Raw genomic sequence first — 57,315 nt, forward strand, 5'->3', positions numbered from 1 at the left:
ACACGCCGGAACAACATCAACTTCATCAAAGGGGGATTGTCACCCACACCGGGGCAACTCCATAACTATACGACCACCCCACCCCCACCACCAAATCAACCCACACCCCCAGCAGGAGACCCGCGAACGGCGCGAGAAACAGCGCGAGCCGGCACCCACCCGGAGGAAGGTGCCGGCTCGCGTCGCCGCCGAAGACGGAACGTGCCGATCAGCCGAGGTCGAGCATGGCCAGGTTCCGCTTGCCACGACGAACCAGCAGGTAACGCCCGTGCAGGAGGTCGTCCTCCCCGACGGTGTGGTCGGCGTCGGAGATCTTCGCGTTGTTCACGTAGGCCCCGCCTTCGGCAACCGTCCGACGAGCAGCCGAATTGCTGGGCGACAGCCCGGACGCAACCAGGAGGTCCACGATCCCGAGAGCGTCCCTCGAGGTCGGAACGGAGTCGAGTTCGGCCGTAGCTGCCTGAAGTGTCACGAGATCGAGGGCTGCAAGGTCGCCCTGCCCGAAGAGGGCTGCGGACGCCGCGATCACCTTGTCGGTTGCGTCGGGCCCATGGACGAGCGAGGTCACGTCGTAAGCAAGGGCACGCTGGGCTGCCCTCGCCTGGGGCCGTTCCACTGTTGCCTGCTCGAGCTCCTCGATCTCCGCCCGGGTGCGGAACGTGAAGATGCGCAGCCGCTCGGCGACGTCGGCGTCGGAGGTGTTGAGCCAGAACTGGAACATGGCGTAAGGGCTCGTCATCGCCGCGTCGAGCCAGATCGCGTTCCCCTCGCTCTTGCCGAACTTGGTACCGTCCGAGTTCGTGATCAACGGCGTGCCGATCGCGTGGACGCCCTTGCCCTCCACCTTCCGCACGAGCTCGGTGCCACTGGTCAGGTTGCCCCACTGGTCGGAGCCGCCGGTCTGGAGGACGCAGCCGTAGTCACGGAACAGCTGCAGGTAGTCCATGCCCTGCAGGATCTGGTAGCTGAACTCGGTGTAGCTGATGCCCTCGTCGGAGTTCAGTCGCTTGGACACCGTCTCCTTCTTGATCATCGTGCCCACACGGAAGTACTTGCCGACGTCGCGCAGGAAGTCGATGACGCTCATCGGCCCGGTCCAGTCGAGGTTGTTGACCATGCGTGCAGCGTTCCCACCCTCGAAGTCGAGGAACTTCTGCACCTGGCCCTGGAGGTAGCCGACCCACTCCGCGACGGTTTCCTTCGTGTTCATGGTCCGCTCCGCCGTCGGGCGTGGATCTCCGACGAGACCCGTCGATCCTCCGACCAGGCCCAGGGGCCGGTGACCGGCCAGTTGGAGGCGGCGCATCGTCAGGAGCTGCACGAGGTTGCCGAGGTGCAGGCTGGGAGCGGTGGGGTCGAACCCGCAGTAGAAGGTGATCGGCGAACCGGCCAGCAGTTCCTTCAACTCACCTTCATCGGTGGACACATAGATCAGCCCACGCCACACGAGCTCGTCGTAGATATCGTCGAACGACGGATCGTTGCGTTGGCCTTGGAGGCCACTGACCGGGGTACCTGTTTGCTGGGACACCCCTTCAAATTATCAGCCGGCGATACCAGCGGGAATTTCGCCCGATGAGATGACGCGGAGACGCTGCGTCGGCCGGGTCATTGCGACGTAAAGATCTCCGACCCTTGCAGTCGCGGAATCGAGCATCTCTTGGGGCTCGAGGATGACGACGCCGTCGAACTCCAGGCCCTTCGACTCCCGCGGGCTGATGACCACGATGTCCTGTCCGGGCCCACCGGCACCGGTACCGACGCGATCGCGGTACTCGGGCGCCAGCGCCGCACGGACGTCGGGCAGCAGCCGCTCGGGCGCGATGACGGCCAGCAGACCGCCGTCGATCGCGGCCAGTTCCTCGGGCATCGCGCGCACCAGGGACTGCACGAGGTCCTGCACTGTGTCGAGGACGGGCGAGAATCGGCCCTCCCGGACGGCTTTCGGCGCGGAAACGACAAGCCCGGCGGCGTTGGCCATCCGCACGGCGGCTTCCGCGATCTGCGAAGGCGTCCTGTAGTTGACCGTCAGCTCCTCCAGCTGCCACCGCTCCCCCACGAACGGCTCGAGTGCCTGCTGCCAGGACCTGGAGCCGGCGGCCGAACTGGTCTGCGCGATGTCTCCGACGATCGTGAAGGACTTGAGGGGGCACCGCCTCATGAGCAGGCGCCACTGCATCGGGGACAGCTCCTGCGCCTCGTCGACGACGATGTGCCCGTAGGCCCAGGTGCGGTCGCCCGACGCGCGGTCCGCCGCGGACAGTCGCGTCACAGAGACGGCGTTGTGCTGCGCCAGGTCCTCGGCCGTGAGCACACCGTCCACACCGGAGTCCTCGAGCGACGCGTTGACGTTCTCGAGGGTGCGCTCGGCATTGGCGAGATCGCGCTTCTGCTCCTGCTCCCGGGCGGCGGTGTCACGTCCTGCCGACACATCGAGGTCCCCCAGCAGCTCCGCCGCCTCATCGAGCAACGGCACATCAGCCTCGGTCCACGGAGCGTCGACGGGCCGGAGCAGTGCTGCCAGTTCGGCGTCGCTCAGCGTGGGTGCGGCTGCGCGCAGCAGTTCGGGACGGGAGAACAGCTCCGACACGAGCTTCTGCGGTGTGAGCGGCATCCACGCGAGATTCAGCGCTATCCGCACGTCCCGCGAACTGCGGACGTCTTCCGCGAGATAGGACCGGTCCGCGTTGTTGCCGCCGCCCGACGACTCTTCGAGCTTGTCCAGCAACTGCTCGGTGAGTTCACGCAGCAGGATCTTGACGAAGGTGACGCGGGCTTCGTTGTGGGGTTTGCCGGTGGCGCGGGCACGTTCGCGCGCGCGAGCCACCTGGCGCGGAGTCAGCGTCAGCATCGTCCCCTCGACGTTCAGGCGCTTGTTCTCGGCGGGCACACGCTCCCGGTTGGCAACGGCCGTGCGGATGACCTCCGCCATCCCGATGCGGCCCTTGAGGGCGGCTGCCTCCTCGCTGGTTTCCTGCACCGTCGCGATCCCCGGCATGAGCGTGCCGATACCCGCCATGACGACGCCGGTCTCGCCGAGGGACGGCAGCACGCGCTCGATGTACTTCATGAAGGCGTCCGTCGGCCCGACCAGCAGGACTCCGGCGGACTTCAGCCGATCACGGTGGGTATACAGCAGGTAGGCGGCACGGTGGAGTGCAACGGCGGTCTTTCCTGTGCCTGGTCCGCCCTGCACGACGGTGACGCCCGGCAGGGGCGCGCGAATGATGCGGTCCTGTTCTGCCTGGATGGTGCCGACGATGTCGGACATCTGGCCGGTACGCCGCGAGTTCAGGGCCGCGAGCAGGGCACCCTCGCCCTGCAGGGAATCGTCGTCGCCGAGCAGGTCGGCGTCCAGCACATCGTCCTCGATGGCGACCACGTCGCGCCGCGACAGGATGAGGTGCCGACGGCGTCGGACGCCCATGCGCTCGAAGGCCGTGGCCTGGTAGAACGTGCCCGCCTCCGGTGCGCGCCAGTCGACCATCAGCTGCCGAAGGTCTTCATCCGAGAGTCCGATACGCCCGATGTACCGCTTGTTCCCGCTGTCGAGATCCAACCGCCCGAAGACGAGCCGGTCATCGACAGCGTTCAGCTGGGCGAGGCGGTCCTCGTACATGGTGGCGAAGGCATCGCGCTCGGACCGGTTCTGGTGGGACCCTGCTGCCTGGGTGCGCCGGACGTCGGCGAGCTGCTCGGCTTTCTCGGCCCGGAGATCATCGAGGCGGCGGTACAGGCCGTCGACGTAGTCGCGCTCGCCTTGCAGCTCGGCTTTGGCCTGGGACGTCTCGTGCATCGGAAACTTCCTTCCAGAAAAAGGCGGACCGTCAAGTCTAGCGCGGCGCGGGCCGTACGATCTCCAGCGCGTGCACCGTACGGCCTGCCAGGGCGGTGCGTCCGCCAAGAGCGCCGAGTTCGAGAACCACTCCGCATCCGACGACGGCGGCACCTGCCCTGTCGAGCAACGCACACGCCGCGGCGAGCGTTCCACCCGTGGCAAGGACGTCGTCGAGCACCAGGACGCGGGCCCCGGCGGGCAGGTCCGACTGGTGGATCTCGAGCGCAGCCTGCCCGTACTCGAGGTCGTACGACTCGCTGTACACGGCCCGCGGCAGCTTGCCCGCCTTGCGGATGGTGACGACGCCTGTGCCGGTCGCGTAGGCGACCGCGGCAGCCAGCAGGAAGCCGCGAGCCTCGACTCCGGCGACGGCGTCGAAGGTTCCGGCGAAAGGCTCGGAGATGGCGTCGACAACTGCGTGGAAGGCCTCGGCGTCGGAGAAGACGGGGGTGAGGTCGCGGAACAGGATGCCCGGTGACGGGAAATCAGGGACGACGGCAGTCAGGCGGCCGAGCGCTTCTCTCGCTCGGAGAGCGAGCGCTGATGTTCCTCCTTGTGCGGCCGTTCCCGCAGCCAGGGTTCCGTCGGCATCCGTTTCGCTGTTCTTCACGGATCAACCTTACGGGCTGCGCGTGGTTTGCCCGGCCGGTAGCGGGACACCGTGGGGTCGTCCGGCAACCAGAAACGCCACGGGTACTCCCCGGTTCCGGCGGCACCACTCACACCGACGCGCGGCCCCCGTCGGACCTCCCGGGGAGGCTCCGTGGGCAGGACGAGCCGGAAGGGGTGCGCCAGAGCGTCAGCGCCGTCGAACCGACGGTCGAGTCCCAGCGCCTGGGCGAGCCGCGCAGGGCCGCGCGCGAGATCGAGGTCCGACGCCGGATGGGAGCGGCGCCCGCGCGCGAGATCCACCCCCTCGACGATCTCCCCGGCGCGCAGCAGGAGTCCCGTGGCCCACCCCTGGGTTCCGCAGACGATGTTGGCGCAGTAGTGCATTCCGTAGGTGAAATAGACATAGATGTGCCCCGCAGGGCCGAACATGGTCGCGTTCCGCGCGGTCTGCCCACGGAACGCGTGCGAGCCGGGGTCGTCGGCACCAAGGTAGGCCTCCACCTCGGTGACCCGGACCGAGACTCGGCCGTCGTCGGAGTGGTGCGTCAGGTGCGCACCGAGGAGCCAGGGAGCGACGTCGAGCGCACTGCCTGCCAGCTTCTCCCTGACGCCCGGGTCCGTGCCGTTGTGCTCGATCACGCATCGACCGTAGCAAACGGGCACCTCCCGATGTCCTGCCGTCGTGTCCGAATCCCGCTAGTAGGACCCTGCGCGGGGTGACAGGATGACGGCATGGACTTCTGGCAGCAGTACCGGGCGATCGACGCCCGCGACGTGCGCTTCGACGGACAGTTCGTGACTGCCGTCTCGAGCACGGGCATCTACTGCCGGCCCTCCTGCCCGGCACGAACGCCGAAGCCCGCCAACGTGACCTTCTACCGGACGTCCGCCGCAGCGCACGACGCCGGCTACCGTGCGTGCAAACGTTGCCTGCCCGAGGCCGTGCCGGGCGACCCCGCGTGGAATCTCCGCAGCGACGCCGCCGCGCGGGCGATGCGGCTCATCGCGGACGGCGAGGTGGACCGGACGGGCGTCGGGGGTCTCGCGTCGCGTCTCGGCTACTCCCCGAGGCACCTGAACCGAATCCTCAGGGAGGAACTGGGCGCAGGCGCGCTCGCGCTCGCCCGGGCGCACCGCGCACAGACGGCGCGGACCCTGCTCACGGCGTCACCCCTGCGGTTCGCGGACGTGGCCTTCGCTGCGGGGTTCGGCAGCATCCGCCAGTTCAACGACACCGTGCAGCAGGTCTTCGACCTCACGCCCAGTCAGCTCCGACACGCATCACGGCAGGTTTCCCAGGGGAGGCAGGATGCAGATACCGACGGCACGCCACGTGGCGGACCCGTCCGGCTCTCCCTCTTCCTACCCGTGCGGCTGCCCTACGACAACGGCATCTTCCGGTTCCTGGCGGCGCGGGCCGTGGCCGGCGTCGAACGGGGGGACGAATCGACGTACGAGCGGCTCCTCCGGCTGCCCGCCGGATCCGCCTGGTTCGGAGCGAGCTCCGTCGAGCGACGCGGCACCGGGCAGGCTGCGCTACCGGTGACGGTCTCTGTTGCCGGCCTCGGGGATCTCCCCGCGCTTCTCAGCCGGATCCGGCGGCTGTTCGACCTGGACGCGGATCCCGTGGCCATCGACGCCGTGCTCGCTCGCAGCCCCTCCTTCGCCGACCTCACTGCGTCGGTCCCCGGCCTGCGCCTCCCGGGATCGCTGGATCCGCACGAGACACTGATCAGGGCGATCGCCGGGCACCAGGACCCGGTCGCCACGGCGACGACATCCTTCGGCCGCCTCGCAGCGTCGGGCCCGCCGGTCGACGTCCCGGGCACCTCGCTCACCCGGACGTTCCCGTCGGCCCAGGACCTTGCCGACGCTCCCGAACCGCTGATGCCGGGCCCACGCCGACGCAACGACGCCCTTCGGGCCGCAGCTGCGAAGCTGGCGAGTGGAGACCTTCCACTCGGTGTCGGATCGGATCCGGCCGCACTGCGTGCGGACCTGCTCGACCTGGACGGCGTGGATCCCTGGATCGCCGATTATGTGGCGATGCGCGTCCTCGGGCACCCCGACATCCACCTTTCCTCCGATGCCGCTGTCCTCAGTGGCTGGTCGGAGGTCGGCCGGCAAGGCACCGGCCTCGACGAGGCCATGGACGCCGTCCGTCCGTGGCGTTCCTATGCGACCGCGCATCTCTGGCGAGCCGCCGACGGCATCGACCGGGCCGAAGCACGTGCCGGCTCTCCCCGACGTCAGCGCCTGGCTCCCCACCCACGTACCCACTCGCCCTCCATCGAACGGACGACCACGCCATGACCGCATCACCCATAGCACCCGCTGCTCCCCCTTTCCTGCGGGGTACCACCACCACCACCATCGACACACCCGACGGCGCCTTCACGATGATCGAGGCGGAGGGAACGGTGCTGGCGTCAGGATGGACGGACCTCGTCGACGAGTTGACGGGACAGATCCACCCGAGTATCCGGTCGGCGGAGTTCGATCCGGCTGCGTCGGCCGTGCAGCCGATCCTGGACGCCGTCGCCCGCTATTACGACGGCGACTTCGACGCGATCAGGACGGTGCCGGTGCGGCAGGTCTCGGGCCCCTTCCGGACCCACGCGTGGGACGTGCTGCGGGGCGTCGAACCGGGCGCACCCGTGACCTACCTGCAGTACGCCGAGCGGGCGGGGAACCCCACCGCCATCCGGGCCGCGGCGGCAGCCTGCGCGAAGAACGCCGCAGCACTCTTCGTACCCTGCCACCGCATCATCCGGACCGACGGCACGCTTGGCGGGTTCCGCTGGGGATTGGCACTCAAGCAGCGTCTGCTGGATCGGGAGGGCGGGCGCCTGCCGGTGGCCTGATCCGAGGCGGAATCAGGCATGCGCGACGAGCCGCTGCCGGGCCGCCATGTCCCGGTACAGGTCACTGGTGTCCAGCAGCTGCTCATGCGTGCCGACGGCGGAGACCTGTCCCTGGTCCAGCACGACGATCTGGTCGAAGTCGGCGACGGTCGACAGGCGGTGCGCGACGACGACGACCGTACGGTCGCGCGACGCCTCCCCCAGCGTCTGCTGCAGCAGCTGCTCCGTCCGCGAGTCGACGGCCGATGTCGGCTCGTCCATCAGCAGCACGGGCCGGTCGGCGAGGATGACACGTGCCCAGGCGAGGCGTTGCCGCTGCCCGCCGGAGAGACGGATGCCGTCCTCCCCGAGGTTGAGCTCGAGTCCGTCGTCGGACCGATCGCCGAGCTCGTCCAGACCGACGGCGGCGAGGACATGGCGCAGCTGCTCGTCCGTGGCGTCGGGCGCTGCCAGGCGCAGATTGTCCGCGAGGGTCCCGCTGAGGACCGGCGCTTCCTGCTCCACGAGGCCGATGCGGGAGCGGAGTTCCGACCGCGGTATCTGCGACAGTGCGGCGCCGTCGAGGGTGATCCCGCCACCCGTCGGTTCGTAGAAGCGTTCCAGCAGGGCCAGCACGGTGGACTTCCCGGCGCCCGACGGCCCCACAAGCGCCGTCCGGCTTCCGGCAGGGACCGTGAAGCTGACGCCGTCGAGGACGAGCTGTCCGCCGTCGCCGATCGGGTCCTGACGCTCCGAGCTCTGATGATCGCTCGTCGGACTGGTGGGACGGGACGGCCCGGATGCACGCGACACCTCGTCGGCGTCGTCCTCCGCCACGGCGTACCTGAAACTCACGTCGCGGAGCTCGATCGTGCCGCTGTTGGTCGCGCCGGCGGGGCGCTCGCCGCTGACGGACGCGGGATGTTCCTCGTCCCGGCGCTCCGGCTCGAGCCTGGCGATCTCCTGAATCCTGTCCAGCGCCGCGAGACCGGACTGGATCTGGACGAAGGCGCTCATGGCGGAACCGATGGGCATGACGAGGAGGAAGAGATAGAGGATGAAGGCGATGAGGTCACCAAGCTGCAGCTCACCTGCGGCGACACGGATACCACCCACGGCGAGTACGACGATGGACGCACCCTGGACGCAGATGGACATGATGGGCTGCACGGCGGCCTGGAGGCGGGCCATCGCGATACCGGCACGGAACGCCTTGGTGGCTTCGACGTCGATCACCGCGCCCTCGCGCTCCTCCGCGACCGACGCCTTGATGGTGCGGATGCCGGAGAGCCCGCGTTCGACGGCGGCGGTCATTGAGCCGACGGCGTCCTGCACGTCCCGGCTGCGCGTGCGGATCAGACGCCCGAGGAACAGGACGCCACCGGCGCCCAGCAGGACGGCAGTCAGCGTGATGCCGAACAGCAGCGGGTCGATCAGCACCATCAGGACGACGGCGGCGCAGAACATGAGGATCGAGGACACGATCTCGAAGAGGCCCGACGTGATGACGCTGCGCATCAGGGTCGTGTCCGAGCCGACGCGGGACATCAGGTCCCCGACGCGCCGACGGTCGAACTCGCGGATGGGCAGGGCCAGCAACTGCCCGACGAGTGAGCGTCGGACGCCGAGGACGACGGACTCAGCCGTCCTCAGCAGGAGGTAGGACTGCGCGGCCCCGAAGACGGCACCACCCAGGGTGATGGCGACGAGGAACCAGACGAAGACCGTGGCGGGCTCGCTCGCGGACACCGCGTTGACGAGCTGTTGCACCATCAGCGGCTGGGCGATCGAGAGGCCGGTCGAGATCAGGGAGACGACGGCGACCAGGACGAGGACGCGGACGTGGCCCCTGAGGTAGGGGAAGAACTCCCGCAGGGTGGCGCGCTGGGCGATGGGCTGCATGATCACACCCTGCGCCGGGCTCCCCGACGTGTCAAAGGACTTCGCGACAGGCGTAGCAGGCGCCCCGGTGCCGTTCCCCGTCCGCGGTTCGCCTCGAAGGCAGTACCCGACTGCCACCAGGACGCACCTACCGATCAGACGTGCAGCGTGGTTCCTGCGATGGAACCACGCCGCACCGACTCCTCACGCCCCTGCGTACGCCGCGACGTCGTCCAGCTCGGACTTCAGCGCGCCGAGCTGGCGCCGGACAGCCGCCGGAGCAGTGCCGCCCTGTGCGTCCCGGCTCGCCAGCGATCCTTCGACCGTCAGGACCTCGCGCACCGCGGGCGTGAGTTGCGCCGAGATGCCGGCGAACTCCTCGTCGGTGAGGTCCCACAGCTCTACGCCGCGCTGCTCGGCGACGCGGACCGCCGCGCCCGAGAGCTCGTGCGCCTCGCGGAACGGGACGCCCTGCCGGACGAGCCATTCGGCGATATCGGTGGCCAGCGCAAAACCCTGGGGCGCAAGTGCCGCCATCCGCTCCGTGTTGAACACGAGCGTCGCGATCATGCCGGAGACCGCGGGGAGCAGGACCTCGAGCGTGTCGATGGCGTCGAACACCGGCTCCTTGTCCTCCTGCAGATCGCGGTTGTAGGCAAGCGGCATGCCCTTGAGGGTCGCCAGCAGTCCTGTCAGGTCACCGATCAGGCGTCCTGCCTTGCCACGCGCGAGTTCGGCGACGTCGGGGTTCTTCTTCTGGGGCATGATCGACGAGCCGGTGGAGAACGCGTCGTCGAGCGTCACGAAAGAGAATTCCTTGGTAGCCCAGATGATAATCTCCTCGCTCACCCGGGACAGATCGACGCCGATCATCGCCGTCACCCACGCGAACTCCGCGTAGACGTCCCGCGAGGCGGTGCCGTCGATGGAGTTGTGCGTGGCCGAGAAGAAGCCGAGATCCGCGGCCACGGCCTCCGGGTCGAGGCCCAGGGACGAACCGGCGAGGGCACCGGACCCGTACGGTGAGACCCCTGCGCGACGATCCCAGTCCTGGAGCCGCTGCACATCACGCAGCAGGGCCCAGGCATGGGCCAGCAGATGGTGGCTCAGCAGCACCGGCTGCGCATGCTGGAGATGCGTGCGCCCGGGCATGGGCGCCTCGAGGTGCGCCTCCGCCTGGTCGACGAGGGCGGCGATCGTCGCGAGGACACCCTGCGCGACGATCCTTGCGTGATCGCGCAGGTACATGCGTCCCAGCGTTGCCACCTGGTCGTTGCGTGAGCGTCCGGCGCGCAGCTTGCCGCCGAGTGCCGGCCCTGCGCGCTCAATCAGGCCGCGCTCCAGGGAGCCGTGCACGTCCTCATCACTCTCCGCGGGAAGGTAGGCACCCGATCGCACATCGGCATCGAGGCCGTCCAGTGCCTCGAGCATCCCCGCCAGCTCGGCGTCGTCCAGCAGGCCCGCCCGGTTCAGCACCCGGGCGTGCGCGCGGGAACCCTCGATGTCGTACGTCGCGAGCCGCCAGTCGAAGTGCGTCGACTTGCTGAGGGCTGCGAGGGCGTCGGCGGGACCGCCGGCGAACCGGCCACCCCAGAGCGAACCCTCGTTCGTCCCCGAACGCCCGCCTACCTCGCTCCGCTCGCCCGGGGACCCCTGCGTCCGTGGGCCCACCGAACTGCGCCCCGCGGAGAAGCCGCCGTCGTGCGCTGGAGCCATCAGGCGCCCGCCCGCTGGTCCCGGCTGGAGGCCACCTTGGAGGACAGGCCGAAGATCTCGATGAAGCCGCGGGCCATCGACTGGTCGAAGGTGTCGCCGGAGTCGTAGGTGGCGAGGTTGAAGTCGTACAGGGCGACGTCGGAGCGACGGCCTGTGACGGTCGCGCGGCCACCATGGAGGTCCATGCGGATATCGCCGGTGACGTACTTCTGCGTGTCGTCGACGAAGGTGTCGAGTGAACGCTTCAGCGGGGAGAACCACTGGCCGTCGTACACCAGTTCGGTCCAGCGCTGGTCGACGGTCTTCTTGAAGCGGGCCTGCTCGCGCTCGATCGTGACGTTCTCGAGTTCGCGGTGCGCGGCGATGAGGGCCATGGCGCCAGGCGCCTCGTAGATCTCGCGGCTCTTGATGCCGACCAGGCGGTCCTCGACGATGTCGATCCGGCCGATGCCCTGGGCTCCGGCCCGGCGGTTCAGCTCCTCGATGGCCTGCAGCGGCGTGACGGTGTTGCCGTCGATGGCGACCGGGATGCCCTCCTTGAAGGAGATGATGACCTCGTCCGCGGCGGGAGGGAACTCGGGGGACTCGGTGTAGTCGTAGACGTCCTTGGTGGGCGCATTCCAGATGTCCTCGAGGAAGCCCGTCTCGACCGCACGGCCCCAGACGTTCTGGTCGATGGAGAACGGGTTCTTCTTCGTGGTCTCGATCGGCAGGCCCTTCTCCTCGGCGAAGGCGATGGCCTTGTCACGCGTGAGGGCGAGGTCGCGGACGGGCGCGATGCACTTCAGGTCCGGGCCGAGCGTCTGGATGCCGACTTCGAAACGCACCTGGTCGTTGCCCTTGCCGGTGCAGCCGTGCGACACGGTGGTGGCGCCGAACTGGCGTGCGGCCGCGACGAGGTGCTTCACGATGACGGGACGCGACAGGGCGGACACCAGGGGGTACGCGTCCATGTACAGGGCGTTGGTCTTCAGCGCGGGCATGCAGTAGTCGGTGGCGAATTCCTCGCGGGCGTCGGCCACGTAGGCCTCGACGGCGCCGCAGCCGAGCGCGCGCTGGCGGATGGTCTCGAGCGATTCGCCGCCCTGTCCGACGTCGACCGCTACCGCGATCACCTCGGCTCCGGTGGCTTCGGCGATCCAGCCGATGGCGACGGAGGTGTCGAGTCCGCCTGAGTAGGCGAGGACGATGCGTTCTGTCACGGGATGTGCTCCTTCGTTTGTCCGGGGCGGAGCCCGGCGATTCGTCTGTCGTGAATCTGTCGTGGATTTGGCGTGGAAGTGTCGTGTGGTCTGTGGTGCTGCTTGCCGCGGCACAGTCTCTCCTGCCAGCCTAGCGGCGTGGTGCTCAGGCCGGCTCGGGGGACCCCTGCGGTTCCTGCGCGAGGCTGAGGAAGCGCTCCGCGACGGCCGCACCGCCGTCGGGCTCCCGGCTCACGAGCAGAACGGTGTCGTCGCCCGCGATGGTTCCGAGGATGGACGGGATCACGGAGTGGTCGATCGCGAGCGCCAGGAAGTTCGCCGCTCCGGGCGGTGTCCGGAGGATCACGATGTTCCCCGAGGATTCCGCGGTGACGAGCAGTTCGTTGCACAGCTTCGCGAGCCGCGCGTCGAGGATCTCCTGGGAGACACCGCTCTGGACGTGGCGTCCCCCGCCCTCCACCGGCACCGCGTAGATGAGCGCGCCGTCGGCTCCGCGCACCCGGACGACGCCGAGCTCCACCAGGTCCCGCGACAGCGTGCCCTGGTTCACCTGGACGCCCTCGGCCGCGAGGAGGGTCGCCAGTTCCGCCTGCGAACGGACGGACTGCGCCGTCAGGAGGTCCGCGATCCGGGCGTGACGCGCGGTCTTCGTGACGGGGCGGATGGAGTCCCGCTGCACGGTCATGACGGTTCCTCCGACCGGGCGACCAGCCAGGTCATCAGTGCCTTCTGCGCGTGCAGCCGGTTCTCCGCCTCGTCCCAGACCACCGACTGCGGGCCGTCGATGACGCCCGCCGCGATCTCGTATCCGCGGTACGCCGGGAGACAGTGCAGCACGACGGCGTCCGGCGCGGCCTGGGCCATCGCCGCCTCGTCGACGGCGTACGCGCGGAACAGGTCCTGGCGCGCGGCTTTCTCGTTCTCCTGGCCCATCGACACCCAGGTGTCGGTGGCGACGACGTCGGCGCCGGCGAGCGCGACGGCGGGGTCGGTGGTCACGAGGACTGATCCCCCGGTCCCGGCGGCGCGCTCCACCGCGGCGGCGACGACGGCGGCATCGGGTAGGTAGCCCTCGGGGCCGGCGACCCGGACGTGCATCCCGGCGGTGACCCCTGCCAGGAGATAGGAGTTGGCCATGTTGTTGGCGCTGTCCCCCAGATAGGTCATCGTGAGGCCCGCGAGCGTCCCCTTGTGCTCGCGGATGGTGAGCAGGTCCGCGAGCAACTGACACGGGTGGTAGTCGTCGGAGAGGGCGTTGATAACGGGGACCTTCGACGCCGCGGCCATCTCCTCGAGGCCGGCCTGTGCATAGGTTCGCCAGACGATCGTCGCGACCATGCGCTCGAGCACCTTCGCGGTGTCCGTGATGGACTCCTTGTGCCCGAGCTGCGAATCACCCGCACCGATGATCAGCGGTACCCCGCCGAGGTCGGCGATGCCGGCGGCGAAGGACACGCGGGTGCGCGTGGACGTCTTGTCGAAGATGACCGCGACGGTCCTGCGCCCCGCACCGTCGCCGGCGAACGGCGCGTGCGCATAGGGATTCGCCTTCAGTTCCGCGGCGAGGTCGAGGACCTCGGCCTGCTCCGCGGGTGAGAGGTCGGTGTCGACGAGGAAGTGGCGCGTCATGCTGTTGCCTCCGTGGCGCTGGTGCGGGCAGTCGTGAGGATCGCGGGCAGGGCATCGATGAAGGTCGCGGCCTGCTCCTCGCTGAGGATCAGGGGCGGAGCGAGGCGGATGGTGGCGGGGCCTGTCGCGTTGATGATGAAGCCCTCGGCGAGGGCGGCCTGGACCGCTGCCGGAGCGTGGTCGCCGTCGAGGTCGAAGCCGATCAGCAGGCCCTCGCCCCGTACCGCCACGACACCGTCGACGTCCGCCAGCCCCCGCCGGAGGTAGGCTCCGACGTCGGTTGCGTGCCGCAGGGCGCCCGACGCCCCCAGGACGTGCAGCGTCGCCAGGCCGGCCGCCGTCGCCACCGGATTGCCGCCGAAGGTCGTGCCGTGCTGGCCTGCGCTGATGAGCGTCGAGACCCGCTCTCCGAATGTCACGAGGGCACCGATGGGGAAGCCTCCGCCCAGGCCCTTGGCGAGCGTCATGGCATCCGGCACCACGCCGTCCACCCACTGGTGCGCGAACCAGCGACCCGTCCTCGCGACGCCCGTCTGGACCTCGTCGAGGATCAGCAGGGCTCCGTGCTCGCGGGTCAGCGCCCGCGCCGCGCGGAGGTATTCGGGCGACAGCGGGCGAACGCCGGCCTCGCCCTGGATCGGTTCGAGGACCAGTGCGGCCACGGTGTCGTCCATCGCTGCCGTCAGGGCGTCGATGTCGTCGAAGGGCAGGTGCTCGACGCCGCCGGGCAGCGGCTCGAAGGGCTCCCGGTAGGCCTTCTTCGAGGTGAGCGCGAGGGCTCCCATGGTGCGGCCGTGGAACGCACCGTCGAGCGCGATGATGCGGTGCCGCTCCGGCGTACTGTTGCGGCGGGCAAGCTTGAAGGCGCCCTCGAGGGCCTCAGCCCCGGAATTGGTGAAGAAGACCCGCGACCCGCCGGGCGCTCGGGACAACTCCAGCAACCTCTCGGCGAGTGCCACCTGCGTGGGACTCGTGAAGAAGTTCGAGATGTGCCCGAGGGTTGCAAGCTGGCTGGAGATGACCGAGGTGACGAACGGGTGGGCGTGCCCGAGCGCGTTCACGGCGATCCCGCCGAGGAGATCGAGGTACTGCTTGCCGTCCGCGTCCCAGACGTTGCACCCCGAGCCCCGGACCAGGACGCGTTGCGGTGTCCCGAACACTCCCATCAGGGCGTCGCTGTAGCGCGAGAGCCATTCGGCACCGGTGTTGCCGCCCGTCAGGACCTCGACGGTATCCCCGGCCGGGTGCTGCGCTGCGTGCCGGCCCGAGGAGGCCGTCGTGGTTCCGGTCATGGCTGCGCTCCTGCGTCTGCCGGGGTATCGGCTGGATTGTCCTGCGGCTCGTCGGGCACGACCTGCGTCCCGATCCCCGCGGTGGTGAAGGTCTCCAGCAGCATCGAGTGGGCGAGGCGCCCGTCGACGATGTGCGCGCGCTCGACCCCAGCGTCGACGGCCTGGAGGCATGCGGTCATCTTGGGGATCATGCCCGACTGCAGGCTCGGCAGGAGCTCGCGGAGCTGGCTCGCCGAGAGGGACGAGATGAGCGAGCTGCGGTCGGGCCAGGCGGCGTAGAGGCCCTCGACGTCGGTGAGGATCACGAGTTTGGAGGCCCCCAGGGCCGCGGCGAGGGCCGCCGCCGCGGAGTCCGCGTTGACATTGAGGACCTGCTGGGTCGCCTCGCCGTCCGCGTCGTACTCGGGCGCCACGGTGGAGATGACCGGGATCCGGCCGGCCTGCAGGATATCGAGGATCGCTCCCGGGTGGACGGCCGTGACCTCGCCGACGAGGCCGAGATCGACGGGCTCGCCGTCGACGACGGTGCCGGTACGGACCGCGCGGAGCAGCCCCCCGTCTTCGCCCGAGAGACCGACGGCGTAGGGGCCGTGGGAGTTGATCAGGCCGACGAGTTCGCGGCCGACCTGGCCGGTGAGGACCATGCGGACCACGTCCATGGCCTCGGGTGTCGTCACGCGCAGGCCGCCCTTGAACTCGGACTCGATCCCGAGGCGTCCCAGCATCGCGTTGATCTGCGGTCCTCCACCGTGCACGACGACCGGACGGATGCCCACATGGTGCAGGAAGACGATGTCCTCGGCGAACGCCCGGCGCATGTCGTCATTGACCATGGCGTTGCCGCCGTACTTGATGACCATCGTGGTGCCCGCGAACCGCTGGATCCACGGCAGCGCCTCCATCAGGGTGGCGGCCTTGTCCTGGGCGCGGAGGGTGGAGGCGGACGGGCCTGTCACGTCGGTCGCCGTGCCCGTCGTCGAGTCGGTCATGGTTCCTCCCATCAGCTCGAGTACGCGGAGTTCTCGTGCACGTACTCGTGCGTCAGGTCATTGGTCCAGATCGTTGCAGCGTCAGTCCCCGCGGCGAGGTCGATCTCGACCGTGACGTCGTGGCCGGTGAGGTCCACGAGGTCCCGGGACTCGCCGATGCCTCCGTTGCGGCAGATCTGCACGCCGTTCATGGACACGTTCAGCCGGTCGGGCTCGAACACGGCGTCCGTGGTGCCGACGGCGGCGAGGACGCGGCCCCAGTTCGGGTCGTTCCCGAAGATCGCGGTCTTGAACAGGTTGGAACGGGCGACGGCGCGGCTGACCACCTCGGCGTCACGCTCGGAGGCTGCATTGAGCGTGGTGACGGCAATCGTGTGGCTCGCACCCTCGGCGTCGTGGATGAGCTGCGCGGCGAGATCGAGGCACACCTCCGTCAGGGCCGCTGTGAACTGCGCCTGGTCGGGCGCGATGCCGGCCGCGCCCGAGGCGAGCAGTACCACGGTGTCATTCGTCGACATGCAGCCGTCCGCGTCCGTGCGGTCGAAACTGACGCGCGTGGCTTCCCTGAGCGCAGCATCGAGCGCTGCGGCATCCAGTGCGGCATCGGTCGTCAAGACCACGAGCATCGTGGCGAGTCCGGGGGCGAGCATGCCGGCTCCCTTGGCCATCCCGCCGATCGAGTAGCCCTCACTCGCGGAGTCGGCCGTTGCCGGATACCGCGCCTCCTTCGCCACGGTGTCCGTGGTCATGATGGCCTCGGCGGCCGTGGGGCCGCCGCCCCTGCCCAGGGAACCGGCCGCGTCCGCCACGCCGGCCAGCAGCCTCTCCATCGGCAGCTGCTCGCCGATCAGGCCCGTGGAGCAGACGAGTACATCGGTGGCCGAGACGCCGAGCAGATCGGCTGTGGCCTCTGCCGTATGGTGCGTGTTCTGGAATCCCTCGTGCCCGGTGCACGCGTTGGCTCCGCCGGAATTGAGCACGACGGCGTCGACGCGGCCGTCGGAGACGACCTGGCGCGACCAGAGGACGGGAGCGGCGGCGACCCGGTTGGAGGTGAAGACGGCAGCGGCGTTGTGCAGCGGCCCATCGTTGGTGACGAGGGCGACGTCGGGCTTTCCGGTGCTCTTCAGTCCTGCGGCGACGCCGGCGGCGCGGAAGCCGCCCGGGTAGGTGATGCTCACGGTGCGATCCCCTGAATGGTCAGGCCGGCGGTCTCGTCGAGGCCGAGGGCGATGTTCATGGACTGCACGGCTCCGCCGGCGGTCCCCTTGGTGAGGTTGTCGATGACGCTGCTGACGATCACGCGGCCCGCGTGCTCGTCGAACGCGAGCTGGAGGTTCGCGTGGTTCGAGCCGAGGACGGACTTCGTGGCGGGCCACTGACCCTCCGGCAGCACGCGCACGAACGGCTCGTCCGCGTAGGCCCGCTCCCAGGCTTCCCGGAGCTGCGCATAGCCGACGCCGCGACGGACCTTCGCCGTCGCCGTCGTCAGGATGCCCCGTGCCATGGGCGCGAGGGTCGGTGTGAAGGACAGCGAGACGCGCTCACCGGCAGCGAGGCTGAGGCCCTGCTCCATCTCCGGTGTGTGGCGGTGCCCTCCCCCGACCCCGTAGGGGCTCATCCCGCCCATGACCTCGGAGCCGATGAGGTTCGGTTTGGCCGCCTTCCCGGCTCCGGAGGTTCCGGACGCCGAGATGATGACGACGTCGTCGGGCTCGAGGAGTCCTGCGGCGAAACCGGGGGTGAGGGCGAGGAGCACGCTCGTCGGGTAGCAGCCGGGGACGGCGATGCGCCGCGCGCCCACCAGGTCCGCGCGGTGCCCGGGTAGTTCCGGCAGGCCGTAGGGCCAGGTGCCGGCGTGCGGCGAGCCGTAGAACTTTTCCCAGGCGGCGGGGTCCTGGAGGCGGTGATCGGCACCGGCGTCGATCACGAGGGTCTCCGCGGACAGCTGGGCGGCGATCTCCGCACTGGCGCCGTGCGGGAGCGCGAGGAAGACGACGTCGTGTCCCGCGAGCACCTCCGGCGTGGTCTCCTGCAGCACGCGGTCCGCCAGGGAGTGGAGGTGCTGCTGCAGTTCACCGAGAGTCGATCCGGCATTGCTGTGCGCCGTGATGGCACCGATCTCGATGTCGGAGTGGTTCGCGAGGAGGCGCAGGAGTTCTCCTCCGGCGTAACCACTGGCGCCGGATACCGCTGCAGTGAACGTCATGGCTCAACGATACAACAAAGTATGCAGGCCACCACATAGTTATGCAGTCCCGTCGATGATGGAGCGGGAATAGCATGAGGGGACGCCACGGAAAGGAACAGCATCATGCCATCAGCCATCGTCGTCCGGCAGTCCGGCGGACCCGAGGTCCTCACCCTCGCCGCCAGCGACCGTCCTGAACCCGGACCCGGCCAGCTGCTCGTCAAGGTCGCGGCCACCGGCGTCAACTTCATCGAGACCTACCAGCGCAGCGGCGCCTACGCCGTCGAGCACCCCTTCACGCCCGGGGCCGAGGCAGCCGGGACGGTGGAGGCGCTCGGTGCGGATGTAACCGGCTTCGAGGCGGGCGACAGAGTCGCCTTCGCCGAGGGCAAGGGCACCTACGCGGAGTACGCGCTCGTCGATGCGGACCGGGCACTGCCCGTGCCCGACGGCGTGGACCTCGCGACCGCGGCGGCCCTCCCCCTGCAGGGCATGACCGCCCACTACCTGACGAACTCGACGTTCCCGGTGCAGCCGGAGCATACGGTGCTCGTGCATGCGGGCGCCGGCGGCGTCGGCCTGCTGCTGATCCAGCTCCTGAAGGCCAAGGGGGCGCGCGTCATCACCACGGTGTCCACGGACGAGAAGGAGGACCTCGCTCGCGGCGCGGGTGCCGACGAGGTGCTGCGCTACGACGGGTTCGCTGATGCCGTCAGGGCGTTGACGGACGGCACGGGCGTCGACGTCGTGTTCGACGGCGTCGGCAAGGAGACCTTCGACGAGTCCCTGCGCTCACTCCGCATCCGGGGAACGCTCGTGCTCTACGGGGCTGCATCCGGTGCGGTGCCGCCGCTCGATCTGCAGCGCCTGAACAGCGGCGGCTCGCTCTTCGTTACGCGGCCCACCCTCGTGCACTACCTGCTCTCCGCCGAGGAGCGGCGCTGGCGGTCGGAGGAACTCTTCGGTGCCGTCGCTGCCGGCCAGCTCGATGTGCGGATCGGCGCCCGCTATGCGCTCGCCGATGCGGCGCAGGCACACGAGGATCTGCAGGCACGGCGGACCACCGGCAAGGTGCTGCTGATCCCCTGAGGTCTTCGTCCCCGAACGACGAGGGCCCGCCCACACGCCGGTGTGGACGGGCCCTCGTTGTCTGTCAGGAACTGCTCCCGACGTCAGCGCTGTACGGCTCCGAACCGCTCGGCTGCGACCATCACGGCACTGTCACGTGCAGCGCTGGCCTCCTCCGCGGTGAGGGTGCGGTCGGCGGCGCGGAAGCGCAGGGCGAAAGCCAGGGACTTTCTGCCCTCGGGAATGCCCTGTCCGGTGTACACGTCGAAGAGGCTGACGTCCTCGAGGAGCTCACCCGCCCCCTCGTTCAGCGCCTCCAGCACGTCGCCCGCGACCACGTCGGCGTCGACGACGAGCGCCACGTCCTGGGTTGCCGCGGGGTATGTGGACAGGGGTCGGGCCACGATGACGTCCGCGGCGGCCTCGAACAGGAGGTCGGCGTTGATCTCGAAGGCCACGGTGCGCACCGGTAGGTCCTGCGTGGCGATCAGCTTCGGGTGGAGTTCGCCCGCGTAGCCCAGCACCTCCCCGCTGCGCAGTGAGAACTCCGCCGTACGGCCCGGATGGAAGGCCTGGTGGCTCCCCTTCCGCACCACGACGTCGACACCGGTGACCTGCGCCATGAGGTGCACGACGTCGACGGCGTCGGCCCAGTCCCAGGCGCGGGGCGTGACGCCGGCCGACGGCACGAGCTCGTGTCCGGTGAACAGGGCCGCGATGGTCTGCGGCTGGTCGGGGATTCCCGAGTACAGCCCGTCGAGGACCGCGTCGTCGGGCTTGATGCCCAGCGGTGGGATGGACTCCGTGCCCATCGAGGTCCCCGGCAGGAAGACGGCACCCGATTCGAAGAGGGCCAGGTCGCGGAAGCCCCGCGAGTGGTTCCGCTTGGCGAGCTCGACGAGACCGGGCAGGATCGAGCGGCGAAGATAGCCGAGCTCAGCGCTCAGCGGATTCGCGAGCTTGACGGAGGGCGCAGCGTCTCCCTCGTGGGGCGTGCCGAAGACGGCGTTGGCCTGCTCACCGACGAAGGGATAGGACAGGACCTCGGTGAGTCCTGCCGCGGCGAGGGCGTTCAGGAGCCGTCGCCGTTGCTGCTGAACGCGCGTGAGTCCGCGGCCGGGAGGTGCCACGGGGAGCGTCGAGGGGATGGTGTCGTACCCGACGAGGCGGATGATCTCCTCGGTGAGGTCCTCGCGGGTCTCGAGGTCCGTGCGCCAGCTCGGCGCCGTGACGCGGTACCCGCCGTCGGTCTTCTCGACCGTCGCGCCGAGGTCGGTGAGCGTTCCCGTGATCTGCTCGTCCGTGAACTCGCGGCCGATCAGGCGTGCCGGGAAGTCGGCGGCCAGCTCGATGACCCGGGCTTCGGGCGCCTGCCCGACGTCGGTGACGGCGTCGTCGACCGTACCTCCGGCGAGTTCGAGGAGCAGTTCGACGGCGCGCTGTGCCGCGATGTCCGCGATCTGACGGTCGACACCGCGCTCGAAGCGCTTCGACGCCTCCGACGGCAGCCTGTGCCGCCGTCGCGACCGTCCAATGCTCACGTCGTCGAAGTGTGCGGACTCGATGAGCACGGCGCTGGTGCCGTCGGAGACCTCGGTGGAGGCACCGCCCATGACGCCCGCGATGCCGAGCGGGCCCGACGAGTCGGTGATCAGGAGGTCACCGGGGTCGAGCGTGCGCTCCTTGTCATCGAGTGTCCGCAGCTTCTCGCCGGGCAGGGCGCGCCGGACCACGATGTCGCCGGAGAGCCTGTCCAGGTCGTAGAAGTGGAGCGGCTGGCCGAGTTCGAGCATCACGTAGTTCGAGATGTCCACGACGAGGGAGATGGAGCGGATGCCTGCGAGGCGCAGGCGGGCGGACATCCAGGGCGGCGTCGGGCGCGAGGTATCGACCCCGCGCACTGTTCGCGCCACGAAGCGGTCGCAGCCGGCCTTGCCGTAGACCGGTGCGGAGTCTTCGAGCCGCACCGGATAGCCCCCGCCCGCGGCGGGCGGGACGACGACGGCGGCAGCGGGATCCGTGAAGGTCGTCCGGGTCGCGTGGGCATACTCGCGAGCCACTCCGCGGATGGAGAAGCAGTAACCCCGGTCGGGCGTGACGTTGATCTCCGCGGCCTCGTCGTAAAGCCCGAGGAGGTCCAGGGCATCGGTGCCGATCTCGGGGTCGAGGCCCAGGGTCGACAGGACGAGGATGCCGTCGTGGTCGTCGCCGATCCCGAGCTCCCGGACGGAAGCGATCATGCCCGCGGAGACGTGTCCGTAGGTCTTCCGGGGGCTGATACGGAAGTCGCCGGGCAGCACTGCACCGGGAAGCGTCACCACGACCTTGTCGCCCTCGACGAAGTTGTGCGCGCCGCAGACGATCCCCTGCAGGCCCGAGGGGTCGATGCCGTCGCCGGTCAGGGTCTGCTCGGCGCCCTCGGGCACGACGCGGACCTCGCACCAGTTGATGGTCTTGCCGTTGGACTGGGGTTCCTTCACGAGGCTGAGCACCTGGCCCACGACGATGGGCCCGGTCAGCTCGTCGGTGGGACGATGGACGTCCTCCTCCTCCAGGCCCACTTTCACGAGCTCGGCCATCACGTCTTCCGCTGTTGCGTCCGCAGGTACGGCTGCGTATTCGCGCAGCCAGGACAAGGGGATTCTCACCTAGATCTCCATCCCGAAGTGTTCGCTGAAACGTACATCGCCCTCGATCATGTCCCGCATGTCGCCGACCTCGTTGCGGAACATGAGTGCCCGCTCGATCCCCATGCCGAAGGCGAACCCGGAGTAGACGTCCGGGTCTATGCCGGTGGCACGGAGGACATTGGGGTTCACCATGCCGCAGCCACCCCACTCGATCCAGCGGGGCCCGCCCTTGGCACCCGGATGCCAGATGTCGAGCTCCGCGCTCGGTTCCGTGAAGGGGAAGTAGTTGGGGCGCAGGCGGACCTTCGCTCCATCCCCGAAGAGTTGCTGCGTGAAATGCTCGAGCGTTCCGACGAGGTCGGCCATGGTGAGGCCCTTGTCGATGGCCAGGCCCTCGAACTGGTGGAACACAGGCGTGTGCGTGGCGTCCAGTTCGTCCGTGCGGAAAACCTTGCCCGGGCACAGGACATAGATGGGCAGCTCCCGCTCCAGCATGGAGCGGACCTGTACCGGCGACGTGTGCGTGCGCAGGACGAGGTGCGCCTCGGGAGGCTCGACGAAGAAGGTGTCCTGCATCTCGCGGGCGGGGTGGTCCGGCTTGAAGTTGAGGGCGTCGAAGTTGAACCACTCGGACTCGAGCTCGGGTCCCTCAGCGATCTCCCAGCCCATACCGACGAAGACGTCGCTGACGCGCTCCTGCAGGGTGGACAGCGGGTGGCGGGCGCCGGTCCGGCGACGGCGTGGGGCGGCCGTGACGTCGACGGCCTCGTCGACGAGGATCCGGGCGTCACGCTCGGCCTCGAGTTCGACGACCCGGGCTGCGAGCGCCTGGTTGATGCGTCCCCGCGCCGGTCCGATGTTCTTGCCCGCGGCGGACTTCTGCTCCTTCGGCAGCGCTCCGATCCCCCGATTCGCAAGGCTCAGGGGCGACTTCTCGCCGGAGTGGGTGATTCGGACCGCCTTGAGCCCATCGAGGTCGGCTGCGGCAGCGATGTCGGCGAGCGCGGCGTCGACGGCGGCGGCGACCGACGAGGCGTCCAGCGGATCGGGGACCTGGGCATCGGGGCCGGTGGGCCCGGCGTGCTCTGGGGTTTCGGACATGGGCGTTGCTTACCTAGCACTCTCGGACGTGCGGCGGGTGGGCTGCTCGGCAGACCACGCCGTGGACAGGAAAACGCCGGGTCGCAGCGTGGGCGCACCGGCGGGTCAAGTCTAGGCGACCGGTTCGGCGGCACCGCAACCCGGGCGGTCGGCGCTGGTGCGTCGGCCACCCGGCCCTCCCGCCGGCGGCACCAGTACGATGGCGGCATGAACCGGAGGCTCGTGCCGTTCCTCAACTGGATCAATCTGTCGACGCCGTGCGGCCTCGCGCTGGCGGCCCTCTCCGGCTGCCGTATCTTCCGCGGCCCGCACGGCATCCTTCTGGCCGAGGGGTACCGGAGGCGTCTCCCCAGAGCCCGGGCCTTCACCGTGGGAAGCGTCGTCCTGCTGAGGGGCCGCGTGCCGCAGGGCGCACCTGCGGGCTTCGATCGGCTGCTCGAGCACGAGGCCCGCCACTGCCGCCAGTACGCCGCGTGCCTGGGGCTGCCGTTCCTCCCTGCATACCTCCTGGCGGCCGCCTACTCGCTCCTGAGGACGGGCGATCCTGCGTCCCGCAATCTCTTCGAGCGCGGGGCCGGCCTGGCCGACGGCGGCTACCGGGAGCAACCGCTTCGTCCCGTCGCGGACGTCGTGCGGGCCACCTTCGCTGCCAGGAGCCGGCGGCGATCCTAGGAAGCGATCCTAGGAGTCAATCCTCGCGGGAGTCGATCCTGGGCGCCGATCATCGCAGGAGTGGATCACCCTCGGCGATCGCCGACCCTGACCGCAGTGCGCGCCTGACCGTCGGACTAGTGCTCCGCGCCCGCCGTGACCCGGGCGTCCGTCGTCGTCCGTGCCGTCGTCGTGGCGATCGCGACGAGCGCCGCGGCCATCGAGTCGACGGCGAGCCCCGGCTTCCCGTTCGCGTCGCCCTGTTCCGTCGAGTACGGGACATGGATGAAGCCACCGCGGATGCCGGTGCGGGTCGAGAGGTGGTGCATGAGGCCGTAGAAGATGTGGTTGCACACGTACGTCCCCGCCGTCTGCGAGACCTCGACCGGGATGTCGAGGTGGGCAACCGCCTCCCGGCAAGCCTTGATGGGAAGCGTTGAGAAGTACCCGGCCGGACCGTCCGCTGCCACGGGTTCGTCGATCGGCTGCAGGCCGGCGTTGTCGGGGATGCGTGCGTCGTCGACATTGATGGCGATGCGCTCGATCGAGATGTTCTCGCGTCCTCCGGCCTGGCCGACACACAGCACGATCTCCGGCCGGTAGCGCTCGATGGCCTCCTCCAGTACCTTGACGGTCCGCCCGAAGACACAGGGGACCTCGACGGCGGCAGCCTCCCGGCCCTGCTCCCGCAGCAGGTCCGCCGCGCGCTGAGCGGCGTGCCAGGACGGGTTGGTCGATTCTCCCCCGAAGGGTTCGAAACCGGTGAGCAGGATCATTCATCCAGCCTAGGACACGGGCCGACGTGACACAGTATTAGTACACGTGTTCTACTTGCTGCATGCGGTGGGAAGGCCAGAAGATCACGGACGACGACGTCGAGGGCGCCTCCGTCGCCGAACCGGCCCTCGTACCCCTGGCAGGCCTGGTAAGGACCGTCAGGACTCCCGAATTCGCCGGCATCACCTTCCACGAGGTTGCCGCGAAGTCGGTCCTCAACAAGGTGCCTCCCACCTCATCCATGCCGTTCTCCTGGACCATCAACCCCTTCCGCGGTTGCTCCCATGCCTGTGTCTACTGCTTCGCGCGCAAGACGCACAGCTACCTAAACCTCGATACGGGCCTCGATTTCGACGCTCAGCTCGTCGTCAAGATCAATGCCGCTGACGTATTGGTACGGGAACTCTCCCGGCCGTCCTGGAAGCGCGACCATGTTGCGCTCGGAACCAATACCGACCCCTACCAGCGGGCCGAGGGTCGCTACAGCCTGATGCCGGGCATCATCTCTGCGCTGGCCGATTCGGGTACACCCTTCTCCATCCTGACGAAGGGCACCCTGCTGGCCCGGGACATCCCGCTGCTGAAGGCAGCATCGGAGTCGGTCAACGTCGGCATGGGCATCTCGCTCGCACTCCTGGATCCCGTCCTCGCGGATTCAATCGAACCGGGCACGCCTGCTCCGAAGGCACGGTTGGCTCTCGTCTCGAGGCTCAGGGAGGCGGGACTGCCCTGCGGCGTCATGGCCATGCCGATCCTCCCGTGGCTCACGGACGGCGACGAATCGCTCGATCAGCTCTTCGGTGCGCTCGCGTCCGCTGGTGCGACGGGCGTGACGGCGGGCCCTCTGCACCTGCGGCCCGGATCCCGTGAATGGTTCATGCAGTGGCTCGCAGCCCAGCATCCACACCTCGTGCCGCGCTACGAATCGCTCTACAGGGGCGGCAGCTATGCCTCGAAGGAGTACCGGGACTGGCTCTCGGGCAGGATCAGGGTGTTCCGTGCAAAGCACGGGCTCATGGCGGGTGCTGGTTTCTTCCGCAATCTCTCGGCTGCCGGACCAGCCGATTCCGGCGGCAGCAGCGCGTCCGGCCCGAGGCCCACCCCGTCAGCGGCAGACTCCGCTCGAGCGGTCCAGCCGTCCCTGTTCTAGGCGGGTCACCCGTCAACTGTCCATCCCCGGACCGATCCTGGGCGACGGCGCGCACCGCTCCGCGATCAGGCGGACGGGCCCTCGCCGAATGCGGACGGGACCTTGCCGAATGAGGACGGGACCTCGCCGAGTGCGGACCGCAGGGCAACGAGGATCGGCTTGTCCGCGGGAATCCAGGGAAGGTCCTCGACCTCGGTCCCGGCGTCGAGGGGCACCCAGCGCAACTCATCGTGGTCCTGCAGCGCCTCGGGCTCGCCGGCGGTCACCTCGACGAACCAGACGCGCATCGCGGCCTTCCCGTTGAGGGGCCAACCCTGGTCCGCCGGGCCGGGGATCTCCGCACCCAGCCGGACGTGAATGCCCAGCTCCTCGTTTAGTTCGCGGTGCAGGGCAGCCTCGCAGGTCTCGCCCGTCTCCACCTTGCCGCCCGGGAACTCCCACATGCCTGCGAACTGGGGCGGTGACGTACGCCGTGCGACAAGGAGCCTGGTGGGCTGCTCGAGGGAGTCGACGACGGCCGCTCCGACGATCTGGAGGGGCTGGTGGAGGGCTGCAGAGGTCACGAGCCGAGTGTAGCGAGGTCCGCAGGGTCAGCTTTCTTCCGGGGAGGCGAGTGCGCCGCCCGCAGGCTTCGTCTGATGCTCCGGATTGTCTTGGCGCCGGTACTCCCCGTGCGGACTCAGACCGGGAACCTGCTGTCCGGCGTTCAGCTCCGTCGAGGTGAAGGCGTCTTCGAAGAACTCGGCCGCGCTTTCGGTTCCAGGCTCCTCAGGGAGGTTGATGTCCTCGCGTAGGTGCTCCGTCTGCGGCACTTCATATGAATGCGGTGTCCAGCCCATCGTTAAATTCCATCAGCCGGACGACCCGAATTCCAGCGTTGGCGCAAGCGGATCGGGCCTTGACGCAACCCGGGACCCCGTCCTCGTGCTGCGAAGGACATTCCCGCTATCGTCCCGGTCATCACCTAGGCTTGATGATGACGACGGCGTCCGCGTCGCCCCGACCGAACATGCATGCCCGCTTCGGCCGGCACAGCGGCCGAACCCTATTCTTCGACTACTTTTGCCGCTAGGACACCCATGACTGCCTCCGCTCACCCGACACCTCCGTCCCAGCGCCTGTCCGGCCGTCGCCTTACCCTCGCCATCGGTGCCCTGGCGGTCGGCGGCTTCGCCATCGGAACCACCGAGTTCACCATCATGGGACTGCTGGAGGAGATGCGTGCCGACCTGGGCATCGACTACGCGCAGGGGGGCCACGTCATCTCGGCCTACGCTCTCGGCGTGGTCATCGGCGCTCCGATCCTCGCCACCATTGGCGCGAAGAAGCCCCAACGGACCGTGGCACTGGCCCTCATGATGGTCATCACCCTGGCAAACATCTCGTCCTTCTTCGCTTCCGGCTTCGGCTGGATGCTGGCCTCGCGCTTCCTGTCCGGACTCCCCCACGGCGCGTATTTCGGCGTCGCTGCCGTTCTCGCCGCGACGCTGGCCGATCCGGCCAGACGCGGACGCGCCATCTCGATGGTGATGCTCGGCCTCAGCATCGCGAACGTGGTGGGAGTGCCCTTCGCGACCTGGCTCGGCCAGCAGTTCGGCTGGCGCTCCATGTTCCTGCTCGTGGGAGTGATCGGCATCGGGACCCTCGTGCTCATCCGCGCCTTCGTACCGGCAGTCCCGGTACGGCCGGGCGCCAGCATCCGCACGGAACTGGGGGCATTGCGCCGGCCCCAACTGTGGATGACCCTGCTCATCGGCATCGTCGGTTTCGGCGGCTTCTTCGCCGTGTACTCGTACATCTCGCCGATCATGACCGAGGTGGCGGGACTGGATGTATCGCTGCTGCCCCTCGTCGTCGCCCTGTACGGCGTGGGGATGGTCGTCGGTAACATCCTCGGTGGACGACTCGCCGACCGCTCTATCATGGGGAGCATCTACGGGGTCATGGCGGCCATTACGGTGGTCCTGCTCCTGTTCCCCCTTGCAGCATCGACACCGTGGTCGGCCTGCCTCTTCGTCTTCCTGGTGGGAGCCAGCGGATCGACACTCATCCCGCCCCTTCAGGCCCGACTCCTGGACGTGTCGCCCGGCGCGCCGTCACTCGCCTCCTCGATGAACCACTCGGCCCTCAATACCGCCAATGCACTGGGCGCAGCGGTGGGAGGTGCCGTCATCACCGCGGGCTGGGGCTTCACCTCGCCGGCGCTGGTCGGCGCCGGCCTCGCTGTCCTCGGACTCGGCGTCGCCGTGATCAGCGGACGCATGGACCGCAGCGATGCGTCGGCAACGTCGTCGGAGGCACCTGATGCCCCGCAGACGACGTCGGTCGCCTCAGACCAGACGCTGCGCGCGCGCTGAGGCGTACAGGCAGACCGTTGCGGCCGTTCCTACATTGAGGGACTCGGCGCTGCCGTAGATCGGGACGGCGACACGGGCGTCTGCGGCCTCGGTCACCTCGGCGGCGAGTCCCTGTGCCTCGTTACCGAAGAGCCAGGCTCCCGGATCCTCGAGACGCACGGAGCGGACGTGTTCTGCCGCCCCACGGGCCTCAAGACCTGATCCCCGTGCCGGCAGCGCGTCCGACGACGGAAAGTCCCCGCCGCCGGTGTCCTGGCCCGGTTCTCCTGTCCCGAACCTTCGCGCGGCGCTGGCATCCTGCAGGTCGTCGAGGCTGATGGTGCCGTGGCCGTCCGCGGCGAGCACCGTCATCCCGGCGGACCGCAGGCGTTCGGTGAGCCCCTCGAGCTCCACGCCGATGACGATGGGCAGGTGGAACAGTGAACCCACCGTGGAACGGACGGTCTTCGGGTTGTACGGATCGACGCTGGAACCGGTCAGGATGACCGCGTCGGCACCGGCGGAATCGGCTGCGCGGATGATGGTGCCGGCATTGCCCGGATCGCGCACCTCGACCAGCACGGCCACGAGCCGTGGACCGGAAGCGAGGACGTCGTCAAGCGGGCTGTCGACGAATCGGCAGACCGCGATGAACCCCTGGGGCGTGACGGTGGAGGACATGGCGGCCAGCACCTCGGCCGTCACCATACGGACGATCGGGGCACCACCGGACGCGAGGAGGTCGGCGATGTCCTCATGGCGCTCGAGCGCCTCGGCCGTCGCGTACACATCGACGACGACACCGCCGCCCGCACCGTCGTCGTGCTTCTCGAGGTGCAGGCGTAGTGCCTCACGTACGGCCTGGGGTCCCTCAGCCAGGAACTCACGCCGCCTTAAACGCGACGGACGCCCGGCCAGGCGTGCCACCTCCTTCACCCGATCAGCCTGGGTGTTGGTCATCAGTGGAGCCTGGGGGCGTCCGTTCACAGTCATCATCTACCGGGTGCGCGGGCCAGGACCCGCGGCAGCCGATGTGCCTAGGCCGAAGCCTTGAGCGGAGCCGACGTGTCGGCCGGCAGGGCGTTCTTGGCGAGCTGGACGAGCGCAGCGAAAGCGGCGCCGTCAGTCACGGCAAGATCGGCGAGCATACGGCGGTCGACCTGGATCTCGGCGGCCTTGAGGCCCTGGATCAGTCGGTTGTAGGTCAGTCCATTGGCGCGGGACGCAGCGTTGATGCGCTGGATCCACAGCCGGCGGAAGTCGCCCTTGCGCTTGCGGCGGTCGCCGTAGCTGTAGACGAACGAGTGGAGCAGCTGCTCCTTGGCCTTGCGGTACAGGCGCGAGCGCTGTCCACGGTAGCCCTTGGCGCGCTCGAGGATGACGCGACGCTTCTTGTGGGCATTGACTGCCCGCTTCACACGTGCCACGTGTGTACTCCTTCAGTTCTTCTCCGGTCACGGCCGTAGCCGCAGCACCGCACCGATGGTGCGCGCGCTTTCCCGAAGGGATGGATTGGTGGTTAGATGCCGAGCATCTTCTTGATGACCTTGGTGTCGGCCTTCGAGACGATCTTGTCGCTTGCAAGGCGGCGGGTCAGGGTCGAGGACTTGTGCTCCAGGTAGTGGCGGCGGTTGGCCTGCTGGCGCTTGAGCTTTCCGCTACCGGTCAGCTTGAAGCGCTTCTTGACGCCGCTGTGGGTCTTCATCTTCGGCATGGGAACCGATCTCCTTCTTGTAGCCGGGGCGGATGCACCCGGAGGTCGGCACCCGAGGGTGCCTGCTGGTTGTCGAACATGCCCGGCAGGGACAGGGCGCGAGCCTAGTCCGTGCTTCCGGGCTTGGGACGGCTGGTCGGGCTCTTGGAGGGAGCCGCCCTGCCGGCAGGCTTGGGGGTCGCCGACGGCTTCGGCGCTCCGGGCTTCGGCATGACCGATGGCTTGGCTGCCGGCTTCGGTGCCGCGGCGGCTTGAGGTGCAGTCGCTGTGGCGGGATCGGATGCCGGAGCTGCGGCAGGATTCGGTGCCGGGGCCGTTGCCGGCCTCGGTGCGGACGAGGTCGTTGCCGGCCTCGGTGCGGACGAAACCGGACGGGACGCTGCCGGACGCTCTGTAGCAGGCCTCGGTGCAGACGAAACCGGACGGGACGCTGCCGGACGCTCGCCGGTGGGCCTGGAGGAGGTCGACCGCGGGGCCGACGACGGGACGCGCTCCGGAGCGGCCTTCGGCGACTCCGTCCTGGGTGCCGACGTCGTCGGTGCTTCGGTCCTCGGAGCGGCGGCAGCCTGTGGCTGATCCGCAGTCTCTGGCACCTCGACCGCAGGTGTCTCCGGTGCGGCCGCTTCGGGTGCCTCGGGCTGCGTGTTGATGGCGTAACCCTCCGGCAGCAGGTCCGCGAGGGACTGCGTGAACGGAGCATTATCGCTACCTGACGTGTCCACGCGTACGGGGCCGTCTCCGGACTTGGCAGCCTCGTTGGCCGCCTTCGCGTCGGCGCGCTGGGTCTCGCGTCGGGCTTCCGCCTTTGCCTCGGCCTTGTTCTTCGTGGGGCCGATCACCATGACCATGTTGCGGCCGTCGATGCGCGGAGTCGACTCCACGACACCGACCTCGGCGACGTCATCTGCGAACTTCTGCAGCAGACGGATACCCATCTCGGGGCGCTGCTGCTCACGTCCGCGGAACTGGATCATGGCCTTGACCTTGTCGCCGGCACCGAGGAATCGCATGGCGTGCCCGCGCTTCGTCTCGTAGTCGTGCGTGTCGATCTTCAGGCGGAAACGAATCTCCTTGAGGACCGTGTTGGTCTGGTTCTTCCGCGCCTCGCGGGCCTTGACGGCCGCTTCGTACTTGTACTTACCAAAATCCATGAGCTTGGCCACCGGAGGCTTTGCCTGCGGTGCTACCTCAACCAGATCCAGGTCGGACTCGGCGGCAAGTCGGAGGGCGTCTTCGATTCGGACGATTCCTACCTGTTCGCCGGCAGGTCCAACCAACCGCACCTCGGGAACGCGGATACGATCATTGATTCTTGGCTCGCTAATGTGTGGCTCCTGTAAATTTCTGAACGGAAACCGCCTGCAAACGAAAGAAGGCCTTCCATTGCATGCGCAATCGAAGGCCTCGGTAACCGGTTCTGGGAATTCGGGGGAAGCGTGAGCTCCCCGCACGATCATCTGCAGGACCGACCAGGTGACCCGGCTGCCTGCAATGCGGCCAAGGGCCGCACCAGGCAAACGCGGGTGGGAGAGGACTCCGCTTGCATTCCGGTCCGTTGCAGGTGGCTCCTTGCAGAGCACAGCGAGTAACAGTGACCGGGTGGTCTATGCCAAGCTTACCAGTATGAACACGCCACACGACAATCCGCAGCACTCCCCCGATCCCGAACCTGCGAACCCGTCCCGGCGCAGCTTCACGGAGGAGAACCAGGATGGCCCGGACGCAGCGGAGCAGGACGTCCGTCAGCAGATGCGCGACATCTCCGAGGTGGCCGCCGTCGAGGTCATCGTCACGTCGGCCGTCCACCTCATGAGCGCAGCGGCCGTGAAGTGCGGCCTGGGGCACGAGGAGAATGCCGAGCAACTCAAGGACCTCGACGAGGCGCGCAAGCTCATCACCGCCCTCGCCGGCTTCGTCACCGCAGCTGCGCCCGAGATCGGCTCCCAGCACGCCGGTCCCTTGCGCGACGGCCTCCGGTCACTCCAACTCGCGTTCCGGGAGGCGTCCATCATTCCCGATCCTCCGGGCAAGGGGCCCGGCGAGAAGTACACCGGTCCGGTCAACTGACCGGCCTGCACCACGACGGCTGTCCCGCGGGAGGCCCGCGCCGATGGACGGTGCGGGCCTCTCTTGTTCCCGGCACCTTCCTCCTGCTGCTTCCTGCCCTACTCCTGTCCGTGCCGTCGTACGCACGTGCGGGTCTTCCGGGGGCAGGGGTACCGCCTACCGCAGCGCCTGCGCTGCGTCGGGCCGGATCGGTCCCAGGGGCCTGGTGCGCATCGAGAAGCCGACGACGCCGATCAGCGAGGACACCACCGCCACGGCGGTGAAGCCACCCCAGGGTCCGGTCGCGTCGATGAGGACGCCTGCGACGGGAGCTCCGAGTGCGACCCCCGAGGTCAGCGCTGATCCGTACCAGCCCATCGCCTCGCCCCTGCGGTCCTCCGCCACGAGATCGGCGACCTTCTCCGAAGCAGCGGAGAGGACCGGCGCGCACAGCAACCCCGCGGGGATAGACAGCAGGGCCAGGGACAGCGTCGTGTCGGCGAAGGCCAGGGGCAGCGTCAGCAGTGCCATGCCGAGCAGGAGGAGCGACGGCGGGATGGGCCTGTGCAGCGCTCCGTAGAGGACTCCACCCACCACGGATGCCGCGCACCAGGCGACGAAGACCAATCCGAGTTGCTCCTCGTTGCCGGAGAGCTCGAGCGCCGCGATGATCCCGACCTCGGTTCCGGACAGCACGAGCCCGGCCCCGGCGGCGACGACCATCACGATGACGAGGGGGACTGTCAGCCACGGCAGTGCCCTGCGCACACCCCTGCGGACGAGTGAGTCCTTCGCGGCGGGTTCGGCGCCGGAGTTTCGCGCACCGATGAGGTCGGCTGCAGCTTCGCCGACATTGGACGGGGCGGCCGCGGTGACCGTGACGGCGTCGGGCAGTTGCTCGGAGCGTGTCGGCGGGTTGAACCACATGAGGAAGAGCCCCGCCGACGCCGTGGCGATTCCCACGAGCGTCAGACCGAGCACGGTGGAGACCTGCGTGGCGAGGACGACGCCCACCGCCGGACCCGCCATGAAGATGACCTCCGTGGAGATCGCGTCGAGGGTGAACGCGGTGCGCCGGCGGTTGCCCTCGACGAGGACGCCGAGGGCCTGACGGATGACGGAGAAGGCCGGCAGTGTGAACAGGCCGCCCACGAGGGCGGCGACGAGCAGCCAGTGGTAGGGCAGGTGCGGGGCTACGGACCAGATGATCGCCTCGGCCACCACCGACGGGATCAGTGCACGCCGCAATCCGGCGCTGTCGATCCGCCGGCCACGCCAGGGGGCACCGACGGCTATGCCGATGGTGACGACGGCGGCCACCGCGCCCGCCTCGGCATAGCCGCGGTCGAGGGTCTGCACCACGTGCAGTGTCAGCAGCACCCCCGCAGCCGAGTGCGGGAACCGGGCGATCATCCCGACGATCAGCAACCTCCGGACGGAGCGGATGCGCAGCAGGTCCCGGTATACGGCGAAGTTCACGTGTCGTCTTTCTGGCTGACGCCTCCGTCAGCTGATGAGTTTGATGTCGAGCGAGTCGACGCGTTCCACGAAATCGGTGAGCCCGAGCAACGTTCCTCGGAGTGAGGCGACGGCGTCGCGCACCCCCTCCGAGGTCAACCCGGGGCGGAACCGGACGTCCATACGCAGCTCGGGCCCCGATCCTCCACCGCAGGCAATGCTACCGTCGGCGCTCCGGCTGAGGACGCCGGCGCCGGGCCGCAGCGCGACGGTGATGATGTCCTGGTGATCGAGCGCGGCAGCCCCGACGAGCGAGGACAGCGTCTCGTCCTCATAGGACGGCGTCCACTCGATCTGCTGGGCGAGAGCCCACACGGCAGGACGGCGCAGGACGAAAGTCAGGTCGGCGCCCGGGTCGAGCACCATGAGTTCGGCGCCCTCGGCTACCGCGGCGAGGGCGGCGCGGGAGGCGTAGGCTGCGACGGGCCGTGCATCCGCGTGCCAGCGCTCGAGAGCCACGGTGGACGAGAAGACGGGCAATGCCTTCCGACCGTCAGGAGCCGTGAGCGTGACGAGCGCCATGTCGGCTTCCTTGTCGGAGTGCATGCCGGCGCGGGACGCGGCAGCGGCCTCCCCGGGCTCGCTCAGCCGGGCCACGATCGGGATGAAGACCCGCGCCGTGGTGAGCGACTCGAAGACCTTCCGCTCGAGCGGTCCGGGCTGGTCCGGTTGCAGGACGACCAGCGCCGCCACGGCGGCAGCGAGCCGGGGATCGGCGGTGCCGTCGTCGTCGTCGAATGCGTGCAGGGGATTGTCCGGACCCGAGAGGTCGCGGCCGGCCCACGGTCGACCCGCGGAGTCGCCGGTATTACCCGCGAGTGCAGCGGCGATATGGGCGGGGAGCTGCCTGCCCGTCACGCGTCCGCGCCGGGCAACCCTGCGACGTCGAGCGCCTGCGGCAGGGTGAAGGCGCCGGCATAGAGCGCCTTGCCGACGATCGCTCCCTCGAGGCCCCTCGGCACGAGTTCCCGGAGTGCCGCGATGTCGTCGAGGCTGGAGATGCCCCCCGATGCGACGACGGGGCGCGTGGTCCTGGAAAGGACCTCCTTGAGCAGCTCGATGTTCGGCCCCTTCAGGGTCCCATCCTTGGTCACGTCCGTGACGACGTACCGGGCACAGCCGGCGTCCTCCAGGCGCTGCAGGACCTCCCACAGGTCCCCGCCCTCCTCGGTCCAGCCCCGGGCTGCCAGGGTGGTGCCCCGGACGTCGAGGCCGACCGCGACGGCGTCGCCGTAACGGGCGATGGCGAGCTCCGTCCACTCGGGGTTCTCGAGGGCAGCCGTGCCGAGGTTGACGCGTGTCGCGCCGAGTTCGAGGGCCGCGTCCAGCGAGGCGTCGTCACGGATGCCACCGGAGAGTTCCACCTTGATGTCGAGGTGCTTCACCACGCGCTCGAGGAGGGCTCGGTTCGAGCCCCTGCCGAAGGCCGCATCGAGGTCGACGAGGTGTACCCACTCGGCACCTGCTTCCTGCCAGGCGAGTGCGGCATCGAGGGGATCCCCGTAGTTCGTCTCGCTGCCGGCCTCGCCCTGGACGAGGCGGACGGCCTGGCCATCGGCGACATCGACGGCCGGGAGGAGTTCGAGGGTGGGCGATTCGGAGAAGGGGCTCATGGTCTGCTTTCGTACGGGCGGGGTGACCGCGCTGTCAGGTGGTGAATGAACCGGCTAGTCGCCGGGAAGCGTGAACAGGTAGGCCGCGAGGAGCGACAGACCGGCCAGCGCGAGGAAGGCGATCCACACCCACAGCGGGAATTCCTGGCTGCGCAGGGAGAACGCCCCGCCGATGAGGAGGCCGGCGACGCCCATGAGCACCAGGCTCAGCATCCGGTCATCGCAGGCCCTCGATCCAGTTCCGCAGGAGCTGCGCCCCGGCGTCGCCCGACTTCTCCGGGTGGAACTGCGTGGCGCTGAGGGGCCCGTTCTCGACCGCGGCGATGAACGGCCCGCCGTGGTTCGACCAGGTGACCTGTGGGGGCTTCATGGCGGGCTGCGTGACGTCGAAGGACCAGTCCTGCACACCGTAGGAGTGGACGAAGTAGAACCGCTCGTGCCCGATACCGTCGAAGAGGACGGTGTCGTCGGGGGCCTGCACGGTGTTCCACCCCATGTGCGGGACGACATCGGCCTTGAGTCGCTCGACGACGCCTGGCCATTCAGCCATGCCGGGGGTGCGGACTCCGTGCTCCACCCCCTCGTCGAAGAGGACCTGCAGTCCTACGCAGATTCCGAGGACGGGCCGGCCGCCGGCGACCCTCCGGCCGATCATGCGTAGGGCGTCGACATCCTTCAGGCCCTTCATGACCGCCTGGAAAGCGCCGACACCCGGCACCAGCAGTCCATCTGCGTTGAGGACGTCGTCGGGTTTGGCGCTGAGGATGACGTTCGCACCCACGTGCTCGAGGGCCCGCACCACCGACCGGACATTGCCCGACCCGTAGTCGAGCACGGTGACGGTACGCGCTGTCATAGTGCTCCCTTCGTGGACGGGATGCCCTCGACCCTCGGGTCCTGCTCGACGGCTGCGCGCAACGCCCGGGCGAGGGCCTTGAACTGCGCCTCGACGATGTGGTGCGGATCGCGGCCCGCGATGACGGTGATGTGCAGGCAGATACGGGCGTGCAGTGCCAGCGCCTCGAAGACGTGGCGGGTCAGGGACCCGGTGAAGTGCCCGCCGATCAGGTGGTACTCCTGGCCCGCCGGCTCGCCGCCGTGCACGAGGAACGGGCGTCCGGAGATGTCGACGACGGCATTCGCGAGGGCTTCGTCCAACGGCACCGTCGCTTCACCGAAGCGGCGGATGCCGGCCTTGTCCCCCAGCGCGATGCGCAGCGCCTCACCGATGGCGATCGCCGTGTCCTCGACGGTGTGGTGCACATCGATATGCGTGTCACCGGAGGACTTGATGGTCAGGTCGACCAGCGAATGCTTCGACAGCGCGGTGAGCATGTGATCGAAGAACGGGACGGTGGTGTCGATCGACGACACTCCGGTGCCGTCGAGGTCCAGCTCCACGAGGACGCTGGATTCACTCGTGACGCGCTCGATGCGGGCCGTGCGGCCGCGGGTGGCAACTACAGTCATGTCATTCCTTCTGTGCGCTGCCGGTCATCCGGGCGCTGATCGACGAGAGGTCAGGCGTGTACTGGTGCCCGATCCGGGAGGCTCACCACGATCGGGCCCTCCAAGTCTAGGAGACACCGGCCGAGCAAGCCCGCCAGGCCTTGCTACAGCAGCTTCTGCAACGCTGAAAGGAACGCCGTGGTCTCCTGCTCTGTTCCTGCAGTGACGCGCAGGGACCCCGGTATACCGACATCGCGGATGAGCACCCCGGCCGCCAGGAGACCCTCCCACACACCATGGGGATCCGCGAGACCACCGAAGAAGACGAAGTTCGCGTCCGACGGCGCCGGCGACAGCCCGAGGGCCTCGAGTTCACGCACGATGCGGTCCCGCTGGACCTTGATCGCCTCGACGTTGGACAACAGTGTGTCGGCATGCGTGAGGGCTGCGTTGGCCGCTGCCTGGGTGATGGCGGACAGGTGGTACGGGAGGCGGACGAGGCGGAGGGCGTCGGCGACTTCAGGGGCGGCGGCCAGATAGCCGATCCTGGCGCCGGCCAGAGCGAAGGCCTTGCTCATGGTGCGCGACACGAGCAGTCGCGGACGCCCGGGTAGGAGCGTGAGTGCGCTCGGGGTGCCCTTCTGCGCAAACTCGCCGTAGGCCTCGTCGACGATGATGATGGCGCGCGCGTCCTCGCCGGCCTCGTAGGCTGCTTCGATCACGTCGAGGTCGAGCGCGGTGCCGGTGGGGTTGTTCGGCGAGCAGAGGAAGACGATATTGGCCGCCGAGTCGCGCACGGCACGGGCTGTGGCATCAGGGGTCATGGCGTAGGCGGCGCCGCGCGCTGCGGTGACATAGCGGGTACCGGTACCGCTGGCCAGCAGGGGATACATCGAGTAGGTCGGCGGAAAACCGATCGCCGTGCGCCCCGGGCCACCGAAGGCCTGGAGGATCTGCTGCAGCACCTCGTTGGATCCGTTCGCAGCCCAGAGCTGGTCCGGGGTCAACCCGTGCCCGAGGTAGGTGGCCAGGTTCCTGCGAAGCTCGGTGAACTCCCGGTCCGGATAACGGTTCAGCCCGTGGGTCGCCGCTGCCACGGCCGCCACGATCGCTGTGTGTACGTCCGTCGGAACTCCGTGGGTGTTCTCGTTGACGTTCAGGAGGATCGGGACGTCCAGCTGCGGGGCACCGTAGGGGTGCAACCCGACGAGGTCATCACGCAGGGGCAGGTTCGCTAGGGCGTCGACAGATGAGGGCACCGCTCCAGCTTAAAGGATGCCAACCGGCACAACGGCGAGGACGGTCCCGGCCGGTTCCGGGTCCAGGACGACATCCGCGATCGATGGTGCCCCTAGCCGCGGGACGGGATCGAGATGCTCTGCCCTGCCTGGACGAGCGACGAGCGAAGGTCGTTCAGCTCGACCATCTCGGCTACTACTTCGCGAGGGTCCCGCTCGGGGGCGTAGTGCACGGCGAGGTCCCAGAGCGACTCACCCGCTGCGACATTCACCTCGACGATCGACGAGGACACGGGAGCGGCCTCGCCGGCTTGCGCCTGCGATGTGAGGAACGCGCCGAAAATGATCAGCGCCACCACACCGACAGCGATCGGAAGACCTACCAGGAGCAACCTCCCACGCTGAGTGAGGGTGACGGGACGTTCCGCAGTCCGCTGCCTGGAGGTGCGCTCCGCCCCTGCATCGGACCGGAAGGCAACAGCTCGCTCGGCGTCGCCATCGTACTCACCCGAGCGGCGGCCGGCCGGCACCGGAGTGCCTGCCGGTAGCCCGAGAGCAGGAACGAGCCGGAGGCCGGCGCCGGTCTCCGGTCGGGCGGGCTTCAGTGCCCACAGCGCCGTGCTGCCGTGCAGTACTGGTGCTTCAGCCATCGCCATTCCTCTTTCCCTTCGAATACGTCCGTGATCGAACGTCGTTCTTTCGAACACCTGTTCTAATTCGTCTCCGCTTATTTCTAGCACCTGTGAACGACCATTGTCGAGACTCGGTCGAACATATGTTTGAAAAGTGCTCCGGTCTGTCCTAGCGTGAACACGACAGGACATCATCGGCCGAAGCTGCTCCACCCCCGCAGCTGCGCCCCTGATGTTCTCCAGACAACCACCCGCCACTGACACAATGGCTCCTCGGTCCTCGAGGAGCTGGACGGCGGGGATGACGGGACGGACAGTCCCAGGCGAGAGGCGCAACAGTGGCGGAACCAACACCGGCAGCCCGACAGGAATCGAACATCGCTGACGTCCGGACCGGCGCCGTCCCCCTGACCGCCGCTCGTGGCCGACCTCGTGGCCGCTCGGTGTCGAAAGGCCTGACTGCGCGTCAGCTGACGATCCTGGAGACCATCCAGCGCTCGATCGCCGACAAGGGCTACCCGCCCTCGATGCGGGAGATCGGGGACACCGTGGGATTGGCGAGCCTCTCGAGCGTCACCCACCAGCTCGCGCAGCTCGAGCGTCTGGGGTACCTCCGGCGCGACCCCAAGCGGCCCCGTGCCATGGAGGTACTGCTCCCACTGACGCTGCCGTCCGAATCATCCGGTGATTCGAGCGCCCTCTCGACGGAGCAGCGGCTCTCCGCGGAGCACCGGGTGGCAATGGACACGGCACTCGTCCCGCTCGTCGGCCGCATTGCGGCGGGTGGACCGATCCTCGCCGATCAGGTCGTCGAGGACGTCATGCCGCTCCCCCGCCAGCTCGTGGGTCATGGGGACCTCTTCATGCTCAAGGTCTCGGGGGACTCCATGGTCGACGCCGCGATCTGCGACGGCGACTGGGTGGTCGTCCGCAGGCAGCAGAGTGCGCAGAACGGCGACATCGTCGCTGCCCTGCTCGATGATGAGGCGACGGTGAAGACGTTCCGCCAGCGGGACGGGCACACTTGGCTCCTTCCGCAGAACACGCGCTACGAGCCCATCCTCGGTGACCATGCGAGCATCATGGGGAAGGTCGTCTCGGTGATGCGCGCGCTGTAGGAAGCACGTACCGGTGGGAGGACGCCCGGGTAGGGCATGACCCCCCAGAAGGGCGCCGCAGTCCCAGGACCGCGGCGCCCTTCGTGTTGCCGGGAGGAGTGCGGCCGGGAGGTTCCTCCTTCACCCCTACGAGCGGAGCGATCAGCGTCCGGAAAGCCTTTCGAGGATGCCCGTGACCGTCGCCCTGTCCGTCGTCGCCCAGAAGGGCGGTAGGGCCGCGCGAAGGAATCCTCCGTATCTCGCCGTTGCCAGGCGGCTGTCCAGAACGGCCACGACTCCCCGATCCCCTGTCGCCCGAATAAGGCGACCGGCGCCCTGCGCCAGCCGAACGGCTGCATGGGTCGCGGAGATGCTCATGAATCCGTTGCCGCCATTCCGGGCGACGTCCCGGGTGCGCGCCGTCATGAGTGGATCGTCAGGACGGGGAAAGGGGATGCGGTCGATCACGACGAGACGGCAGGACTGACCCGGCACGTCGACGCCCTGCCACAGGGACATCGTGCCGAACAGGCAGGTATCCGGCTCGTCGGAGAATTGCGTGACCAAAGCGTTCAGCGAGGATTCCCCCTGGCACAGGATCTCGAAGTCGACTTTCGGGCGAAGCGCCTCCGCGGCTTCCTCCGCGGCCCGCTTGGAGGAGAACAATCCCAGCGCTCCCCCGCGGGAGGCCTTGAGGAGGGTCAGTAATTCTTCGAGTTGCGCGTCCGATGTCCCGCGGTCCGGCTTCGGCAGGTCCTTCGCCACGTACAGGACCCCCTGGCGCGGGTAGTCGAATGGGCTTCCGACGTCGATACCGGTCCAGGCCGGGGCACCCGGACCGTTCAGGCCGAGGGAACCCGCCACGGGGCCGAATTCGGATCCGATGGCGAGCGTCGCCGATGTGAGGATCACCGTGTGGCCCTCGAAAAGGCCCTCCCGGAGCCGCCCGGCGACCGAGAGCGGCGCTACGTTCAGCGTTGCGGGTGCGCTCTCGTCCGGCTGGGAGTAGCCCGATCCGGGCGTGAAGCTGCTGGGTCGGGACGCCCACACCACCTCCTTGAGATCGGACGCCGCGAGGATCCGCTCGGCGAGCTCGAAAACGAGGGTGACCCGTGACCGGGCCATCTGTCGGCCGCCGTCGGCGTCGGCGTCGGACTTACCGTCCGTCTTCGTATCGGAGAGGGCTGCGCGCGATGCGTCGCGGACCTGCACCAACGCCTGCTCGAGGTCATCCGGAAGCCCGCCCGGCAGGAGGCCGGAGGTGACCAGCTCGGCGGCCGACTCGAATGCGGTGGCGGCGGTATCGAGGGCGGTCGTGCTGATGGACGCATGCCGGCGCAGGCCGGTGGCGGCAACGCCGACCATGGAGGGGGAAAGCTGACCGGACACGGCGCCCGTCACCCGGTCGTGCAGCTCGTGCGCCTCGTCGATCACGACGACGTCGTACTCGGGCAGCACGGCCAGGCCTTCGAAGGCGCTGATTGCAAGCATCGCGTGGTTCGTGATGATGATGTCGGCGTCGGCGGCGGCGGAACGCGCCTTCTCGCTGAAGCACGCCTGGGCCACGGGACAGCGGGCAGCACCGAGGCATTCCATACTGGACACCGACACCTGGCGCCACGCCCTGTCGCTCACACCCGGCAGGAGATCATCGCGATCGCCCGTCGTCGTCCCTTCCGCCCACTCGCGCAGCCGGACCACCTCCCTGCCCAGCGCGGAAGCGGGAGCGCCACCTCCGACGGCTGGAGATGGATGGGGAACAGCGTCCTCGCCGAGGCTGAAGAGCGCGTCCGGAGCGTCCTCCTCGGGAAAGCCACCTCCGGTCTTGTGGAGGCAGACATAGTTCGATCGCCCCTTGAGCAACGCGATATCGACCGGTCGGGCCAGAGCCGGCTGCACGGCGTCGAGCAGGCGCGGCAGGTCCCGCCCGATGATCTGCGCCTGCAGCGCAAGAGTCGCCGTGGACACGATGGACGGGCGGTCGCTGTCCATGGCGTGGGCGATGAGCGGAACCAGGTAGGCGAGTGACTTGCCCGTTCCCGTTCCGGCCTGGACGAGCAGGTGGTCGCCCGAGTGGATCGCCTCGCTGACCTGCCGCACCATCTCGTGCTGGCCGGAACGCATCTCCCCGCCCATCGCCGAGACAGCGGCGTCGAGCAGCTCGAGCGCCTGCCGCGATTCGGGCGAAGGGCGTCCCGCGTCCGGCGCCGCTACGGCTGCGCCGGACCGCGTGCTGTCACTCATGCCGGATGTACGGCTCCAACTCGGCTGCCAGGCCCTCGCGGACCATCACCTCGAGGCGGGTTCCCTCGTCGACGTGATCCAGGCCGAAGATCTCCACGTCCTCCTCGTGCAGGCGGCTCAGGATCTCGCCGTGCTGGTAGGGCACCAGGAGATCGAGTTTCACGCCGGGACGCGGGATGTTGGTGCTGATCAGCTGCCGGAGCTCGGTCAGGCCCGCACCTGTGCGCGCGGATACGACGACGGTTCGCGGCTCCCGCTGCCGCAGGCGCTCGATGACGAACGGGTCGGCGGCATCGGCCTTGTTGAGCACGATGATCTCGGGGATCTTGCGCGCATCGACCTCCGTGAGCACAGCACGGACAGCGGCGATCTGCCCCTCGGGGTCGGGATGCGAAGCGTCCACGACGTGCAGGATGAGGTCGGAATCGGCCACTTCCTCCAGCGTCGAACGGAAGGCTTCGATCAGCTGCGTAGGCAGCGAGCGGACGAACCCGACGGTGTCGGCCAGCGTGTAACCGATTCCATCAGGCGTCTCCGCCTTGCGGACCGTAGGATCGAGCGTCGCGAACAGCGCGTTCTCTACGAGCACCCCTGCGTCCGTGAGCCGGTTGAGCAGGGAGGACTTCCCGGCGTTCGTGTACCCGGCGATCGCGACGGACGGCACCTGATTCCGTCGCCGGTTCGAGCGCTTGGTCTCACGGGCGGGCTTCATCGCGGTGATCTCGCGTCGCAGCTTTGCCATGCGGGTGCGGATCTTGCGTCGGTCGAGCTCGATCTTCGTCTCACCCGGTCCGCGCGACCCCATGCCCGCGCTTGCGCTACCGACCTGGCCACCGGCCTGGCGGGACATCGACTCACCCCAGCCGCGAAGCCTCGGCAGGAGGTATTCGAGCTGCGCCAGTTCGACCTGCGCCTTGCCCTCACGGCTCTTGGCGTGCTGCGCGAAGATGTCGAGGATCAGGGCCGTCCGATCGATGACCTTCACCTTGACGATGTCCTCGAGGCCGCGGCGCTGCGAGGGGGACAACTCGCTGTCCACGATGACCGTATCGGCTCCCGTGGCCTCGACGATCGTCTTCAGCTCCTGGGCCTTGCCCGAGCCCAGGAACGTCCCGGGATCCGGCTTGAGGCGACGCTGGACGATACCGTCGAGCACCTCGGAACCGGCGGTCTCGGCCAGTGCAGCAAGTTCCTGGAGCGAGTTCTCGGCGTCCTGCGCGGTGCCCTCACTCCAGATACCCGCAAGCACGACCCGCTCGAGCCGGAGTTGCCGGTACTCGACCTCGGTGACGTCCTCGAGCTCCGTGGAAAGGCCTGCGACGCGACGGAGGGCACGCCTCTCCTGGAGGTCCTGCTGGTCGCCATCGGCCTCCGACGGTCCGTCCTCACCCGACAGCGCGAGTGCCCGTGATCGCCAGGTCTTCTCGGTCGGTGTCGTCTCGCCCGGCGCCACTCCCTGGTCGGGTGCTGTCCCCTTCTTCGACTTCGCTACGGCAGCTTCGTCGCTGGCGAGGATCCGATCGATGACGGCCTGGATCTCCTCCGGGCCCATGTCGGCTCCGGTGGAGTGTCCGTTATTCGTGGTCATAATCTCCCTAGTTATCTGTTCCTCAATTCTACGTCCGCCCGAGGCGGCATCGCAGCCTCTTCTCCCAGCGCGAAATCGGACCGAACTGGCTAGTCACGCCGCTGCCACTAGGCTTTCCTTCATGGAGTCCCAGCACTATTTCAGCGCGCAACCGTCCGGACCGGACACGCGCAAACCCCTTTCCGTCGTCCTTGCCGGCGAACGGCGGGAACTCGTCACGTCCTCGGGTCTCTTCAGCCCCGACGGAGTCGACAAGGGGACGGCCATCCTGCTCGACACCGTGCCGGCCCCTGAGGGTTCGCGACTCCTCGATATCGGTTGTGGCTGGGGCCCGATCGCCCTTACGATGGCGCTCGCGTCACCGGATGCGGAGGTCTACGCCATCGATGTCAATGAGCGGTGTATCGCGCTCACTGCCGAGAATGCACAACGCCTCGGCCTCGACAACGTCACAGCAGGCACCCCCGACGACGTCGACCCGTCCCTCCAGTTCGACACCATCTGGTCCAACCCCCCGATCCGGATCGGCAAGCAGGAGCTGCACGCGCTGCTGCTCCGCTGGCTGCCCCGACTCGCTCCGGATGGACGCGCGTGGCTCGTGGTGCAGAAGAACCTCGGCGCCGACTCGCTCCAGCGATGGGTCGCGGGAGAGCTCGGCGAGGGGTTCACCGTGCGTCGGGCGGAGACGTCGAAGTCATTTCGGATCATCGAGGTGCACCGGGTCGTCGCCTGAGGCGTCCGCTGCCTTCGGAAGGCCCGCAGCCCACGGCTAGGCCCCGGGCAGCAGGATTCCCTCCGCTACGAGGACGGCCGGCCCACTGAGCTGGACGTGCTCGCGGCCTTCGGGTCCGTCGAAGAACGTCACGCCGACGACACCGCCGGGTACGGTCACGAGCCATTGGGCCGGTGCTCCCTCGCCGGCCCAGAACCGCGTGGCTGCAGCTGCAGCACACGCGCCGGTTCCACAGGACTGCGTCTCGCCGACACCCCGCTCATGGACGCGCATGGTCAGCCGGCCGACGCCGTCCTCCCCTACCAGCGGGTCCGCTGGAACGACGAGCTCGACGTTGGTGCCCTCGGGGGGCAGGGGTCGGACGGCCGGTGCGCGGTGCAGTTCGGTACGGTCGAGCTCTGTCTGTTCAGCCAGCGCGACGACGGTGTGCGGGTTGCCCATGCTGATGGACAGGGCCGGACGGTCCACGTCGAGCCCCCCGATGGCGACGAGGGAGTCCATGCCGCGCGCGACCGCGGCGTCCGGGACGATGAATTCCCAGGGGCCCATGTCGACGGCGTAGCCGTCACCCGACCGGGTGACCCGCTTGACGCCGCCACGCGTGCCGATCGCCAGTTCGCCGCCCTCCGGGAGCTCGGCTGCCGACCTGGTCAGGAGGAAGTGCGCGAAGACGCGCACTCCGTTTCCGCACATCTCGGATACCGACCCGTCACCGTTGCGGTAGTCCATGAACCACTCCGCAGCGGGGTCCGTCTGCAGGAGCGCGCGGCCCTCGGGCAACGCGGACGACCGGACTGCGCGGATGTAACCATCCGCGCCGATACCGCGGTGACGGTCGCACAGGGCCGCGACGAACGCGGCGTCCGTCGGCGCCTCGCCCTCGGGATCGAGCGTCAGGACGAAGTCGTTACCCGTTCCGTGGCCCTTGGTGAAGGGCAGCCGGGAGGACTGCTGGGTGGGGCTTGCCGTGGGGGCTGCGGTGTCGCCGCGGAAGTCGGTCACCGTCCTAGGATAGGTCCCCGGAGCTGCGCACGAGCCCAACGGCTGTCTCGACGATTCCCGGCTCCTGCCAGTCCAACCAGTCGACGCGCGGGTCGCCGCGGAACCAGGTGAGCTGGCGTCGGGCGAAACGACGGGTGGCGCCGATCGTGTCCTCGATCGCTTCCGATTCGGTCAGGGCGCCGTCGAGGACCTGGAGGAACTGACCGTAGCCGAGGGCTCGGGATGCTGTCCGGCCGTTCCTCAGGCCGGCCGCTGCCAGCTGCTCGACCTCCGAGAGCAGACCCTTCCGGACCATGCCGAGGACGCGGTCGGCGAGCCGTTCCCGCAGGAGGTCGCGGTCGACGCGGAGCCCGATCTGGACCGCCGGCTGGTGGTATTCACGGCGTGGCATGAAGGCGCTGAACGGGCGGCCGCTGATCTCGTGGACCTCCAGGGCCCGGATGAGTCGACGGTCGTCCTCGATACGCTCGGCCGACACGGGATCCACGAGCCGGAGGCGTTCCCGGAAGACAGAGCTGCCCGCGTCGGCGAGCTCCGCCTCCAGTCGGGCACGGACGGCAGGGTCGGTCGGTGGGAAGTCGAGCCGATCGAGGGCCGCCCGGATGTAGAGCCCGGAACCGCCGACCAGGACAGGCACACGGCCGCGACCGCGGATCGCGTCGATGCTGCTCCGCGCATCCTGCTGATAGGCGGCGACGCTCGCTTCCTCCGTGATATCGAGGACATCCAGCAGATGGTGTTCGATCCCCTGCCGCTCCTCCGGTGGGAGCTTGGCCGTGCCGATGTCCATGCCGCGGTAGAACTGCAGGGCATCGGCATTGATGACCTCGCCGTCCAGCCGTTGCGCGAGCGCCACGCCGAGGTCGGACTTGCCGGAACCCGTAGGGCCCACGACGGCGATGACCGGCAGGGTCAACGAGCGTTCCCCCGCACGGGCAGCGCCGGCATTCCCAGCGAGACCGCACGTGGGGCGGCGTCCGACACGGCGGGGACGCTGCAGGATTCGGCCTGGCTCCTGTCCCAGGCATCGCCCGCACGGGATCGGCGCAGGGAGTACTGGCCGGGCATCGGATCGGACAGCAGGTGGAAGGATGCCGCCTCGGTGATCAGTAGCGTGACGACATCACCCGGACGCGGGGTCCCCGCTCCCTCGGGTACGGAGAAGTGGACCAGACGCTGGTCACGGGCCCGCCCGGTGAGGCGATGGGTCTCGCTCCCCTTGCGGCCCTGCTGGTCGGTGACGAGCACCTCGACCCGTTTGCCGACCTGACGTGCGTTCTCCTCACGCGCGATCCGATCCTGGAGAGCGGTCAACCGCTCGAAGCGTTCCTGGACGACGGCCTTGGACAGCTGATCGGGCAGGTCGGCCGCCGGGGTGCCCGGGCGCCTGGAGTACTGGAAGGTGAACGCTGTCGCGAAGCGGGACTGTTCGACGACGTCGAGCGTCGCCTGGAAGTCCTCCTCGGTCTCTCCGGGGAAACCCACGATGATGTCGGTCGAGATGGCAGCATCCGGCATGCGTTCCCGGACGCGCTCCAGGATGCCGAGGAACCGGGAGGAGCGGTAGGACCGGCGCATGGCCTTGAGGACCCGGTCCGATCCCGACTGCAGGGGCATGTGCAGTTGGGGCATCACGTTCGGCGTCTCTGCCATGGCGTCGATCACGTCGTCGGTGAAGGCTGCCGGGTGCGGGCTCGTGAAGCGCACGCGCTCGAGCCCCTCGATGGAACCGCAGGCGCGTAGGAGCTTGGCGAAGGCACCCCGGTCCCCGAACTCGACGCCGTAGGAGTTGACGTTCTGTCCGAGGAGGGTGACCTCGACGGCGCCGTCCGCCACGAGCGCCTCGATCTCGGCGAGGATCTCGCCGGGCCGTCGGTCGCGCTCCTTGCCCCGGAGCGCGGGGACGATGCAGAACGTGCAGGTGTTGTTGCAGCCTACGGAGATCGAGACCCAGCCCGCGTAGACGGATTCACGCCTGGTCGGGAGCGTGGACGGAAAGACGTCGAGGGACTCGAGGATCTCCAGCTGAGCTTCCTGGTTGTGGCGGGCGCGCTGCAGCAGGGCGGGCAGGGCTCCGATGTTGTGGGTTCCGAAGACTGCATCGACCCACGGGGCCTTCGCGAGGATCGTTTCCCGATCCTTCTGCGCGAGGCAGCCGCCGACCGCGATCTGCATGTCGGGCCGTTCGTCCTTCACTGCTTTGAGCATGCCGAGGTTCCCGTACAGCTTGTTGTCCGCATTCTCGCGGACGGCACACGTGTTGAAGACGACGACGTCAGCCTGACCGTCCTCGACGCGGGTCAGGCCGGCATCCTCGAGCAATCCGGAGATCCGCTCGGAGTCGTGCACGTTCATCTGGCAGCCGAAGGTCCGCACCTCATAGGTACGGGTTCCGGCAGGCTCCGGCGGGCGCGCGAAACCGCTGGTGTTGTCGAGGGGGGTGGGAAGTGTCATGCTCACACCCTTAAGCCTACGACTGGCGCCCGGGACGCCCACAATCGCGGCGCACGGCCCCTCACTCCGATGCTTCCGACGCCGCCGCGTCAGCCAGAACGTCCTTAACGATCGAGAAGGCACTACCCGGGTTGTATCCCTTCCGGGCGAGGACACCGACGAGGCGGCGTATCTCCTTGTCCCGCTCTGCGCGGTCGGACAGGTCGGCACCACCGCGACGCTTGCGGCGGACGACCTCACGGGCCTGCTCGAGTTCATCCTCGTCGGAGATGTGCTGCAGGGCGTCTTCCGCCAGTTCCGTATCGATTCCCTTGTCGGCGAGCTCGCGACGCAGGGATGATCTGGACAACGACTTCGCTGCGGTGCGCGTCCGTACCCACATGCGGGCGAACTCCGCGTCGTCGATCAGTTGCACCTCCTCGAACCGGTCCAGCAGCGCAGCGGCAACCGCCGGAGGAACCTCCCTTTCGGCAAGTTTCCGGTTGAGTTGCTGACGGCTCCGGGCCCCCAGGGCCAGCTGGCGCAGCATGACGGACCGACCCTCCGACGCCCACTCCTCGTCGCTCCTGGTCGCAGTGCCGTCCGCAGGATCACCGTCGATGGCCGGGGTCGAGCCGGGATACCGCCCCGCAGCATCGCCTGCGCGGTGCCTCTTCGGCCGACGTCCTCCGTCGGCCGAAGGCCCTGTGCCCTCGTCCGCCGTGGAAGCATCGGCAGAGGATCCGACGACAGGGCCGAAAGGATCATCGAACGGGCGACCGCCGGCGCCTCGGGGGCGTCGGCGTTCAGGCGCCTTGATCGGTCCCTTCCCGGTCTGTTGCGCTCCGCGCTTCTTGCCGGTACCGAACGACGATGAACTACCGAAGGAGGACGAGCTACCGAAGGACGAGGACGCCGAGCGTTTCAGCCCTTTGCGCTTGGAGGGAGTGCGCCCGCCCTCCGGCTCGGGACCTGGCGGCTCAGCAGAGCTGTCGGAACCGAACCGGTCGAAGGAAGCTCCCCAGCCGCCCGATGGGGAGCCGACGTCGCGTGGCATGCGGGCTACTCGCCGCTGACGGCCTTGAGCTTGGGCGCTTCCGGCTCTGCGGGCTGCACGCCGATACCCAGCTTGACCCTGATCTTCTGCTCGAGCTCGTCGGCCAGGCCGGGATTGTCGATGAGGAACTTGCGCGCGTTTTCCTTGCCCTGGCCCAGCTGGTCGCCGTCGTAGGTGAACCAGGCACCCGACTTCTTGACCAGCCCGTTCTCGACTCCGACGTCGATGAGACCGCCCTCACGGGAGATCCCATATCCGTACAGGATGTCGAACTCGGCCTGCTTGAAGGGCGGGGCCATCTTGTTCTTGACGATCTTGGCGCGGGTCCGGTTACCGACCGGATTCACGCCTTCCTTGAGGGTCTCGATGCGGCGCACATCGATACGGACCGACGCGTAGAACTTCAGCGCCTTACCACCCGTGGTGGTCTCGGGACTTCCGAAGAAAACGCCGATCTTCTCGCGCAACTGGTTGATGAAGATGGCTGTCGTCTTGGTCTGGCTCAGGCGACCGGTGATCTTTCGCAGGGCCTGGCTCATCAGTCGGGCCTGCAGACCGACATGGCTGTCACCCATCTCTCCCTCGATCTCGGCACGCGGCACGAGTGCGGCGACGGAGTCGATCACGACGATGTCGATGGAACCCGATCCGATCAGCATGTCCATGATCTCGAGTGCCTGCTCACCGGTGTCGGGCTGTGACACGAGGAGTGCGTCCGTGTCGACGCCGAGCCTCTTGGCGTACTCAGGATCCAGGGCGTGCTCGGCATCGATGAAGGCAGCAATACCGCCGTTGCGCTGGGCGCTGGCGACTGCATGCAGGGCGACGGTGGTCTTACCGGAGGATTCCGGACCGTAGATCTCGACGACCCTGCCGCGCGGAAGGCCGCCTATGCCGAGTGCCGCGTCCAGCGCGATGGAACTCGTGGAGATGGTTTCGATGGGAGCCCTGATCTCGTCTCCGAGACGCATGATCGAACCCTTGCCGTACTGCTTGTCAATCTGAGCGAGAGCTGCTTCGAGGGCTTTCTCGCGGTCTGGAGCGGCCATTCTTCACCTCGGTTTTACTCATGGCCAACAGGCCTGTTTACGTGTTCGTTCCGACTGTATTCGTCTGCGCCGACAGTTTGAGGTGAGCCTGCCGCTATGTGCACAAGAGTGCTCCGCCTCCATGGATATTCTATCCCTGTCCGAACAGATATTCGATTAATCAGTCCGCGTCCCGCGTGTTCGATCACCCGTGGAGGCACCCTCAGCGGGGCTTGATATCCCTGCCGAGCCACCGCTCCTTCGGCACGTCCTGGGCGCGACATACTGCCTCCCATACCGCCTTCGGGTCCGCCCCGGCCTTGAGGGCCTCGGCCGCGGTCCTGTCACCGAGGCGATCCACCACGAGATCCCGGGCGAGGGACCGTGAATACTGCTCTCCGAACTCGTCGTCCATCAGTCGCCAGAAGTCGCTCAACCGCATGTGGAGTTCCCTGCTTTCGTCGTCGATCGGGATCGGTGTGGTCCTACATGGTGTCGACCCCCTCGCGGAACCCTACAATGGCCCCATGAACGCGAAGCCGAGCACCACCGAACCCGGCCCGGGCCTTGCAGCCTACCCCGGTGACGATGCAGACACAGACGCTGCCATCGAGGCCCTCGAGCAACAGCTGAGCATGCTGTGGCGACGCGCCAGGTCCAACTCCTACAAGGTGGCCCGGCGCGTGCACCCCGATATGGAGCCCGCCGCCTACGGTCTCCTCGTGATCCTCCAACGGGAGGGATCCATGCGCCTGACGGACATCGCGGCCAGCGTCGGGGTCGGCAAGCCGTCGGTGAGCCGCCAGATCGCGATGCTCGAGCAACTCGGGCTGGTCCAGAAGGAAGCTGATCCGCTCGACGGGCGCGCGCAGTCCATCTCACTCACAGCGGCAGGAACCCGCCAGCTCGAGGCGGCCCAGACGGCGCGCAAACAGGCATTCCATCAGCTGATGGAGGACTGGGAGGTCGAGGACCTGACGCGGCTCGGTACCCTGATCGCCCAGCTGAACAACACCTACACCAAGGACAACTGGTAGCAGACAGCAGGAAGGCCCGTCCCCACGGGGACGGGCCTTCCTTGTCGTGGGCGACTAGCGGTTCGTGGCCGCAAGTCCCCGACGGAAGTCGTCATTGAGTTCATCGGTCAGGTCATCCCCGAATTCCCGGGAGAACTCCTGGGGGATGGTATCCGGGATGGATACCCCTTCTGCTTCTGCCAGGCGGTCGCTGACTTCCCGCAGCATCGAGGAAAGCGGCACCTCGAGTGCACTGCAGATTGATGAGAGGAGTTCAGAGGATGCTTCCTTCTGTCCACGCTCGACCTCGCTGAGGTATCCGAGGGAAACCCTCGCACTGTGCGACACCTCACGCAGGGTACGGCCCTGGCGCTGGCGTACGTCCCTGAGGACGTCACCGATCTCATGGCGGAGAACCACCAATTTGCGCTCCTTGGGCTTGCGTTGTGCATCATCTGCCAACCCCACATCACGCCAACGGACCACGCCGTTTACGGATACGGGCTGCTTTACCATCTGTATCGCCTTGCTCCCTCATATGTGCGGCACACCATATCGGTGTGCCCCGTGATGATGACCTGCCCGATCTGCTTGAGCTTAGATCGCCAACCCTATCAACGGCCGGCAGTGTTTATAACTAACCCCGTTGACGGTTTGTTCCCTTCGACAGCTCCTGGAGGAGCTCGATCAGGACGGCGTCGCGTGTGGCCTCCCGGACCGCGTCGCGACCTCCGGGGAAGTGGTGCTCGAACGTCGCCGTATGTGATGCCGTCGAAATCGCGGTGAAGACGGTGCCTACGGCCTTTCCCTCGTGGGCTGCGGGACCGGCGACGCCCGTGGTAGCGACGCCGATATCGGCCGCCAGAGCGAGCCGGGCACCGTTCGCCATGGCGGCGGCGACACGGGGATCGACGGCGCCGGCGGTCGCCAGTAGCTGCGCATCGACGTTCAGGAGTTTTTCCTTGACGGCGACCTGGTAGGCGACTATGCCGCCCTGGAGGACGGCCGAAGCACCCGGTACATCGGCGAGTACCGAGGCGACCATCCCGGCTGTGAGGGACTCCGCGGTGGCGATGGTGAGACCGAGTCGGGACGCGAGTGCGACGACGTCGGCTGCAGCTGCGGGCCGTTCCTTTCGCCCGGGCTCTACTCCTCCTGCGGTCACCCTTCGGTCACCCTTCGCTCATCGGCGTGCGCCAGCCCGAAGACGGATCGCCTGGAGGACGTAGTCGACGCCGGTCACCACGGTGATGACGACCGCGGCTGCCATCACGGCTGCGGCGACCCACCAGGTCCACTCTCCGGCGATCGCCTGCAGCGGGATGAGGAACAGCAGGATGGCCACGGTCTGGACGACGGTCTTCAGCTTGCCGCCGCGGGACGCCGGCATCACGCCGTATCTGATGACGGCGAAACGGAGCACGGTGATGCCGAGCTCCCGCGCGAGGATGACGACCGTGACCCACCACCACAGCTCACCCAGGACGGACAGCAGGACCAGCGCGGATCCGATGAGGAGCTTGTCGGCGATCGGATCGGCGATCTTGCCGAAGTCGGTGATCAGGCCCCTGCTGCGGGCGAGGTCGCCGTCGAGCTTGTCGGTGTAGATCGCCACGACGAACGTGGCGACCGCCAGCCATCGGTACAATCCGGAGCGCCCGTCGTCGAGCAGGAGGAACCAGATGAAGAACGGGACCAGGAGGATCCGCACGACGGTCAGGACGTTTGCGATGTTCAGCACCGGTACCGCCGGGCTCGGGGAGCTACTCACGATGTCAGGCTACCTGCCGGTGAGCTTCCAGGCGTCGGTGTCGCCGTCATCATCGGAATCGTCCGCACCGTCGTGGTACTCGACGGCCTGCGCCCTCGACGCGAGATCGTCGGCGACGAGGTCGATCGGCGCCTGTGCCTGTGCCTGGCGCGGCTGCGCTGCGGGCTCGTCACCCCGCATGGCCGCGAGGACCGGCTCGAGGTCGTCCGGCTTCACCAGGACGTCGCGGGCCTTGGAACCCTCCGAGGGACCGACCACGCCACGCGACTCGAGGAGGTCCATGAGCCGACCGGCCTTCGCGAACCCGACCCGCAGTTTGCGCTGAAGCATGGATGTCGACCCGAACTGCGTGGTGACGACGAGCTCGGTGGCCTGCAGGAGGACGTCGAGATCATCTCCGATGTCGTCCTCGATCTGCTTCTTCGGCGCCTCGACCGCGACGTCCTCGCGATACACCGCCTGGAGTTGGCCCTTCACATGCTCGACGACGCGATGGATCTCCGATTCGGTGACCCAGGCTCCCTGCACGCGCATCGGCTTCGAGGCGCCCATCGGCAGGAACAGGGCGTCGCCCTGGCCGATCAGCTTTTCGGCGCCGGGCTGGTCGAGGACCACGCGGGAGTCCGTGACCGACGACGTGGCGAAGGCCATGCGGGAGGGGACGTTGGCCTTGATGAGGCCGGTGACGACGTCGACCGACGGGCGCTGCGTCGCGAGCACCAGGTGGATGCCGGCGGCGCGTGCGAGCTGCGTGATCCTCACGATCGAGTCCTCGACGTCCCGGGGCGCGACCATCATGAGGTCGGCGAGTTCGTCGACGATGACCAGGAGGTACGGGTAGGGGCGCACGACGCGCTTGGATCCCTCGGGCGGGATCACCTTCCCGTTCCGCACTGCCTTGTTGAAGTCGTCGATGTGCTTGTAGCCGTAGTTCGCGAGGTCGTCGTAGCGTGTGTCCATTTCGCGGACGACCCACTGGAGGGCTTCGGCGGCCTTCTTGGGGCTCGTGATGATGGGCGTGATCAGGTGCGGGACGCCCTCGTACGCGGTGAGTTCCACGCGCTTGGGATCCACCATGACCATGCGCACCTCGTCCGGCGTGGAACGCATGAGGATCGAGGTGATCATGGAGTTCACGAAGGACGACTTGCCGGCACCCGTGGCACCCGCCACGAGGAGGTGCGGCATCTTGGCGAGGTTCGCGACGACGAATCCGCCCTCGACGTCCTTCCCGACGCCCATGACCATCGGGTGGTCGGTCTTGCGCGCGTTGCCGGACCGTAGCACGTCGCCGAGGGAGACGGTCTCGCGGTCGGTGTTCGGGATCTCGATGCCGATGGCCGACTTGCCGGGAATGGGCGAGAGGATGCGGACGTCGGAGCTCGCGACGGCGTAGGAGATGTTCTTCGACAGGGCGGTGACGCGCTCCACCTTGGTTCCGGGTGCCAGCTCGATCTCATAGCGCGTGACCGTGGGCCCGCGCGAGAACCCGGTGACCTTCGCGTCCACGTTGAACTGGTCCATGGTGTACGTCAGGGCTGCGACGACGGCGTCGTTCGCTTCCGAACGCTCCTTGGGCGGCGTGCCGGCGGGCAGGTAGTCCGACGGCGGCAGCGTGTAGGCGACGTCGCCGGCGAGCTGCAGCTGCTCGGTGCGCTGCGGGATGGGCGTCGGCGGCATCTGGGGCTGCACCGGGGTGGAGGGAACGATCAGGGCCTTCGCGGCCGGGACGAGATCGATCGCCTCGGTGGCGCCTTCCGGTGCCCGCTCGGGAGCCTCGGCAGGCGGGACGCGGACGGCGTTCGACCGCTTGAGCTCCTCTGCGGCGAGCTCCTGCTTGGTGGGGCGACGGACACCGGCCGGTACTGCGGCCTCGGCCTCGCGGGCGCGGCGTTCCTCGTCCTCGATGACGGCACGTTCGAACGCCTCGTCGCCCACATAGCCGTCGGCGTCATGCCCGGAGTGCTCGCCGTCGAAGGGGGCCTCCTGCCGATCCTTGCCGAACAGCCGCTTGCGGCGCTTCGGCTCCGGCTTCGCCGTTGCGCCGTGCGCCTCGTACAGGTAGCTCTGGTCGTGGCCGTCCGCGCGGCGATGGGCGGCGTCGTCGTCGGGGTCCTGGCCCATCAGGTGCTCGTAGAGCGTGCGCAGGCGGGATGGGATGTGGCGGAAGGGGGTCGCTGTGACGATGAGGATGCCCAGGAAGATCGCCATGACCAGGAGGAGCGCCACCGGCCACACCGTGAGGATACTGCTGAGCGGTCCCGCGACCAGGAAGCCCGCGACACCCCCTGCACGCCACAGCGCATCGAGTCCGTCCGAGAGACCGGGCCGGCCCCCGACCAGGTGGGCGATGCCGGATCCTGCGAACAGGATGGCGAGCTGCCCGATGGCGATGCGGTTGTTGGCGCGATGGCGCTCCGGATAGCGGAAGAGCCGGACGGCGCCGATGCCGAGCATGAACGGGAGGAGCAGTGCCATCCAGCCGAACGTCCCGCCGGCCGCAGCGTGCACGACATCGGCGGGCGTTCCGGTCAGGGCCCACCACTCGACGGCGGCGATGGCCAGGGCCGACAGCAGGAGGAAGAAACCGGAACCGTCACGGCGGAGCTCGCGATCGGGGTTGACGTCGTGCCCGAAGGTGCGGACCCCCGACGCGACAACGCTCGCCATGCCCATCCAGACGGCCCGCAGCGCCCTCAGCGGGAAAGCCGGACCGTCCTCGTGCTGGGGCTCCGGGGCGACCGGCACCGGACGGGTCTTCGCCGGCGTGCGGGCGGTTCCGTTCGTCGGCGCCTTGCTCCGGCCTGTGCCCGCAACGGCGGACGCTCCCTTGCTGCGGGTCTGTTGCCGGCCCCGCGGGGCAGGGGACGTTCGAGTGGCCATGATCTTCACGGTACCCGACCGATCCCTCGAACCGTCGGATTTCCGCGCCCTGGCGGGCCCGCTGGGACGAGGGAGGATGCCGGTTGCGACCGTGCCGGAGCTGCCGCGTCAGGCCTCGAGGACCACCGGGATGATCATGGGGCGCCTACGGTAGCGGCGATTGACCCAGGTGCCGACGATGCGCCGGACCACCTGCTGCAACTGGTACGTCGAGTGGTCCCTGGTGTTCATCACGGCCTCTTCAAGGGCCTGGTTGATCTTCGGCTTGATCTCGTCGAAGACGGACTCGTCCTCGGCGAAACCCCGTGCATGGATGTCGGGCCCGGAAACGATCTTCCCCGTGGTGCGGTTGACGACGGTGATGATCGAGATGAAGCCCTCCTCCCCGAGGATGCGGCGATCCTTGAGGTCAGCGTCGGTGATCTCGCCGACGCTGGAGCCGTCCACATAGACGAAACCGCACTCGACGGCGCCCACCACGCGGGCCTTGCCGTCCACGAGGTCGATGACGGAGCCGTCGTCGGTCAGCAGCACGTTGGCTGCCGGGACGCCGGTCTGCTGGGCCAGCTTGCCGTTGGCGATCAGGTGCCGTGTCTCGCCGTGCACGGGCATGACGTTCTTCGGCCGCAGGATGTTGTAGCAGTAGAGGAGCTCACCCGCCGCAGCATGTCCGGACACGTGCACCTTGGCGTTGCCCTTGTGGATCACGTCGGCGCCCAGCTTCAGCAGGCCGTTGATGACGCGATAGACGGCGTTCTCGTTGCCGGGGATCAGCGAGGACGCCAGGATCACGGTGTCCCCCTTGCCGACCGTGATCCGATGGTCGCCGTTCGCCATCCGGGACAGCGCGGCCATCGGCTCGCCCTGTGATCCGGTGGACATGAGCACCACGCGGTCGTCGGGCAGGTCGTCGACGTTCTTGATGTCCACGAGGATCCCGTCGGGCACCCTGAGGTAACCGAGCTTCGCCGCGATCGCCATGTTGCGCACCATCGACCGCCCGGCGAAGCAGACGAAGCGGTCATGGGCGCGTGCGGCGTCGAGCACCTGCTGCACTCTGTGCACGTGGGACGAGAAGGAGGCGACGATGATGCGCTTCCGCACCTGCCCGAAGAGACCCTCGAGGACGGGGCCGATCTCGCGTTCGGCCGTCGTGAAGCCCGGGACGTCGGCATTCGTGGAGTCGACCAGAAGAAGGTCGACGCCCTCCTCGCCGAGGCGGGCGAAGGCCCGCAGGTCGGTGATGCGGCCGTCGAGCGGCAGCTGGTCCATCTTGAAATCGCCGGTGTGCAGGACGTTGCCCGCCTCGGTCCGGATGAAGACTGCGAGGGCATCGGGGATGGAGTGGTTGACAGCGACGAACTCGCACTCGAAGGGACCGAACTGCTCGATCTGCCCCTCGGACACGGTCAGTGTGTAGGGGCGGATGCGGTGCTCCTGGAGCTTCGCCTCGATCAGCGCGAGCGTCAGCTGCGAGCCGATGACGGGAATGTCGGCCTTCAGGCGCAGCAGGTACGGGACCGCGCCGATATGGTCCTCGTGCCCGTGCGTCAGGACCAGGCCCACGACGTCGTCGAGCCTGTCCTCGATGTAGGAGAAGTCCGGCAGGATGAGGTCGACGCCGGGCTGGGTCTCCTCGGGGAACAGCACGCCGCAATCGACGATCAGGAGCTTGCCGCGGACCTCGAAGACCGCCATGTTCCGGCCGATCTCCCCGAGGCCGCCGAGCGGCACCACCCGGAGCGTGCCCGGCTCGAGGGGAGGCGGGAGGGTTCGCAGCGCGGGTCCGACGCCGGCCGCATCGCTCATGCCCGGATGTCCTCGCGGCCGTCGAGCGCGTCGAGGTCCCACCCTGCCTCGGCGAGGTCCGCGAGGATGGGCCGCAGCTCGTGCTCATCGGCCTCGACCAACGGCAGGCGGACGACGGCGTTGGCCAGGACACCCTGCAGGTGCAGGATGTACTTCGCCGAGACGGCGCCGGGGATGTGCGTCATCACGGCCCGGATCACGGGGTCGAGCTGGAAGTGGACGCGTCGCGCCTCGGCGAGGTCGCCGGCGGCAGCGGCGTCCACGAGCGCGCGGAACGCAGCGGTCGCGACGTGGGCGCTGACGCTGACGACGCCGACGGCGCCGGCTGCCATCCAAGGCAGGGTGAGTCCGTCATCGCCCGAGTAGACGTCGAGGTCGGTGGAGGCGAGGACGCGCGTGACGGCGGCGAAGTCTGCTTTCGCGTCCTTGAGCGCGCCGATCTTCGGGTTCTCGGCGAGGCGGAGCATGGTCTCGGTGGTGATGGGGATGGCGGACCGGCCGGGGATGTCGTAGATCATGATCGGGAGGTCGGTTGCCG

Annotated in this window: 54 protein-coding genes (1 of these 54 only partly in view); 10 read left to right on the forward strand and 44 right to left on the reverse strand. The window is 68.4% G+C overall.

The genetic code is table 11. The features are described 5' to 3' along the window. Positions 1-208 precede the first annotated feature (208 nt). Genes tyrS through D6T63_RS05715 form a run of 4 tightly spaced genes read right to left on the reverse strand, consistent with a single transcriptional unit; the run spans position 209 to position 5,089 of the window. A complete protein-coding gene (gene tyrS / locus D6T63_RS05700) occupies positions 209-1,531 on the reverse strand; it encodes a tyrosine--tRNA ligase (RefSeq protein WP_120148068.1) in 1,323 nt (440 codons plus the stop codon). A 12-nt stretch (positions 1,532-1,543) separates the two neighbouring features. Then, positions 1,544-3,796: a HelD family protein gene (locus D6T63_RS05705; protein ID WP_120148069.1), complete on the reverse strand. Its 2,253-nt coding sequence runs from the start codon at positions 3,794-3,796 to the stop codon at positions 1,544-1,546. Positions 3,797-3,833: 37 nt separating this feature from the next. Then, a complete protein-coding gene (locus D6T63_RS05710; protein WP_120148432.1) occupies positions 3,834-4,415 on the reverse strand; it encodes an adenine phosphoribosyltransferase in 582 nt (193 codons plus the stop codon). A 29-nt stretch (positions 4,416-4,444) separates the two neighbouring features. After that, a complete protein-coding gene (locus D6T63_RS05715; protein WP_235830577.1) occupies positions 4,445-5,089 on the reverse strand; it encodes a DNA-3-methyladenine glycosylase in 645 nt (214 codons plus the stop codon). Between the two features lie 93 nt (positions 5,090-5,182). On the opposite strand from D6T63_RS05715, the gene D6T63_RS05720 reads away from it, so the two are divergent. Together D6T63_RS05720 and D6T63_RS05725 are read left to right on the forward strand one after the other, a co-directional pair. Next, positions 5,183-6,763, forward strand: a complete 1,581-nt coding sequence (locus D6T63_RS05720) for an AlkA N-terminal domain-containing protein (RefSeq protein ID WP_120148070.1) — start codon at positions 5,183-5,185, stop codon at positions 6,761-6,763. Next, positions 6,760-7,314, forward strand: coding sequence for a methylated-DNA--[protein]-cysteine S-methyltransferase (locus D6T63_RS05725; protein ID WP_120148071.1), 555 nt, complete (start codon positions 6,760-6,762; stop codon positions 7,312-7,314). The genes D6T63_RS05720 and D6T63_RS05725 overlap by 4 nt, the downstream gene beginning before the upstream one ends. 12 nt (positions 7,315-7,326) lie before the next feature. Here D6T63_RS05725 and D6T63_RS05730 read toward each other — a convergent pair whose 3' ends face one another. From D6T63_RS05730 to argC, 9 genes are all read right to left on the reverse strand, one after another. After that, a complete protein-coding gene (locus D6T63_RS05730; RefSeq protein WP_120148434.1) occupies positions 7,327-9,195 on the reverse strand; it encodes an ABC transporter ATP-binding protein in 1,869 nt (622 codons plus the stop codon). 183 nt (positions 9,196-9,378) lie between these two features. Further along, entirely contained in the window at positions 9,379-10,890 is a 1,512-nt protein-coding gene (gene argH / locus D6T63_RS05735; RefSeq protein WP_120148072.1) for an argininosuccinate lyase, read from the reverse strand. Beyond that, complete coding sequence (locus D6T63_RS05740) at positions 10,890-12,092, reverse strand: argininosuccinate synthase (RefSeq protein ID WP_120148073.1); 1,203 nt, start codon at positions 12,090-12,092, stop codon at positions 10,890-10,892. Before D6T63_RS05740 ends, argH begins: the two co-directional genes overlap by 1 nt. Before the next feature lie 145 nt (positions 12,093-12,237). Continuing rightward, a complete protein-coding gene (locus D6T63_RS05745; protein WP_120148074.1) occupies positions 12,238-12,777 on the reverse strand; it encodes an arginine repressor in 540 nt (179 codons plus the stop codon). Next, a complete protein-coding gene (gene argF / locus D6T63_RS05750) occupies positions 12,774-13,721 on the reverse strand; it encodes an ornithine carbamoyltransferase (protein ID WP_120148075.1) in 948 nt (315 codons plus the stop codon). The genes D6T63_RS05745 and argF overlap by 4 nt, the downstream gene beginning before the upstream one ends. Continuing rightward, on the reverse strand, positions 13,718-15,013 hold the full coding sequence (locus tag D6T63_RS05755; RefSeq protein ID WP_120148076.1) for an acetylornithine transaminase: 1,296 nt from the start codon (positions 15,011-15,013) through the stop codon (positions 13,718-13,720). The genes argF and D6T63_RS05755 overlap by 4 nt, the downstream gene beginning before the upstream one ends. Then, positions 15,010-16,002, reverse strand: a complete 993-nt coding sequence (gene argB / locus D6T63_RS05760; RefSeq protein WP_120148077.1) for an acetylglutamate kinase — start codon at positions 16,000-16,002, stop codon at positions 15,010-15,012. The genes D6T63_RS05755 and argB overlap by 4 nt, the downstream gene beginning before the upstream one ends. Before the next feature lie 11 nt (positions 16,003-16,013). Next, positions 16,014-17,183, reverse strand: a complete 1,170-nt coding sequence (argJ, locus tag D6T63_RS05765; protein ID WP_120148078.1) for a bifunctional glutamate N-acetyltransferase/amino-acid acetyltransferase ArgJ — start codon at positions 17,181-17,183, stop codon at positions 16,014-16,016. Continuing rightward, positions 17,180-18,211, reverse strand: a complete 1,032-nt coding sequence (argC, locus tag D6T63_RS05770; RefSeq protein WP_120148079.1) for an N-acetyl-gamma-glutamyl-phosphate reductase — start codon at positions 18,209-18,211, stop codon at positions 17,180-17,182. The genes argJ and argC overlap by 4 nt, the downstream gene beginning before the upstream one ends. 105 nt (positions 18,212-18,316) lie before the next feature. Between argC and D6T63_RS05775 the strand changes: the two genes are divergently transcribed. Beyond that, positions 18,317-19,282 carry a quinone oxidoreductase family protein gene (locus D6T63_RS05775; RefSeq protein ID WP_120148080.1) on the forward strand — a complete coding sequence of 322 codons (966 nt, stop codon included), beginning with the start codon at positions 18,317-18,319 and terminating at the stop codon, positions 19,280-19,282. An 83-nt stretch (positions 19,283-19,365) separates the two neighbouring features. Here the strand turns inward: D6T63_RS05775 and pheT are convergent, their stop codons facing one another. Further along, on the reverse strand, positions 19,366-21,909 hold the full coding sequence (gene pheT, locus D6T63_RS05780) for a phenylalanine--tRNA ligase subunit beta (protein ID WP_120148081.1): 2,544 nt from the start codon (positions 21,907-21,909) through the stop codon (positions 19,366-19,368). Beyond that, positions 21,910-22,992, reverse strand: a complete 1,083-nt coding sequence (gene pheS / locus D6T63_RS05785; protein ID WP_120148082.1) for a phenylalanine--tRNA ligase subunit alpha — start codon at positions 22,990-22,992, stop codon at positions 21,910-21,912. 207 nt (positions 22,993-23,199) lie between these two features. Here pheS and D6T63_RS05790 point away from each other — a divergent pair, with 207 nt between their 5' ends. Then, positions 23,200-23,664, forward strand: a complete 465-nt coding sequence (locus D6T63_RS05790) for an eCIS core domain-containing protein (protein WP_120148083.1) — start codon at positions 23,200-23,202, stop codon at positions 23,662-23,664. 116 nt (positions 23,665-23,780) lie between these two features. Here D6T63_RS05790 and pcp read toward each other — a convergent pair whose 3' ends face one another. Beyond that, positions 23,781-24,419, reverse strand: coding sequence for a pyroglutamyl-peptidase I (gene pcp / locus D6T63_RS05795; protein WP_120148084.1), 639 nt, complete (start codon positions 24,417-24,419; stop codon positions 23,781-23,783). A gap of 62 nt (positions 24,420-24,481) precedes the next feature. Between pcp and D6T63_RS05800 the strand changes: the two genes are divergently transcribed. After that, positions 24,482-25,570, forward strand: coding sequence for an Rv2578c family radical SAM protein (locus D6T63_RS05800; protein WP_120148085.1), 1,089 nt, complete (start codon positions 24,482-24,484; stop codon positions 25,568-25,570). 65 nt (positions 25,571-25,635) lie between these two features. Here the strand turns inward: D6T63_RS05800 and D6T63_RS05805 are convergent, their stop codons facing one another. Together D6T63_RS05805 and D6T63_RS05810 are read right to left on the reverse strand one after the other, a co-directional pair. Continuing rightward, positions 25,636-26,133, reverse strand: a complete 498-nt coding sequence (locus D6T63_RS05805; protein ID WP_182976892.1) for a (deoxy)nucleoside triphosphate pyrophosphohydrolase — start codon at positions 26,131-26,133, stop codon at positions 25,636-25,638. A gap of 27 nt (positions 26,134-26,160) precedes the next feature. Next, on the reverse strand, positions 26,161-26,409 hold the full coding sequence (locus D6T63_RS05810; RefSeq protein ID WP_120148086.1) for a hypothetical protein: 249 nt from the start codon (positions 26,407-26,409) through the stop codon (positions 26,161-26,163). Between the two features lie 240 nt (positions 26,410-26,649). Here D6T63_RS05810 and D6T63_RS05815 point away from each other — a divergent pair, with 240 nt between their 5' ends. Beyond that, entirely contained in the window at positions 26,650-27,927 is a 1,278-nt protein-coding gene (locus D6T63_RS05815) for an MFS transporter (RefSeq protein ID WP_120148087.1), read from the forward strand. Here the strand turns inward: D6T63_RS05815 and D6T63_RS05820 are convergent. The 4 genes from D6T63_RS05820 to infC form a co-directional block, all read right to left on the reverse strand. Continuing rightward, the gene (locus tag D6T63_RS05820) at positions 27,901-28,899 is read right to left on the reverse strand and encodes a TrmH family RNA methyltransferase (protein WP_120148088.1); all 999 of its coding nucleotides are present in this window, start codon (positions 28,897-28,899) and stop codon (positions 27,901-27,903) included. The genes D6T63_RS05815 and D6T63_RS05820 overlap by 27 nt on opposite strands. Before the next feature lie 44 nt (positions 28,900-28,943). Next, entirely contained in the window at positions 28,944-29,333 is a 390-nt protein-coding gene (gene rplT / locus D6T63_RS05825; RefSeq protein ID WP_120148089.1) for a 50S ribosomal protein L20, read from the reverse strand. Positions 29,334-29,425: 92 nt separating this feature from the next. After that, positions 29,426-29,620: a 50S ribosomal protein L35 gene (rpmI, locus tag D6T63_RS05830; RefSeq protein ID WP_026531962.1), complete on the reverse strand. Its 195-nt coding sequence runs from the start codon at positions 29,618-29,620 to the stop codon at positions 29,426-29,428. A gap of 104 nt (positions 29,621-29,724) precedes the next feature. Beyond that, the gene (gene infC, locus D6T63_RS05835; protein WP_235830578.1) at positions 29,725-30,903 is read right to left on the reverse strand and encodes a translation initiation factor IF-3; all 1,179 of its coding nucleotides are present in this window, start codon (positions 30,901-30,903) and stop codon (positions 29,725-29,727) included. Between the two features lie 340 nt (positions 30,904-31,243). On the opposite strand from infC, the gene D6T63_RS05840 reads away from it, so the two are divergent. Continuing rightward, on the forward strand, positions 31,244-31,687 hold the full coding sequence (locus tag D6T63_RS05840; RefSeq protein WP_120148437.1) for a DUF1844 domain-containing protein: 444 nt from the start codon (positions 31,244-31,246) through the stop codon (positions 31,685-31,687). Positions 31,688-31,843: 156 nt separating this feature from the next. On the opposite strand, the gene D6T63_RS05845 is transcribed toward D6T63_RS05840, so the two are convergent. From D6T63_RS05845 to D6T63_RS05875, 8 genes are all read right to left on the reverse strand, one after another. After that, a complete protein-coding gene (locus D6T63_RS05845) occupies positions 31,844-33,145 on the reverse strand; it encodes an MFS transporter (RefSeq protein WP_120148090.1) in 1,302 nt (433 codons plus the stop codon). A gap of 27 nt (positions 33,146-33,172) precedes the next feature. Then, positions 33,173-34,042 carry an SseB family protein gene (locus D6T63_RS05850; RefSeq protein WP_120148091.1) on the reverse strand — a complete coding sequence of 290 codons (870 nt, stop codon included), beginning with the start codon at positions 34,040-34,042 and terminating at the stop codon, positions 33,173-33,175. Next, on the reverse strand, positions 34,039-34,797 hold the full coding sequence (priA, locus tag D6T63_RS05855) for a bifunctional 1-(5-phosphoribosyl)-5-((5-phosphoribosylamino)methylideneamino)imidazole-4-carboxamide isomerase/phosphoribosylanthranilate isomerase PriA (RefSeq protein WP_120148092.1): 759 nt from the start codon (positions 34,795-34,797) through the stop codon (positions 34,039-34,041). Before priA ends, D6T63_RS05850 begins: the two co-directional genes overlap by 4 nt. A gap of 54 nt (positions 34,798-34,851) precedes the next feature. Beyond that, positions 34,852-35,010 (reverse strand): hypothetical protein, encoded by a 159-nt coding sequence (locus tag D6T63_RS19150; RefSeq protein WP_182976893.1) that lies wholly within the window; start codon positions 35,008-35,010, stop codon positions 34,852-34,854. A 4-nt stretch (positions 35,011-35,014) separates the two neighbouring features. Continuing rightward, the gene (gene hisH / locus D6T63_RS05860; RefSeq protein ID WP_120148093.1) at positions 35,015-35,653 is read right to left on the reverse strand and encodes an imidazole glycerol phosphate synthase subunit HisH; all 639 of its coding nucleotides are present in this window, start codon (positions 35,651-35,653) and stop codon (positions 35,015-35,017) included. After that, a complete protein-coding gene (hisB, locus tag D6T63_RS05865; RefSeq protein ID WP_120148094.1) occupies positions 35,650-36,267 on the reverse strand; it encodes an imidazoleglycerol-phosphate dehydratase HisB in 618 nt (205 codons plus the stop codon). The genes hisH and hisB overlap by 4 nt, the downstream gene beginning before the upstream one ends. A 143-nt stretch (positions 36,268-36,410) precedes the next feature. Beyond that, the gene (locus tag D6T63_RS05870; RefSeq protein WP_120148095.1) at positions 36,411-37,505 is read right to left on the reverse strand and encodes a histidinol-phosphate transaminase; all 1,095 of its coding nucleotides are present in this window, start codon (positions 37,503-37,505) and stop codon (positions 36,411-36,413) included. A gap of 92 nt (positions 37,506-37,597) precedes the next feature. Next, a complete protein-coding gene (locus D6T63_RS05875; RefSeq protein WP_120148096.1) occupies positions 37,598-38,134 on the reverse strand; it encodes a LysM peptidoglycan-binding domain-containing protein in 537 nt (178 codons plus the stop codon). Between the two features lie 389 nt (positions 38,135-38,523). On the opposite strand from D6T63_RS05875, the gene lexA reads away from it, so the two are divergent. Further along, positions 38,524-39,234, forward strand: a complete 711-nt coding sequence (gene lexA, locus D6T63_RS05880) for a transcriptional repressor LexA (protein WP_407923720.1) — start codon at positions 38,524-38,526, stop codon at positions 39,232-39,234. Positions 39,235-39,375: 141 nt separating this feature from the next. Here the strand turns inward: lexA and D6T63_RS05885 are convergent, their stop codons facing one another. Together D6T63_RS05885 and hflX are read right to left on the reverse strand one after the other, a co-directional pair. After that, the gene (locus D6T63_RS05885; RefSeq protein WP_120148097.1) at positions 39,376-41,457 is read right to left on the reverse strand and encodes an ATP-dependent DNA helicase; all 2,082 of its coding nucleotides are present in this window, start codon (positions 41,455-41,457) and stop codon (positions 39,376-39,378) included. Next, a complete protein-coding gene (gene hflX / locus D6T63_RS05890; protein ID WP_120148098.1) occupies positions 41,450-43,045 on the reverse strand; it encodes a GTPase HflX in 1,596 nt (531 codons plus the stop codon). Before hflX ends, D6T63_RS05885 begins: the two co-directional genes overlap by 8 nt. A gap of 121 nt (positions 43,046-43,166) precedes the next feature. Here hflX and D6T63_RS05895 point away from each other — a divergent pair, with 121 nt between their 5' ends. Further along, complete coding sequence (locus D6T63_RS05895) at positions 43,167-43,778, forward strand: class I SAM-dependent methyltransferase (RefSeq protein ID WP_120148099.1); 612 nt, start codon at positions 43,167-43,169, stop codon at positions 43,776-43,778. Positions 43,779-43,814: 36 nt separating this feature from the next. Here the strand turns inward: D6T63_RS05895 and dapF are convergent, their stop codons facing one another. The 6 genes from dapF to D6T63_RS05925 form a co-directional block, all read right to left on the reverse strand. Beyond that, positions 43,815-44,780: a diaminopimelate epimerase gene (dapF, locus tag D6T63_RS05900; RefSeq protein WP_120148100.1), complete on the reverse strand. Its 966-nt coding sequence runs from the start codon at positions 44,778-44,780 to the stop codon at positions 43,815-43,817. 4 nt (positions 44,781-44,784) lie between these two features. Continuing rightward, a complete protein-coding gene (gene miaA / locus D6T63_RS05905; protein WP_120148101.1) occupies positions 44,785-45,696 on the reverse strand; it encodes a tRNA (adenosine(37)-N6)-dimethylallyltransferase MiaA in 912 nt (303 codons plus the stop codon). Next, entirely contained in the window at positions 45,693-47,240 is a 1,548-nt protein-coding gene (gene miaB, locus D6T63_RS05910) for a tRNA (N6-isopentenyl adenosine(37)-C2)-methylthiotransferase MiaB (RefSeq protein ID WP_407923710.1), read from the reverse strand. Before miaB ends, miaA begins: the two co-directional genes overlap by 4 nt. A 55-nt stretch (positions 47,241-47,295) precedes the next feature. Continuing rightward, entirely contained in the window at positions 47,296-48,270 is a 975-nt protein-coding gene (locus D6T63_RS19730) for a regulatory protein RecX (protein ID WP_235830579.1), read from the reverse strand. A 5-nt stretch (positions 48,271-48,275) separates the two neighbouring features. Beyond that, positions 48,276-49,319 carry a recombinase RecA gene (gene recA / locus D6T63_RS05920; RefSeq protein WP_120148103.1) on the reverse strand — a complete coding sequence of 348 codons (1,044 nt, stop codon included), beginning with the start codon at positions 49,317-49,319 and terminating at the stop codon, positions 48,276-48,278. Between the two features lie 202 nt (positions 49,320-49,521). After that, positions 49,522-49,740, reverse strand: coding sequence for a DUF3046 domain-containing protein (locus D6T63_RS05925; protein WP_120148104.1), 219 nt, complete (start codon positions 49,738-49,740; stop codon positions 49,522-49,524). An 85-nt stretch (positions 49,741-49,825) separates the two neighbouring features. Between D6T63_RS05925 and D6T63_RS05930 the strand changes: the two genes are divergently transcribed. Next, entirely contained in the window at positions 49,826-50,335 is a 510-nt protein-coding gene (locus D6T63_RS05930; RefSeq protein ID WP_120148440.1) for a MarR family winged helix-turn-helix transcriptional regulator, read from the forward strand. A 54-nt stretch (positions 50,336-50,389) separates the two neighbouring features. Here the strand turns inward: D6T63_RS05930 and D6T63_RS05935 are convergent, their stop codons facing one another. From D6T63_RS05935 to dapA, 6 genes are all read right to left on the reverse strand, one after another. Beyond that, entirely contained in the window at positions 50,390-50,830 is a 441-nt protein-coding gene (locus tag D6T63_RS05935; protein ID WP_120148105.1) for a helix-turn-helix domain-containing protein, read from the reverse strand. Between the two features lie 121 nt (positions 50,831-50,951). Next, positions 50,952-51,479, reverse strand: coding sequence for a CinA family protein (locus D6T63_RS05940; RefSeq protein WP_120148106.1), 528 nt, complete (start codon positions 51,477-51,479; stop codon positions 50,952-50,954). A gap of 18 nt (positions 51,480-51,497) precedes the next feature. Beyond that, entirely contained in the window at positions 51,498-52,085 is a 588-nt protein-coding gene (gene pgsA / locus D6T63_RS05945; RefSeq protein ID WP_120148107.1) for a CDP-diacylglycerol--glycerol-3-phosphate 3-phosphatidyltransferase, read from the reverse strand. A gap of 9 nt (positions 52,086-52,094) precedes the next feature. Further along, positions 52,095-54,968 (reverse strand): FtsK/SpoIIIE family DNA translocase, encoded by a 2,874-nt coding sequence (locus D6T63_RS05950; RefSeq protein ID WP_120148441.1) that lies wholly within the window; start codon positions 54,966-54,968, stop codon positions 52,095-52,097. Between the two features lie 108 nt (positions 54,969-55,076). Further along, positions 55,077-56,777: a ribonuclease J gene (locus D6T63_RS05955; RefSeq protein WP_120148108.1), complete on the reverse strand. Its 1,701-nt coding sequence runs from the start codon at positions 56,775-56,777 to the stop codon at positions 55,077-55,079. Next, positions 56,774-57,315: the 3' portion of a 4-hydroxy-tetrahydrodipicolinate synthase gene (gene dapA, locus D6T63_RS05960; protein ID WP_120148109.1), read on the reverse strand. The gene runs 397 nt beyond the window's last position; only the last 542 of its 939 coding nucleotides appear in the window; its start codon lies off the right edge, out of view — the gene reads right to left on this strand; the stop codon is at positions 56,774-56,776. Before dapA ends, D6T63_RS05955 begins: the two co-directional genes overlap by 4 nt.

The organism is Arthrobacter cheniae (assembly GCF_003602275.1).
Taxonomy (GTDB): domain Bacteria; phylum Actinomycetota; class Actinomycetes; order Actinomycetales; family Micrococcaceae; genus Arthrobacter_D; species Arthrobacter_D cheniae.

Coding starts and splice junctions, on each gene's coding strand:
- D6T63_RS05720 (WP_120148070.1), top strand. CDS start 5,183: ATGGACTTCTGGCAGCAGTACCGGGCGATCGACGCCCGCGACGTGCGC.
- D6T63_RS05930 (WP_120148440.1), top strand. CDS start 49,826: ATGAACGCGAAGCCGAGCACCACCGAACCCGGCCCGGGCCTTGCAGCC.
- hisH (WP_120148093.1), bottom strand. CDS start 35,653: ATGACAGCGCGTACCGTCACCGTGCTCGACTACGGGTCGGGCAATGTC.
- D6T63_RS05725 (WP_120148071.1), top strand. CDS start 6,760: ATGACCGCATCACCCATAGCACCCGCTGCTCCCCCTTTCCTGCGGGGT.
- argH (WP_120148072.1), bottom strand. CDS start 10,890: ATGGCTCCAGCGCACGACGGCGGCTTCTCCGCGGGGCGCAGTTCGGTG.
- argF (WP_120148075.1), bottom strand. CDS start 13,721: ATGACGCGCCACTTCCTCGTCGACACCGACCTCTCACCCGCGGAGCAG.
- hflX (WP_120148098.1), bottom strand. CDS start 43,045: ATGACCACGAATAACGGACACTCCACCGGAGCCGACATGGGCCCGGAG.
- D6T63_RS05705 (WP_120148069.1), bottom strand. CDS start 3,796: ATGCACGAGACGTCCCAGGCCAAAGCCGAGCTGCAAGGCGAGCGCGAC.
- pcp (WP_120148084.1), bottom strand. CDS start 24,419: ATGATCCTGCTCACCGGTTTCGAACCCTTCGGGGGAGAATCGACCAAC.
- D6T63_RS05950 (WP_120148441.1), bottom strand. CDS start 54,968: ATGGCCACTCGAACGTCCCCTGCCCCGCGGGGCCGGCAACAGACCCGC.
- D6T63_RS05885 (WP_120148097.1), bottom strand. CDS start 41,457: ATGAGTGACAGCACGCGGTCCGGCGCAGCCGTAGCGGCGCCGGACGCG.
- D6T63_RS05820 (WP_120148088.1), bottom strand. CDS start 28,899: ATGACTGTGAACGGACGCCCCCAGGCTCCACTGATGACCAACACCCAG.
- hisB (WP_120148094.1), bottom strand. CDS start 36,267: ATGACTGTAGTTGCCACCCGCGGCCGCACGGCCCGCATCGAGCGCGTC.
- pheS (WP_120148082.1), bottom strand. CDS start 22,992: ATGTCCGAAACCCCAGAGCACGCCGGGCCCACCGGCCCCGATGCCCAG.
- D6T63_RS05755 (WP_120148076.1), bottom strand. CDS start 15,013: ATGACCGGAACCACGACGGCCTCCTCGGGCCGGCACGCAGCGCAGCAC.
- priA (WP_120148092.1), bottom strand. CDS start 34,797: ATGAGCCCCTTCTCCGAATCGCCCACCCTCGAACTCCTCCCGGCCGTC.
- recA (WP_120148103.1), bottom strand. CDS start 49,319: ATGGCCGCTCCAGACCGCGAGAAAGCCCTCGAAGCAGCTCTCGCTCAG.
- D6T63_RS05800 (WP_120148085.1), top strand. CDS start 24,482: ATGCGGTGGGAAGGCCAGAAGATCACGGACGACGACGTCGAGGGCGCC.
- argB (WP_120148077.1), bottom strand. CDS start 16,002: ATGACCGACTCGACGACGGGCACGGCGACCGACGTGACAGGCCCGTCC.
- D6T63_RS19150 (WP_182976893.1), bottom strand. CDS start 35,010: ATGCTGAGCCTGGTGCTCATGGGCGTCGCCGGCCTCCTCATCGGCGGG.
- D6T63_RS05775 (WP_120148080.1), top strand. CDS start 18,317: ATGCCATCAGCCATCGTCGTCCGGCAGTCCGGCGGACCCGAGGTCCTC.
- D6T63_RS05895 (WP_120148099.1), top strand. CDS start 43,167: ATGGAGTCCCAGCACTATTTCAGCGCGCAACCGTCCGGACCGGACACG.
- D6T63_RS05935 (WP_120148105.1), bottom strand. CDS start 50,830: ATGGTAAAGCAGCCCGTATCCGTAAACGGCGTGGTCCGTTGGCGTGAT.
- D6T63_RS05925 (WP_120148104.1), bottom strand. CDS start 49,740: ATGCGGTTGAGCGACTTCTGGCGACTGATGGACGACGAGTTCGGAGAG.
- D6T63_RS05745 (WP_120148074.1), bottom strand. CDS start 12,777: ATGACCGTGCAGCGGGACTCCATCCGCCCCGTCACGAAGACCGCGCGT.
- D6T63_RS05815 (WP_120148087.1), top strand. CDS start 26,650: ATGACTGCCTCCGCTCACCCGACACCTCCGTCCCAGCGCCTGTCCGGC.
- D6T63_RS05955 (WP_120148108.1), bottom strand. CDS start 56,777: ATGAGCGATGCGGCCGGCGTCGGACCCGCGCTGCGAACCCTCCCGCCT.
- rpmI (WP_026531962.1), bottom strand. CDS start 29,620: ATGCCGAAGATGAAGACCCACAGCGGCGTCAAGAAGCGCTTCAAGCTG.
- D6T63_RS05875 (WP_120148096.1), bottom strand. CDS start 38,134: ATGGCTGAAGCACCAGTACTGCACGGCAGCACGGCGCTGTGGGCACTG.
- argC (WP_120148079.1), bottom strand. CDS start 18,211: ATGACGTTCACTGCAGCGGTATCCGGCGCCAGTGGTTACGCCGGAGGA.
- D6T63_RS05790 (WP_120148083.1), top strand. CDS start 23,200: ATGAACCGGAGGCTCGTGCCGTTCCTCAACTGGATCAATCTGTCGACG.
- D6T63_RS05810 (WP_120148086.1), bottom strand. CDS start 26,409: ATGGGCTGGACACCGCATTCATATGAAGTGCCGCAGACGGAGCACCTA.
- D6T63_RS05840 (WP_120148437.1), top strand. CDS start 31,244: ATGAACACGCCACACGACAATCCGCAGCACTCCCCCGATCCCGAACCT.
- D6T63_RS19730 (WP_235830579.1), bottom strand. CDS start 48,270: ATGCCACGCGACGTCGGCTCCCCATCGGGCGGCTGGGGAGCTTCCTTC.
- D6T63_RS05730 (WP_120148434.1), bottom strand. CDS start 9,195: ATGCAGCCCATCGCCCAGCGCGCCACCCTGCGGGAGTTCTTCCCCTAC.